General features: G+C 46.0%; 31 protein-coding genes (1 of these 31 only partly in view). 17 read left to right on the top strand and 14 right to left on the bottom strand.

Annotation, left to right across the window (positions count from 1 at the left end):
- The first annotated feature begins 185 nt into the window (after positions 1-185).
- Both NG796_RS10345 and NG796_RS10340 read left to right on the top strand, forming a co-directional pair.
- A complete protein-coding gene (locus NG796_RS10345) occupies positions 186-986 on the top strand; it encodes an Rpn family recombination-promoting nuclease/putative transposase (RefSeq protein WP_261206476.1) in 801 nt (266 codons plus the stop codon).
- A 292-nt stretch (positions 987-1278) separates the two neighbouring features.
- Complete coding sequence (locus NG796_RS10340) at positions 1279-1920, top strand: YggT family protein (protein ID WP_261206475.1); 642 nt, start codon at positions 1279-1281, stop codon at positions 1918-1920.
- A gap of 110 nt (positions 1921-2030) precedes the next feature.
- On the opposite strand, the gene NG796_RS10335 is transcribed toward NG796_RS10340, so the two are convergent.
- Positions 2031-3605 (bottom strand): NAD(P)H-quinone oxidoreductase subunit N, encoded by a 1575-nt coding sequence (locus NG796_RS10335; protein ID WP_261206474.1) that lies wholly within the window; start codon positions 3603-3605, stop codon positions 2031-2033.
- Positions 3606-4219: 614 nt separating this feature from the next.
- A complete protein-coding gene (locus NG796_RS10330; RefSeq protein ID WP_261206473.1) occupies positions 4220-4342 on the bottom strand; it encodes a hypothetical protein in 123 nt (40 codons plus the stop codon).
- Between NG796_RS10330 and topA the strand changes: the two genes are divergently transcribed.
- Both topA and NG796_RS10320 read left to right on the top strand, forming a co-directional pair.
- A complete protein-coding gene (gene topA, locus NG796_RS10325) occupies positions 4326-6983 on the top strand; it encodes a type I DNA topoisomerase (RefSeq protein WP_261206472.1) in 2658 nt (885 codons plus the stop codon). The two genes, NG796_RS10330 and topA, sit on opposite strands and share 17 nt — an antisense overlap.
- 125 nt (positions 6984-7108) lie before the next feature.
- Positions 7109-7723 carry a Uma2 family endonuclease gene (locus tag NG796_RS10320; protein WP_261206470.1) on the top strand — a complete coding sequence of 205 codons (615 nt, stop codon included), beginning with the start codon at positions 7109-7111 and terminating at the stop codon, positions 7721-7723.
- Positions 7724-7797: 74 nt separating this feature from the next.
- On the opposite strand, the gene NG796_RS10315 is transcribed toward NG796_RS10320, so the two are convergent.
- Entirely contained in the window at positions 7798-13215 is a 5418-nt protein-coding gene (locus NG796_RS10315; RefSeq protein ID WP_261206468.1) for an ATP-binding sensor histidine kinase, read from the bottom strand.
- Positions 13216-14450: 1235 nt separating this feature from the next.
- Between NG796_RS10315 and NG796_RS10310 the strand changes: the two genes are divergently transcribed.
- The gene (locus tag NG796_RS10310; protein WP_261206466.1) at positions 14451-16385 is read left to right on the top strand and encodes an MASE1 domain-containing protein; all 1935 of its coding nucleotides are present in this window, start codon (positions 14451-14453) and stop codon (positions 16383-16385) included.
- 131 nt (positions 16386-16516) lie between these two features.
- Here NG796_RS10310 and NG796_RS10305 read toward each other — a convergent pair whose 3' ends face one another.
- The 3 genes from NG796_RS10305 to ald all read right to left on the bottom strand — a co-directional run bounded on the left by NG796_RS10305 (position 16517) and on the right by ald (position 19535).
- Positions 16517-17470, bottom strand: coding sequence for a hypothetical protein (locus tag NG796_RS10305; RefSeq protein ID WP_261206464.1), 954 nt, complete (start codon positions 17468-17470; stop codon positions 16517-16519).
- Positions 17471-17776: 306 nt separating this feature from the next.
- Positions 17777-18370 carry a GNAT family N-acetyltransferase gene (locus NG796_RS10300; RefSeq protein WP_261206462.1) on the bottom strand — a complete coding sequence of 198 codons (594 nt, stop codon included), beginning with the start codon at positions 18368-18370 and terminating at the stop codon, positions 17777-17779.
- Between the two features lie 76 nt (positions 18371-18446).
- A complete protein-coding gene (gene ald, locus NG796_RS10295) occupies positions 18447-19535 on the bottom strand; it encodes an alanine dehydrogenase (protein ID WP_261206460.1) in 1089 nt (362 codons plus the stop codon).
- 133 nt (positions 19536-19668) lie between these two features.
- Between ald and NG796_RS10290 the strand changes: the two genes are divergently transcribed.
- From NG796_RS10290 to NG796_RS10270, 5 genes are all read left to right on the top strand, one after another.
- Positions 19669-19848, top strand: a complete 180-nt coding sequence (locus NG796_RS10290) for a hypothetical protein (RefSeq protein WP_254563522.1) — start codon at positions 19669-19671, stop codon at positions 19846-19848.
- A gap of 349 nt (positions 19849-20197) precedes the next feature.
- Positions 20198-20494 (top strand): hypothetical protein, encoded by a 297-nt coding sequence (locus NG796_RS10285; protein WP_411268795.1) that lies wholly within the window; start codon positions 20198-20200, stop codon positions 20492-20494.
- 39 nt (positions 20495-20533) lie between these two features.
- Positions 20534-20983: a heavy metal-responsive transcriptional regulator gene (locus NG796_RS10280; RefSeq protein WP_261206458.1), complete on the top strand. Its 450-nt coding sequence runs from the start codon at positions 20534-20536 to the stop codon at positions 20981-20983.
- Between the two features lie 148 nt (positions 20984-21131).
- Entirely contained in the window at positions 21132-22250 is a 1119-nt protein-coding gene (locus NG796_RS10275; RefSeq protein ID WP_261206456.1) for a WD40 repeat domain-containing protein, read from the top strand.
- A gap of 264 nt (positions 22251-22514) precedes the next feature.
- The gene (locus tag NG796_RS10270) at positions 22515-23453 is read left to right on the top strand and encodes an exopolyphosphatase (RefSeq protein WP_261206454.1); all 939 of its coding nucleotides are present in this window, start codon (positions 22515-22517) and stop codon (positions 23451-23453) included.
- Between the two features lie 83 nt (positions 23454-23536).
- Here NG796_RS10270 and NG796_RS10265 read toward each other — a convergent pair whose 3' ends face one another.
- From NG796_RS10265 to NG796_RS10255, 3 genes are all read right to left on the bottom strand, one after another.
- Positions 23537-23830 carry a hypothetical protein gene (locus tag NG796_RS10265; RefSeq protein ID WP_261206452.1) on the bottom strand — a complete coding sequence of 98 codons (294 nt, stop codon included), beginning with the start codon at positions 23828-23830 and terminating at the stop codon, positions 23537-23539.
- Between the two features lie 490 nt (positions 23831-24320).
- Positions 24321-24545, bottom strand: a complete 225-nt coding sequence (locus tag NG796_RS10260) for a hypothetical protein (RefSeq protein WP_261206451.1) — start codon at positions 24543-24545, stop codon at positions 24321-24323.
- 85 nt (positions 24546-24630) lie between these two features.
- Positions 24631-25479 carry an SDR family NAD(P)-dependent oxidoreductase gene (locus tag NG796_RS10255; protein WP_261206449.1) on the bottom strand — a complete coding sequence of 283 codons (849 nt, stop codon included), beginning with the start codon at positions 25477-25479 and terminating at the stop codon, positions 24631-24633.
- 115 nt (positions 25480-25594) lie between these two features.
- On the opposite strand from NG796_RS10255, the gene NG796_RS10250 reads away from it, so the two are divergent.
- The 4 genes from NG796_RS10250 to NG796_RS10235 all read left to right on the top strand — a co-directional run bounded on the left by NG796_RS10250 (position 25595) and on the right by NG796_RS10235 (position 30472).
- Positions 25595-25822, top strand: a complete 228-nt coding sequence (locus NG796_RS10250) for a hypothetical protein (RefSeq protein WP_261206447.1) — start codon at positions 25595-25597, stop codon at positions 25820-25822.
- 738 nt (positions 25823-26560) lie between these two features.
- Positions 26561-26836, top strand: a complete 276-nt coding sequence (locus NG796_RS10245) for a DUF4212 domain-containing protein (RefSeq protein WP_261206445.1) — start codon at positions 26561-26563, stop codon at positions 26834-26836.
- 3 nt (positions 26837-26839) lie between these two features.
- Complete coding sequence (locus NG796_RS10240) at positions 26840-28531, top strand: sodium:solute symporter family protein (protein WP_261206443.1); 1692 nt, start codon at positions 26840-26842, stop codon at positions 28529-28531.
- 429 nt (positions 28532-28960) lie between these two features.
- Positions 28961-30472, top strand: coding sequence for a WD40 repeat domain-containing protein (locus NG796_RS10235; protein WP_261206441.1), 1512 nt, complete (start codon positions 28961-28963; stop codon positions 30470-30472).
- A gap of 127 nt (positions 30473-30599) precedes the next feature.
- Here NG796_RS10235 and NG796_RS10230 read toward each other — a convergent pair whose 3' ends face one another.
- The 4 genes from NG796_RS10230 to NG796_RS10215 form a co-directional block, all read right to left on the bottom strand.
- Positions 30600-31415, bottom strand: coding sequence for a TPM domain-containing protein (locus tag NG796_RS10230; protein ID WP_261206440.1), 816 nt, complete (start codon positions 31413-31415; stop codon positions 30600-30602).
- Between the two features lie 381 nt (positions 31416-31796).
- On the bottom strand, positions 31797-32162 hold the full coding sequence (locus NG796_RS10225) for a DUF1823 family protein (RefSeq protein WP_261206439.1): 366 nt from the start codon (positions 32160-32162) through the stop codon (positions 31797-31799).
- A 117-nt stretch (positions 32163-32279) separates the two neighbouring features.
- Entirely contained in the window at positions 32280-37463 is a 5184-nt protein-coding gene (locus NG796_RS10220) for a WD40 repeat domain-containing protein (RefSeq protein ID WP_261206437.1), read from the bottom strand.
- Positions 37464-38612: 1149 nt separating this feature from the next.
- Complete coding sequence (locus tag NG796_RS10215) at positions 38613-39995, bottom strand: ATP-binding protein (RefSeq protein WP_261206435.1); 1383 nt, start codon at positions 39993-39995, stop codon at positions 38613-38615.
- 933 nt (positions 39996-40928) lie between these two features.
- Here NG796_RS10215 and NG796_RS10210 point away from each other — a divergent pair.
- The 3 genes from NG796_RS10210 (at position 40929) to thiD (ending at position 44273) form a co-directional block, all read left to right on the top strand.
- A complete protein-coding gene (locus tag NG796_RS10210) occupies positions 40929-41843 on the top strand; it encodes a cell division protein FtsQ/DivIB (RefSeq protein WP_261206433.1) in 915 nt (304 codons plus the stop codon).
- Positions 41844-42031: 188 nt separating this feature from the next.
- Positions 42032-43315, top strand: coding sequence for a cell division protein FtsZ (gene ftsZ / locus NG796_RS10205; protein WP_261206431.1), 1284 nt, complete (start codon positions 42032-42034; stop codon positions 43313-43315).
- A 109-nt stretch (positions 43316-43424) separates the two neighbouring features.
- On the top strand, positions 43425-44273 hold the full coding sequence (thiD, locus tag NG796_RS10200) for a bifunctional hydroxymethylpyrimidine kinase/phosphomethylpyrimidine kinase (protein ID WP_261206429.1): 849 nt from the start codon (positions 43425-43427) through the stop codon (positions 44271-44273).
- A 66-nt stretch (positions 44274-44339) separates the two neighbouring features.
- Here thiD and NG796_RS10195 read toward each other — a convergent pair whose 3' ends face one another.
- Positions 44340-46108, bottom strand: the 3' portion of a protein-coding gene (locus tag NG796_RS10195) for an ATP-binding protein (protein ID WP_261206427.1). The gene runs 436 nt beyond the window's last position; only the last 1769 of its 2205 coding nucleotides appear in the window; its start codon lies beyond the right edge, outside the window — the gene reads right to left on this strand; it ends in the stop codon at positions 44340-44342.

Genomic DNA, 46108 nt, shown 5'->3' with positions numbered 1-46108 from the left:
CCTCTACTCGCTATCCAGTGGTCAAAAAGAGGTATTCAAAACCAAAATCATCCCCCAAAAAGACCGCTTAAGCTTCTCATTTTTGTCCTACACTCTTTTAACAGTGGCTCCCCTCCTGGTGGGTCAAATTTCGCTTAGTCTAAACTCCAGAAACTAACAGTTCATCAAACAAATAAACTGCCTCTATGTATGATAACATTTGTAAGTTCTTAGCGGAACATTTTAGCCTAGATTTTGCCCGGTGGTTTGTGGGACAGGCTGTTGAATTAACCGAACTCAGTCCCAAGGAACTTTCCCTAGAACCGATTCGCGCCGATTCCCTGATTTTACTGCAATCGTTCGACTTTATTCTCCACCTTGAATTCCAAATAAACCCGGACCTCAAGATTCCCTTTCGGATGTTGGACTATCGAGTTAGAGTTTACCGACGCTTTCCAGACAAAGAAATGAGACAGGTGGTGATTTACCTCAGACCCACCGAGTCTCCCTTAGTTTATCAAAATCAGTTTAACTTGGATAAACTCCACCACGAATTTGAGGTGGTTCGGTTATGGGAACAACCGACGGAACTGTTCTTAAACTCACCGGGTTTACTCCCCTTTGCCGCCTTAAGTCGTACCGATAACGCCATTGCAGTGTTAACTCAAGTGGCGCAGGCGGTGGAAGAAATCGAGGACCCAGAAGAACAGGCGAATATTGCTGCGGCTTCCTCGATTCTAGCTGGGTTAATATTGAATCAAGAGTCAATTCAACGGATTTTAAGGAGGGACCTCATGCGCGAGTCGTCCATGTATCAATCCATTTTAGATGAAGGGTTAGAAAAGGGTATCGAACAGGGTATCCAACAAGGTCTTCAACAAGGTCGTCAGGAGGCGATCGCCCAAGTTGCGGTGAATCTGTTCCGCAGTGGAATGCCAGTGGAACAAATTATCAACGTCACGGGGTTAACTCGGGAACGACTTGAAGAACTGACAAGGGAGACCTAAAATAAAGGCGGGGTTTTTAATCCCCGCCTTTGCTTTAACTTGAACTTATATAAACCGAAACAGTGGATTCCAATTTACTGGAATAAAAAGTTGGTTAAATCGGGTTTATTTACTGGCGGATACAATTAATAAAACTACCCCCTATCCGACTTTACCACAATGTGAGAAAAAGGGCGGCATCATCCACAAATTTTCCCCCTCTAAATTTGTTGCGATTTTACAGCCGATCGCCCTCACCGGGTAAACCGATTGATAGCATAAGCATAAAACTATCTTGTAGGGAGGGATAAAGATGAACCCAGACTATAATCGACCCGATCGCGAAAATGCCAACCAACCCCCATCCTGGGATTCGGGGGAAGAATATCCCGTTCGACTCCCCGAACAACCGTTAACACCCCCAAATCCGGGCATTCCCGGAGGCGATCGCGCGTATAGTCCCTCTGAGCAATCCCGGAACCCTGCCATTGATGATCTGCGACGGGAACAAGAACGTCACATTCAAAACCTCGGGGAACTGCGACAAGAAGAGGCACGGTTAAGCCGACAGCTTCAGGAATTACGACAACAAGAAGACTATATCAACCGCCGAATTGAAGGAATCCAATTGGAAGAAGAGGAACGGCGCGTTGCTGAAGTTAGACGCAGACTTGCCTTAAGCAAGACTAATCAAGTGATTTACTATCTGATGGGAGCATTGGGAGTTTTGTTGATTTTGCGGGTTGTGTTGCGACTTTTAGGCGCAAATCCAGCCAATCAGTTTGCGGGGTTTATTTATGCCTTATCCTCTCCCTTTGTCACGCCATTTGAAACCCTGTTTACGACTCCAAGCTTTGGAAATTCTGCTTTTGAGTTCAACGCTTTGATTGCGATCGCCGTCTATGGATTACTAACTTGGTTGGTGATTCGGCTACTGGAATTAATTTGGAATTAACCAAAAGTGATCCTGAATGGGGTTTGAGTAGACCCCTAAAATAGGAGAGAGGCAACCCCACCGGGATTGCCTCTACAAAATATTACCGTTGATAATTGAACCGGCTTTTATTAAGGGGTATTGGACGCGTCTAAGTCTGCCGGACTGGTTAAGGTGGCAACAGGGACGGTTTTCCCCATTGAGGCTTGTAACATAGAGGTCCGAGAAACGGAATTATTCGCCAAGGTAAACAGGGGATTAGACAGAATTCCAGCAAGGGAAGTCGCAATCACTGTCAGGATTAACCCCACTTGGAGCGATCGCATTCCGCGTAAATTCCACCGAATTTCTGGATAATTTCTGACCGCATCGGACATTTCTTGTGGTTCTTTAACTACCATCATCTTGACAACGCGGATGTAGTAGTAAATCGAAACCACACTGGTTAATAAGCCTAGCAATACTAAGCCATAAAGACCCGCTTGCCAACCGGCCCAGAACAGATAAATTTTTCCGAAAAATCCAGCCAGGGGAGGAATTCCACCCAGAGAGAGCAAACAAATACTTAACCCCAAGGTTAACAAGGGGTCTTTTTGATACAGCCCCGCATATTCACTAATTTGATCCGTTCCCGTGCGGAGGGTGAAGAGAATCAAACAGGTGAATGCACCCAAGTTCATGAACAGATAAACCAGCAGATAAAAAATCATGCTCGCATATCCGGCATCGGTATTGGCAATTAACCCAATCATTACAAACCCTGCTTGTCCGATGGAGGAATAGGCAAGCATCCGTTTGAGACTGGTTTGAGCGAGGGCCACCACATTACCTAAAACCATACTAAGGATGGCGAGGGCGGTAAACACGAAGTGCCACTGTTCTTCGACGAGGGGGAATGCCGTCGTCAGCAGACGAATTGCCAAGGCAAACCCTGCTGCTTTAGAACCCACGGAGAGGAACGCTACAACGGGGGTGGGAGAGCCTTCGTAAACGTCCGGGGTCCATTGGTGGAAGGGAACCGCAGATATTTTGAACGAAATACCGGCAATCACGAACACGAGGGCAATCACCAGTCCGATCGAGGGGCCAGTTCCAGAAGCTGTCATGCCTGCGGCGATCGCACTTAAGCGAGTTTCTCCCCCGGAAAGTCCATACAACAAAGACATCCCATAGAGAAACACTGCCGAAGATGCAGCGCCAATCAGCAGATATTTTAAAGCCGCCTCATTGGAACGGGGGTCCAGCTTCATGTAACCCGTGAGCAGATACGATGAAATACTCAGGGTTTCCAAAGAGACAAAAATCATCACCAACTCATCTGCGCCGGAGAGGAACATTCCCCCCAGGGTTGCGGTGAGCAAAATCATCAGAAACTCGCCCATTGCGGTGCCGGAGTTTTCCACATAGCGGATCGACATCAAAACAGTCACCACCGCAGACAGGGCGATAATGCCGCGAAAGATCACGCTCATGGCGTCGCCATTGAACCCACCGAGGAACGAAATTGGGTCGCTGGCATCCCATTGATAAACCAGCGCCACCAGGGACGCCAGTAGACCGGCGATCGCCATGTAAGGGGTCACTTTTAACGACTCCCGTCCGACGATCAGGTCATAAACCAGGACCACCAGCAGGGTAATAATGACAATTCCCTCTGGCAAAATTATTCCAGCATTTAACTGGGCGGCAAGATTAGCAAAGTTCATAGGAAGTTATCGGCAGATACAATACAATCACTCAGCATCAAGTTGGTGCAGTTCATGCATTAGCAATTCTTTACATCTTGCATCTTACCTTGATATCCGCCCGAACCCCTCGAATCGCCTCGACTCCTCTGGGTGAAACCCGGTGATATTCGCCCCTATTGATTCATCCCAACCTCCGGGTTGCTGTTCCGAGGAACGCCTAAAACCCATTGCAACTGGGGAGAAAACGCAAGTCTAATCCGCGACTTCTTCACCCCCTTCCCCATTTTTGCCTCCGGTTTCCTCTGCTTGTGTTAGGGTCAATTTAGGGAGCTTCTCCCCAACCATCGGGACCTCCGATGGAAAAGACTCTGATCCAAGTGGGATGTTAAGTCACCCTTGATCACCCCCATCATAGATATAAAGGAGATCGGGAACCCTGGCGATCGAGAACCGAGGCGATCGCCGCTCTTTCCAGTCCTCCGGGTAGAAGTCAGTCTCAGCCTTCAGCCTCAAGTCCCCACTACCGAACCGCCCATCCCCTGATCCCGCCACCCAATCGGGTTCGCGAAATCAGATATAACTAGAGATTGGCACGGATCGACCAGCAGCGCTCAACTGCAAAAACGGGGCCGTTAGACTCCCGTTAGACTGATGCCCCCTTTCCCGATCGCCCTTGACATCTCCCCCAAAAAGCTCTCAAGCTGACGTTCTACAAAGCTGCTATCCCCAAAAGGTGCCATGTCAACCCTCGTCATCGTCGAATCTCCAACCAAAGCCCGCACGATTCGGAACTTCCTGCCGAACGATTATCGCGTAGAGGCATCGATGGGTCACGTGCGCGATCTGCCCTCCTCTGCCGATGAAATTCCCGAACAAGTCAAAGGGGAAAAATGGGCGCAGCTTGGGGTCAATGTAGAAGCCGATTTTGAGCCTCTCTACGTCATCCCCAAAACCAAGCAAAAAGTCGTCAAAACCCTCAAAGATGCCCTCAAAGACGCCGATGAGCTGATTCTGGCAACGGACGAAGACCGGGAAGGAGAAAGCATTAGTTGGCATCTGCAAGAAGTGCTTAAGCCCAAGGTGCCGATTAAGCGCATGGTGTTTCACGAAATCACCCGGGAGGCGATCCGTGATGCCCTCAACAATTGCCGCACGATTGATTATCAATTGGTCCATGCCCAAGAAACGCGCCGGATTTTAGACCGCTTGGTCGGTTATACCCTCTCGCCGCTGTTGTGGAAAAAAATCGCCTCGGGACTCTCTGCGGGTCGGGTGCAGTCGGTGGCGGTGCGTCTGTTGGTCCAACGTGAACGGCAGCGTCGCGCTTTCCGTCAAGGGTCCTACTGGGATTTAAAAGCCCGCTTAGTTCAGGCCAAAACCCCGTTTGAGACCAAACTGGTCACTCTGGGCGATCGCAAAGTTGCCACGGGTAGCGACTTTGATGAATCTACGGGCCAAATTATCGCCGGTCGCACTGTCGTCCTCCTCAACGAAGAACAAGCCAGGGCCTTGGTTACCCAACTCACGGGCAAACCTTGGCAAGTCGCCAAAGTTGAGGAACGTCCCACCACCCGCAAACCCTCTCCCCCCTTTACCACCTCCACCCTGCAACAGGAGGCAAACCGCAAATTGAGGTTGTCGGCCCGGGATACGATGAAAATTGCCCAAAGTCTCTACGAAAATGGGTACATCACCTACATGAGAACCGACTCGGTGCATCTGTCAGAACAGGCCCTCACCGCAGCGCGGACCTGTGTGGCAGAAATGTACGGGAAAGAGTATCTCAGCCCCAAACCCAGGCAATATGCCACCAAGAGCAAAGGGGCGCAGGAAGCCCACGAAGCGATTCGTCCAGCAGGAAGCAGTTTCCGAACTCCCCAACAAACTCCCCTCTCGGGACGGGAATTACAACTCTATGATTTGATTTGGAAACGCACCGTCGCCAGCCAAATGGCCGATGCCCGTCAAACCATTGTTGTGGTAGATTTGCAGGTGGAGAATGCCGGATTTCGGTCCAGTGGCAAGCGGATCGATTTCCCAGGATTTTTGCGTGCTTATGTGGAGGGGTCGGATGATCCCGATGCGGCGTTAGAGGACCAAGAGGTGATTTTACCGGCCTTAAAAGTTGGCGATCGCCCCGATTGCCAAAAAATTGAAGCAGTGGGCCATGAAACCCAACCCCCCGCCCGCTATACCGAAGCTTCCCTGGTCAAAACCCTAGAAAGCGAAGGCATCGGACGTCCCAGTACCTACGCCAGCATCATTAGTACCATCATTGATCGCGGCTATTCCATCCTTAAAGGCAATGCCTTGGTCCCCACCTTTACCGCCTTTGCCGTCACCGATTTGTTGGAAAAATACTTCCCCGAATTGGTAGACCCCGGCTTTACGGCGAAAATGGAACGGACTCTGGATGATATTTCCACCGGAGAAGCCGCCTGGTTGCCCTATCTCCAGAAATTTTATCTCGGGGAAACGGGACTGGAAACCCAAGTCAAACAACAGGAAAGTGCGATCGACCCCAACCAAGCCCGTAGCGTGGAATTGGAAAACCTAGACGCTAAAGTTCGCATTGGGCGCTATGGACCCTATATCGAAGCCGACAATGGTAGCGGCGTCGTTACCGCTTCTATTCCCAAGGACCTCACCCCCTCGGACCTGGACCCGGAACAAGTCCAACTGATTCTCAAGCAAAAAACCGAAGGACCGGACCAACTTGGTACCGACCCCAATACCGGACTGCCGATTTATATCTTGATTGGCAAATATGGTCCTTATGTTCAACTGGGAGAAGCGACCGAAGAGAATAAAAAACCGAAACGGGCTTCTTTCCCCAAAGGCGTCACCGCAGAAAACTTGACCGTAGAACAAGCGGTGGGACTGTTAGCCTTACCCCGCACTTTGGGAGTGCATCCCGAAAACGGCGGCAAAATCCAAGCCAGTTTAGGCCGATTTGGTCCTTATGTGGTCTGCGATCGCGGGAAAGAAGAGGGCAAAGAATATCGGTCCTTGAAAGCCGGAGATGATGTCCTCAGCATCACCCTATCTCGTGCTTTAGAATTACTCGCCGAACCGAAAAAAAGCCGCAGTAGCAAAACTAGCAAAGCCAAGGAACCCCTGCGGGAACTCGGCAAACATCCCGCAGATGACGAACCCGTAAACGTTTACGACGGACCCTACGGACCCTACGTCAAACACGGCAAAACCAATGCCTCTGTACCCGAAGGCACCACCGTAGAAGAGGTCACCCTCGCCCAAGCTGTGGAACTGCTGGCGGCCAAAACATCCACCTCTAAGAGTAAGAGTAGTAGCAAATCCAAAACCAGTAGTACCAAGTCAAAAACCGGGACAACTAAGAAAAAATCCACAACTTCCACAGTGAAGAAAAAGAGTTAACCCCTGAATTAAGGGTGCGTGAAGAGGAAGATAACGCACCCTTTTTTATTAGCTGATGAGGTCAATAGAACCAAACCTTTTTCAATTTGAGGTATAATTAAACTAAACCTAACCTGCGAGTTGCTATGACTTCTACCCTCAGCCAACGCACCTATACGGTTGATGAATATTTAGCCCAAGAAATTGCCTCCCAGGACCGTCATGAATATCGTAATGGAGACCTTGTTCTCATGCCCGGTGGTACACCCAATCATAACCGGATAGCCGGTAATTTGTTCGCGTTTCTTAATTTTGGACTGAAACGCCAACCCTTAGATGTCTTTATTGCCGATCAACGGCTTTGGATTCCGGATCGACGAATCTATACTTATCCTGATGTGATGGTGGTCGGTCAGCCGGTAGAATTGCAGGAAGGGCGCAAAGATACCATTACCAATCCGATTGTCATTGCTGAAGTGTTATCCCAGTCAACGCGCAGTTACGATAAAGATGAAAAATTTGCAGCTTATCGGACCATTGCTAGTTTTAGGGAATATTTGTTAATTGACCAATATACTGCCCATCTCGAACATTACACCAAAACTGAGGACCAGGCTTGGCTATTTCGCGAGTACAATGGCTTAGAAGCAACGGTCTCGTTCCAATCTTTTGACTTCTCCCTGCAACTGCTTGATTTGTACGATAAGGTCGATTTGGCACCGGAAGAAGGGAAGATTAACTCTGATTTAGAACCGAGTTAAGGGAGGGGTTAATTGGGAGCCTATTAACGTTTATTAAAGTTTATAGAAACCGTTAATTTATCAAGTAATTCTTACTATAAACTAGATTTGGCTTCAAAGGGAAGTATAATAGTAAATTCGGTTCCCTTACCTAATTGTGACTTAACATCCAGCAAACCCGAGTGTTTTTCTACGACAATTTGACGGGCGATCGCCAATCCGAGTCCAGTTCCTTTCCCCACAGCTTTTGTCGTAAATAAATGCTCAAAAATTTTGGCTTGCAAGTCTTCACTCATTCCAATCCCATTATCTTTAATCCGAATGATGACCTGGTGAGGGTCACTAGAGAGTTCAGTTGTGATAACAATTTGATTGTTAATCTCACTATACTCACATCCTTGATTTGAGTCTTCCAGAGCATCGATCGCATTACTCAAGAGATTCATGAAAACTTGATTTAATTGGCCTGCATAACATTCAATCATCGGCAAATCACTATAGTCTTTGATAACTTTAATCTCCGGGCGATTTTCGTTAGATTTCAGGCGGTGTTTGAGCAGCATAATAGTGCTATCGAGTCCGTGGTGAATATTGCAAGCCACAGGGCGATCGGTATCAGCACGAGAGAACGTTCTCAAGCTATTACTAATGTCATTAATCCGTTTAACACCTTCTTGCATGGATTCGATTAGTTTTGGCAAGTCTTCTTGAATATAATCCAGCTCTATGGTTGCTATCTTATCTTGAACTTCTGGGTCTAAATGGGGATATTTTTCTTGAATTAAACCCAGTAAATCAAACAAATTCCGAATGTAATCCAAAGCAGGATTAATATTTCCACTTAAAAAATTAATAGGATTATTGATTTCGTGAGCGATTCCCGAAACAAGGTTTCCTAAAGCTGACATCTTTTCACTTTGCACGATTTGCAGTTGTGCTTCTTTGAGTTCAGTTAAGGCTTGTTGGGCAGTTTGATAGAGACAGGCATTTTCTAAAGAAATCGCAGCTTGAGCGCAAATGAGACTCAGGAGTTCAATGCGATCGCGAGTAAATGCACCGACCGTTAGATGATTTTCGAGATATAAAACTCCAAGCAACTGCCCTTGATGGAGAAGGGGACTACAAAGCACACTTTTGAGTTGATATTTTTGAATATAACTATCCGTCATAAACCGAGGATTAATTCGGGCATCAGTTAAGACTAAAGGTTTTAAAGTTCGTTTGACTGTATTCACTACAGTAATTGGAACATCTAAGCTGGATTCCAGAGGAATTGAAGAGAGAATTTTCGGAGATTTCCCAAATTCTATCAAAGCGCTTACCTGTAAATTTTGATCTTGTTTCAAAAGAAGAACACCCTTATTTGCCCCAGCATTAGCAATGATAATTTCTAAGATAACGCTTAAAAGTTTGTCAAGGTGAATCTCGCTAGAAATAGCTTGAGATGCTTTGAGTAACGTTGCCAAATCTAGGGCCTCAGAGATCCGGTTGGAGGTGTGTTTACCTGCAATGACTTCTTCAGTGGTGGTGTGAGGCAAGAAGGCAGTCATGGGAGGTGGTTCTAGGATAGGTGAGAGGAGTTGGGGATACCGTTGTTCTAAATCGGTAACCTTGGCTTTAGCTCGCCATTGGACATAACCATAGTAAGCTTCTTGGATATAACCTGCGGCAATTTTTTCTTTACCCCAATCGAGGTAAAATTGAGCGGCTAGTTCGTTGGCTAAAGCTTCTTCCTGGAGATATAGATTTTGCTTCGCGCCAGCAATTGCCTGGTCATAAAGGTTAATTGCTTCGGACTTCTGGCCTAAAATTCGATATTTTTCAGCCTCAATCAAACAAAGTTTATGATGGTAGTTTTGGGGTGCATACTGCGCCCATTCTTCAATAATAGTTTTATGACTCTCTACAATTTTCAGCGTATTAGCTTGCTCTATTGCCGACTGATTATGGCAGACTGCTAAATAGTTTAAAGCCGCATAAAAATGAAAAATTGGGGTTTGAATAGATCCAAAGACGGCTTTCAAAGCCAGATTAGCTTCAGTTATATAGGTTAAGGCATTTTGCGGCTGATAAAATAGATAATCTAAAATGAGCTTATAGGTATAAAGATAAGCCAGTCCGGAGAGTTCATTATCTTTCTGATACTGGGCAATCATCGCACTTTCATTGTACGAGGTTCCCATTAATAACTCGGGTTGAGGGGCTATTCCCATCAAATTTTGAAGCATTTGTTGGGTCATTTTTAGGTAAAGCACAGGAGAATTTTGCTTGGCTTTATTTAAAACCACGCAGTAATTCTCTATTTCGGCCTCCAAATCTTCTAAGGTGACACCGGCGAAGAAATTATTATAAAAATAAACCGCAATATTATAACCTGCCGTCAGAAAATCTCCGATTTCCATGCCCACTAAATAACCTTCTTTCACATGGGGGAAAGTTGCTCTTAAGGCTTCCTGACGATGTTGGATAAAAAATCCAAACCAAAGTAAAGTCATCGGCTTTAATTCGCGCACATTTAACCGATTCAGTAAACTAAGTGCGAGACGCCCGAAACGATAGCCTTTTTCTACCTCCCCCAAAAAAGCACAGAGCACCATGCCATAACCGGCATACCCAATGGTTGATGCCTGTGTATTTCCAAATTGTAGGGATAGACTCACTAGGGTGGAACATAATAGCGGTTGTAACCCTGGACTGGCTTGATAAACTGGGGGAAATAATAAGGCTAATAGTTCCATTGCAGCAATGGTTTGAGGATCCTTCATCACTGGCAGATTAACCAACTGCTCAATCGGGGTATCTTGAAGTTGATCGGCTAAGGTTTTGAGCGCTTCTTCTATCAAGGCTGGATTGGGTTCAGTGGAGAACTCTACCCCCAATAGTTTTAGGGCTTTTTGACCGATCGCGATCGCCTCTAACATCCGATTCTGGGTTGTCCTAGCACTGATTTTAATTTTATAAATTTTTACTTGGTCTAGTACAGTTTTAGCTGAGTTTAAAACCTGGTTTGCTAGAACTTCCATTCCTTCAAAATCTGCATTTAAATAGGCTATTTCTGCGGCATTTACATAACAATCTAGGCAGAGTTTGTATTGATTTTTCCAGCGGTCCAACTCCAGCAAATTTAGCCCAATTTGCACAAAATTTTGGGCGGCTGAATAAGCCGTAGAATTCCGGGCTTTTTGGGCAGCCGCTAAGTTAATTCGGGCTAAGGATTCCCGTTCCCCTGTTTGAGTAATTAACTCTTGACCTAAATTCAAATGCCCGACTATATCAAATAGCCTTTCTTCTTGTTCTATTTCGGACAAGTTTTGTTGGAGGAGTTTGCCAATATGATAATGGGTCTGCTTTTTCTGCAATTCAGGAATGAGAGAATAGCTGGCTTGTTGAACCCGGTCATGTAAAAATCGATAAGTGGGATTCGCTGAAACATTGAAAAGTTCCTCCTTCTCCGGTTCAGTAAAGAACTTATAAATTTTCGTCGTGGGAATCACCAACCCTTTTTGCAACGCTTGCCATAAAGCAGTTGCGGTCATTCCCTGGGATTTTTCGCTGACAATGACTAAGGTATTCAAATCAAATTCAGCTCCAATACAAGCAGCTAATGTGAGAATATCCTGCGTTTCTTTGGGTAACTTTTGTAATTGCAATGCCATGAATTCTACCACGTCATCTGTAATCGCCAGGGCTTTGACTTGGGCAAGATCGCATTGCCATCCCCCTTGAATTCTGTCCGAAGTCAGGGGGGACTGATGGCGGTTAAAGGTAATTAGTTTATCTTCATGCAATGCCTTGAGGAACTGAGTCGCAAAGAAGGGGTTACCCTGGGTTTTTTGATAAATTAATTCGGTTAAAGATTCAGTTAAAGATAAGGGAGAATTTAACGTTTCTGATACTAACTGATTGAGGTCATTTTTGCTTAACGCAGATAAAGTGATGGTATCAAGAGTGGCTCCGCTTTTGATTATTTCATTAAGGGCTAATATAAAAGGATGAATCGGAGAGACTTCATTATCCCGATAAGCCCCCAAGACTAATAAATATTCAGTCTCTTGTATCAATATTTTGAGCAAGTCAATAGAAGCAGAATCTGCCCATTGTAAGTCATCTAAAAATATCACTAACGGATGAGCTTTGGTTGTAAAAACTTGCACAAACTTTTGAAACAGGAGATTAAAGCGATTTTGGGCAGCCGTTCCCACTAATTCTGGGGCTGAGGGCTGTTTTCCAATGATATTTTCCAAATCAGGAATTACGTCAATTAAAACTTGTCCATTTTCGCCCAGGGCTTCCAGTATTTTGGCTTTCCAGGTTTGTAACTGAGTATCAGATTCCGATAATAACTGCTCGATTAAATCTTGAAAAGCTTGCACAAAAGCCCCAAAAGGAATGTTCCGGTTAAATTGGTCATATTTGCCCTTGATAAAATAACCCCGTTGCCGAACAATCGGTTTATGAACTTCATTAATCACTGCGGTTTTGCCAATGCCGGAAAATCCAGCAACGAGCATCATTTCGCTTGCCCCCTGGCTGACTCTCTCAAAGGCATTTAAAAGTTGAGTAACTTCGGCTTCTCTCCCGTATAATTTTTCCGGAATCAAAAAGCGATCGCTGATGTCTTGTTGGCCGATTTCAAAGTCCTGAATTTGTCCAATTTGTTCTAATTGTGATAAACAAGTTTCTAAATCATATCTAATTCCTAATGCACTCTGATACCGCTCTTCGGCATTTTTTGCCATCATTTTCAGGACAATTTTAGATAAAGCCACCGGAATGCTTGGATTCAGTTTGTGGATGGGAATAGGTGGTTTAGCCAAATGAAAATGTACCAACTCCATCGCATCTTCTGAAACAAAGGGTAATTGTCCCGTTAAGAGTTCATAACAAGTCACTCCTAATGAATAAAAGTCACTCCGATAGTCTATCCCTCGATTCATTCTGCCGGTTTGTTCGGGTGATAGATAAGCTAAAGTACCTTCTAACGCATTGGTATTTTCAATTTCCTGGATTTCTCTCGGTAACAGAGAAGAAATGCTGAAGTCAATTAATTTAATTTCAGTAGTTTTTGGATTGATTAAAATGTTTGCGGGTTTAATATCTTTATGAATTACTCGATTTTGGTGTAAATGATGAATAATTCCTGTAATTTGAATGGTAATTTTTAGAAACTCCAATAAATCCCATAATTTAGATTTTAAAATTTTTTCGGTGGCCGCTTGTACATAATGAGCCAGAGAAACTCCCCCAAAATCTTCCATCACTAAGGCATAGCCATTTTGATATACCTCTAGGGATAAAGTTTTAATAATACCCGGATAGTTGAGATTTTTTGCTATAATATATTGATTACGAAACTGAGCCACTTCATGGAAATTAGGGTTTTCATTTCGTAAAATTTTAATGACAACAGGTTTTTTATCCCTAGCCCGAATTCCTCGATAGACTACAGTCCGAGTCCCGTGGTATAAGGTTTCACTGATTTTATAACCGGGCAAATTGGCAAGTATCTTCATAATCTTAATTTTTATGGATTGGTTGAATTTTATAAAGCTACACTTTTTGAGTTAAATTTCGGGAATAATAAGAAAAAATTTAGAGATTATTTTATTATAGGCTCTTTTATAGATTCTATCATTTATTAAATAAAATGTTGCTCAAAACACTGTCTTTTGGATATTCTTTTCAACAGCCTCGATACAGAAAAATGCCTTGTGTAATTATTTTTATTATGGAATTTATTAACCTATGTGTTTAACTTAATAAATAAAAAATAAAAATCGGATTTTGCTAGATGTTTATGGGTGTAAAAAACCTAGCAAGACTTCATAGATTTTTCTGAACAAGGGGTGCATGAGAGGTTGGGTAGAATTGCACCTATTCCACCGATACTCAGAGGATTGGCGGGATCTCTCCTAGAATATTTTATTTTTTGGAGTTTCCCAAGTGGCCTACCTTCAATAATACAAGCCCAGAGAGGCTAACTGAACTTAACTGGGTTTAAAATTACCAAAACTTAACATTTTCAGCGGAAGAGTAATGAGGCGATCGCACCCAATGGGTTTAGATCAGAATTTTCGCCAGGAAACTGTTCCCCTTTTGAATTTTATTCCATCGGATGTTTTCAAGACAGATGTACTATGGATAGCAAAAAACTGAGTCTGATAGCAGATTGCTGAATCTGGTCCTCTATAAAACCCTAGAGTTTCTAATCACCAGGGTAGTCCCAAAACGCTAGGGCCAATCCTGAATATTTTGAGATCATTCCACCGAGAGAAGCAACCCTAGGATTTACCCTCACTTATTTCCTCAGAAACAGGATGGATCAGTTTGATAAATCCCCAGTTTGATTACCGCCAATCCCCTGTTATGATAAACCTAGATAGCAAGTTGGCGGCGGATTGGACTATTATCAGTTAGCGTCCCTCGTTCCTAATCCACCTTTACAACCACGTGATTGTGAGGAACCTTAAATATGATAGCTCTTTCAAACCCTAATTGTCTAATGCCAGAACAATACCTGTAACAGGAAATTAAAAGCCCCATCAAACAGGAATGGGGGAGTTCTAGTAAGGTCAGGGACCACAGATATTCATAAGACAATCACTGGAAATTGGTTTGCGTTCATTAGCTAGAGGAGAAAATTAAGGAAAAATTTATACAAATTCTGAATTTTCCACGTCAAAAATGACTGCAAAAATAGGCGTTTAATAATGATTTTTTGAGGATAATATCCCTTACGGAGTGTCAGATGAAGAGACGATTAAACCCACTTCAGTTCCGACAAAATGTCCTATTAATTGCTCCGGTCGCCCTTTTTTACTGTGTTTTGGGCATTCTTGGACTCAAGTTAGCTGTCCTCCCCGGTGATGTTACAGCGGTTTGGATTCCTGCAGGGGTGGGGTTGGGGGCAGTTTTAATCTGGGGAAACCAGATTTGGCCCGGTATTGCTTTGGGTTCTTTTGCTATTTCAGTATTCATCAATCCTACCCCGATTAGTCTGGCAATTGCGGCAGTTACTGCGGTGGGAAATACCCTAACTCCTATATTTGGGGCCGCTTTGATTCGCCATTTGACTCATACCTGGTATCCGTTTCATCGGGCGAATGAGGTATTTATTTTTGTCAGTTGTGGGGCGATCGCCGCTCAAATGATTAGTGCTACTGTGGGCATTTTAGCCCTTTGTGTGGCGCAATGGATAGATTGGTCAAATTTTGGACAGTCTTGGTTAACTTGGTGGGTATCCAATCTGGCCGGTGTCCTAATTTTTACTCCAGTTTTATTAACTTGGTATCACTTTTTAAGCCCAATTTGGCAACCGAAAAATCAGACTGGAATTATATTTAATTTGGCAAAAATTTTGGCCCAAGAATTGCGGGTTCTCCGTCTGGAAAGTTGGAGTTGGTTTTTACTCTTTAATGGAGTGGTTAGTTTAGCATTTTGGTATGGATATCCTGTAGAATATCTAATGATTCCCTTATTGGGTTGGGCTGCTTTTCGGTTTTCGGAACGCTGGACTACCTTAGCGATCGCCTTGACTGGATTAATGGCGATCGCTGGAACTATTCTCAATCGTAGTTCCTTTGTTCGAGACAATCTCAATGCCTCTCTCCTCTTCTTAGAATCTTTTATTGCGGTCATTTCAGTTACCACCCTAGTTTTAATTGCCGTCCTCCAGGAACGCCGTCATGCTTTAGATGCCTTAAAACAAGCCAAAGCTGAACTAGAATTTCGGGTCATCGAACGAACCCAGCAACTCTCAAACGCCAATGAACAACTGACAAAACAAGAAATTCATTTAAAAGAAAAAGCCGAATCTCTCGCTACTGCCCTACGGCAAGTTAAGCAAACCCAAGGGCAATTGATTCATAATGAAAAAATGAGTAGTTTGGGTCAGTTAGTCGCAGGCATTGCCCATGAAATTAATAATCCGGTGAGTTTTATTTATAGCAATCTTTCACCCGCTACAGATTACTTCAGAGATATCTTAGATCTGTTGTCCCTGTATCAGGAAAAAAATCCAGAACCAGACTCAGAGATTGTGGCAATGGAAGCGCAGATTGATTTGCCCTTTGTTAAAAAAGATTTGTTTAAACTCCTGAATTCTATGAAATCAGGGGCCGATCGCATCCAGCGGATTGTCTTGAGTCTCCGGAATTTTTCCCGGTTGGATGAAGCTCAGTTGAAAGCCGTTGATATTCACGAGGGATTGGAAAGTAGCTTGGTGATTCTACAACATAGAATTCAGATTTCTGAGTCTCTCCCTCCCCAAATTGAAGTGATTAAAGACTACAGTAAACTTCCGCCGGTTGAATGTTGGGCGGGGGAAATCAATCAAGTCTTTATGAATCTTCTTACCAATGCTATTGATGCGATCGAAGCCCATGCCCCCGCTAATTCGGGAAAGATTCATATTCAAACCCAAGAATTAGAAGGGGAGCAAATTCAGATTACTATTACTGATAATGGGTGCGGGATTGATCCAGAGGTTCAAGGGAAAATTTTTGATCCCTTTTTTACTACAAAACCTGTAGGGCAAGGGACCGGCTTAGGGCTTTATATCAGTTATGAAACGATTGTCCAAAAGCATTACGGCAATCTCAATTGCCGTTCAGAACGCGGTGTTAGCACGACTTTTGAAATTACCCTTCCCCTCCGAAATCCCTCCAAAGGAAATCGGGAGTGACGATTCTCTTTTTTTCAATTTATTAGGCTCGAATCGGGGCTAAATCTCTAAGATATGTAAATGTTAGACTCAGGTATTTGCTGCATCTTTTTTTCCAGTAGTTTATCTTTATTTAGAGCCATAATTAGGGTTTATTCCGGCAATTCAATCTCATCATAGAGTTGATGGACTAGCTTGATATCCGCTATTTCGGGTTCATACCCTAACGGACGGCGACGAACTACGCCTAAAATATACAAGGGCTTTTCGGGTAAAGTTTGCACTTGTTTTTGGATAAAATAGGCAGTTTTAATAGCCCAAAACTTTGCAAGTTGTTGGACTATTTCTTTAATTTGCCTTGTTTGCAATCCGTGGGGTAAAAACTGATCACTGTTCTTGATAGTAATTCGGTCTGTCGATAACAGGGATACCCAATTTTCGGGTTGTTCCAAAGATTGAGGATGAACCCATTCTATAAACTGTTGGGCTTGCTGCTGAGTTATGAGGCCGACTTGAATAGGTTTTAAGGTTAATCCCCCCTGAGACTCTAACTTCACTCGGCTTAATTTGAGGATAACATCGCTGGTTTTACAACAGGGACAACGCTGAAGTTCTACTTCAACACTGGGACTGTACGGGGGAGAGTTCGCCTTTATCAGTTCTGCTGCTTGGAAATAGTTCTCATCCTGAATTAATTCCAAAAAATCCTGAGAAAATTGACTTTTAACATTCCCCAATCGCTTGGGTTGATTATACCAGGCTTCGCAAGGTTCGCAGAAAGGTTCTTTGGCGGCAGAATAAGAGAGAGTTATAATAAATCCCTCAATAATACTTAACTCCAGCAGCCAATAAAGCCAAGTTAAGGTTTCGTTAATAGCAAAATCACCATTGAGCATCTCTCGAATGACCACGGCTTCTTGAGCGCTATATTTAACATAACCTAAAAACCCTGGCTTTCCGGTTTTTTCTTGCAAATATTCATCAATGCTTTCCCCAGATTTTTTTAAAGTTTCTTGTTCTAAAGGAGACAAAAACTGGGGAAATCTTTGCTGGAATAGCCAATAATTTCCTACGAATAAAGAGCCATAAATCAATAGGCCGCTCACCCCCGCCAATAGACTGGACAGGAGCGGATTTCTAACCTTGCCTTTTTGAATAGCATAAGTTAGACAATTACCCCCTAAACTTCCCATTCCCATAGGAAATATGAAAAATATATAGACAAACTGCGACAGCAAAAAAGAGATACCTCCAATCGTTATTCCTCCTAATAAAGAGGCGCAAATGAGCCACTTAAACCCCGAAAAGGAAACTTTATTACTGGGTTGATATGATTTCATAGTTCTCCAGGAAGTTCAAGGGTAAATTTTCAAAACTTAACGACTTACCGAATAAACTGAGCTAAATTTGGATTATTTTCTGGATAACAAGTTAGGGTTATCACAGCCATACTTGAGAATCAGTCGTTCCTCAGTTTTTTTTAAGGCTGGTAATTCATCAGGCTTTAAGTGATAATCACATTCAAATTGTAACCCGACTTTTTCCATGACGCGAATCGAGGCTGTATTGGCTTGTAATGCCCAAGCAATGATTCTCTCGACCCCCCCTTCATTAAACCCTTTATGGAGGAGCGATCGCGCTCCTTCTGTACCATATCCCTTCCCCCAACTGGACTGGGACAATCGATATCCTAAAGTAATCTCTCCTTCTCGGACTAGATTCGCGGCTACTCCAAAGGGATTCATCATGGCAGGATAAAAATGAAACCAGCCAAGAAACTCTCCACTCACTTTTTCATGAGTGGCCCAAAAACCCAAATTTTGGTAATGTTCATAATAGTCTAACATTCGAGATAACCCTGTTTCAACATCGGCTAAGTTGCTAGGAATTCCGCCATTGATGTAGCGCATTACCGCTGGGTCACTGTCTAATTTTAAAAGGTTTGGAACATCGGTTGTGTTAAAATAACGCAAAATTAAACGGTCAGTTTCTATAAAAATTTTCATTGTTTTTACCGAATTTAAACGGGTTCAAACTCCCAGCTAGAGGACTCGTTCAAAATCCTCTAGCTTTTTCTAAGTTCTACGGGACTAAATCAGGGAAACCATGCTGAACATCAGGATGGAGCAGTTGATGGTTTTTCACATTCAATCCCTTGGCTAAAGCTTCATCCAGTTCTAAAGCTTTAATCCCATGATTGGCTAATTTCACCACATAAGGTAAGGTACTATTATTAAGGGCTTGGGTTGCAGTCCAAGGGACAGCACCGGGCATATTAGGTACGCCATAATGTACGACTCCGGCTTCAATATAAGTAGGATTTGTATGGGAAGTGGGGCGCAATGTTTCCACACAACCGCCTTGATCCACTGCAACATCAATAATCACTGACCCGGGGCGCATGGTTTCCACTAACTGACGCGGGACTAAAATGGGAGCACGACGCCCGGGAACGAGGACTGCACCAATGAGTAAATCGGCATCGGGAACGGCTGCCTCGATTTGTAAGGACTCACTATACAGCAATTCCACACGGGACCCAAATAAGGTTTCCAAATAGGCGAGGCGATCGACGTTGATATCTAAAATTTGCACTCGGGCCCCCATGCCGATCGCCATCCTTGCCGCTTCTGTACCGACGATACCGCCGCCTAAAATCACCACATGACCCGGTTTGACCCCCGGAACACCTCCCAACAACACTCCCCGTCCTCCTTGTTGTCGTTCGAGGTATCTCGATCCAAATTGCACCGAGAGACGACCGGCGATAATGCTCATAGGGGTGAGTAGGGGAAGTCTTTTATCTGGGAGTTCCACGGTTTCATAGGCGATCGCACAGACGCCCGATTCGATCAGAGTCTCAGTTAATTGGCGATCGGCAGCTAAATGGAGGTAGGTAAACAACAGTTGCTTTTTATGTAAATATCCATATTCCCCCGGTAAAGGTTCTTTCACCTTCACCACCAAGTCCCGACTCCATGCCTCTTTCGCCGTGGGGATAATTTTCCCTCCACTGTGCACATACTCTTGATCACTGAATCCCGAACCCACCCCGGCATGAGTTTCGATAAACACGGAATGTCCATGTTCCGTAAGGACTCGAACGCTACTCGGACTCAACCCCACCCGATATTCCCGATCTTTTGTTTCTTTTGGGACGCCGATTTCCATGAATCACCTCTTTTGCTTCTGTTGTGATACCTTAATTTAGGAAATTTTAGAAGGATTGTTGTTGACGAATGAGTCGGTCTCCCTACAATAGAAGATGATAAAACGTTAAGAATTGTAAATTAACCGACTCACCATGACAGAACCCCAACCTACCGGACCTACTGTTACCCCGAAGCTGGAAGAACCAAAATTTGGCTTCAATAAGTATGCTGAACGCTTGAATGGTCGGGCGGCAATGATTGGTTTTGCCCTGACGCTGCTGATTGAATACCTCACGGGACAAGGACTGCTGTCCTGGTTGGGCCTGAACTAGGTCATTTCCTACAAGGGTCGGGTAGGCTATCCCTATCCGACCCTCTGGACTTGTACCTGGGGAATCTGGTAGGGTTTAAACCCTCACGAGGGAATTGAAAGAACTCCGGAATCCGATCGCCAGGGGCAGAAACCATCTATAGGTTGACCCCATTAGACTTGGCGTTCTCCGGATTGCCTTTCGAGGCGATCGCCCTTTTGAGTTAAAACCCCCAAACGGTAGAGTACAATCAAGGCGTCGAAACGTTACAATGAAAAGGGAAATGGGCATTGCCCTCGCCCTAACCTCGGGGGTCAACTTTAAATCTTAACCATAGAGAAAAATTACCCGCAAGAAAAAAACACTAACTATGATGAATCCTGGATTGATTAGATTTCTAAAGTCGGCCTACCGTCAAGAACCTATTACTAGCTTTATCGTGATTGTCGGGGCTGTCGATGCAGCCCTCGGCGGAATTGATCACAGCGTTTCTCTATTTAGTTTTGGCCTTGTCCTGGTGACCGGGGCTTTAGCTTTACGATGGTGGCAACTTCACCGCAGTCAGCCTTTAGATCTCGAACGAGTGCCGGAACATTATCTCCCCCCGGCTTCTTCTCGTCAACCTCTCCCCTTATTGATGACTTCTAAAAAATATCCCCCTCAATAACTGTTCGGGGCTTGTAATACCCGTCACCTCAACCGCAAAATGATGGAACTTTTGGTGGGTGAAAAATCCCTAAAAATTGGCGAAGTGTCTGCAACTTCGGGATTGCCGGTGAAGACGATTCGCTACTATGAAGAAATTGGTCTGTTAGAACCCACCGTAGAACGGGCCGAGTCAGGTTATCGGCTCTTTGATTCTACGGTGCTAAATCGGTTGGCTTTTATTAAGCGATCGCAATCTTTGGGATTAACTCTGACGGAAATAAAAGATATTTTGCAGGTTCACGATCGCGGCGAGTTACCTTGTGGAGAAGTTCGACATCATTTAGAGGCCAAAGTTGCGGCAATTGATGAACAAATTCGGTCATTAGAAACCCTCCGGTCAGAGTTAAAGGGCATTCTCAAGGGCTGGCAAGAACAACCCCCCGAGGACCAAATTGCTCATACCATTTGCCCCAATATTCAACCTGACTGTCATCATCATCAAGACTGATTTCTAGTCTAAATTTCAATTCCCTGAACAGGCTAGAATTTGAATGAGTACGGTTAAGTCATACGTTCTGAATCGATGAGTGGTAAACTGAATGGAGAGATTCAGATTAAAAAACCCTGTTCTAACTAAGGGTTTAATCCCTGGGTTATTGGCCTATCTTCCCTTTCTGCTGAACACTGCCTTATTTTCCCTGGGGGATAGCACTCTGGCAACTCCTCAACCCCGAATGCCTCCCCCTTCTGTGCAGGCTGGATTATCCTGGATTACCGCCTCTCATCCCCAATTTCAAGGGCAAAGCGATCGCCCCATCGCCCCGAGTTGGGACAATCCAGAATTATTTCTGGCGATCGAAGGAGAATCCGCCACCATTCACTCCCTCGCCTTTAGTCCCGATGGCCGATTCATTGCCCTAGGCGGCGGCAGAAATGATCCAAGAATTGAAATCTGGGATTTACAACAAGAAAAACGAATTCGCCACTGGAATACCTATCAAAATCGTGTCCTCGCCCTAGCTTTTTCTCCCGATGGAAATACCCTCGTAAGTTCTTCCGATGGCGGGGCGATCGAAGTTTGGGATGTCCAAGAAGGTAAACTATTACATCGATTTTTAGAACATAGAAGTAACGTCCTTTCCCTAGCAATTTCTCCCGATGGCCGAAATTTAGTCAGTGGTGGATTAGATGGAATTCGCTTTTGGGATTTGCTGGATTACCAACTCATCCAAGTCTTATTAAATTTACAACCGATTTATTCCGTAGCATTTCGAGGCGATGGACAACTGATTGCCGCAGGAACTCATCAGGGTAATATTATTTTATGGCCGGTGATTCCCGGGGAAGGAACCGCCATTGTTGGCAATCCCCTCTCGACTTCATTTCAACACGATCGCGGAATTACCACCTTAGATTTTACCCCCGATGGCAATCGTTTAATTGCCGGTAGTTTTGATGCTACGATTAAATGTTGGGATTTAGTTAATCGAGAATTGCATTATAGCCTGGTGGATCATCCCAGTTGGATTAAGTCACTGAAAATCAACCCAAATGGTCAACTGTTTGCCAGTGCATCTCGGGATGGAATTCGCTTCTGGAATATTGAAACAGGAGAAGCAGTCGGATTTATTTCCGCCGAGTCAGATTGGGCCCAGGCGATCGCCTGGTATCCCGATGGACTGACCCTCGCTACCGGAGGATTAGATCGGATCGTCAACTTATGGCGGGGTGGCATGGGTCCCAATCAAGATGCGATCGCCTCCCCCAATCCCTGACACCATCTATGGCACCAGAAACCCGGTTTCTGACCCCGATTCATGGCAAATTGCCCCCAATGGTGTCAAGAAACCGGGTTTTTAATTGTTGGGGGAACCCGAAAAGGGATTTGTTGCCTAAATTTGTGACGAATAGACCAAGATTTCGTAAAAAACCCGGTTTCTAAGCAATAGGGTATCCATATCCTAGACAGCAGAGAACAGATCGGTTTCAATAGAGACACCTAGAGAAAATAAACCGATACTGATCCAACCGGGGGAAATATGTCCAGTAACGACCATAAGTACCGCTTAGTAACCCGTAGTGATTTTGATGGGTTAGTCTGTGCTGTTCTGTTAAAAGAACTGAATCTCATCGATGAGATTAAATTTGTGCATCCAAAAGATATGCAGGATGGCAAAATTGACATCAGCGATCGCGATATTACCACCAATTTACCCTACGTCAAAACCGCTCATTTAGTTTTCGACCACCACGAAAGCGAAACCATCCGCAATCAAGACGCGCAAGATAATTATATTATCGATCCAAAGGCTCCTTCTGCCGCCCGAGTCGTTTACAACTACTTTGGCGGACCTGAAAAATTTACCACCATCTCCACCGAAATGATGGAAGCGGTGGATAAGTCAGACTCAGCTCAATTTGAGCGGTCCGAGATTTTAGAACCCGCAGGATGGGTGCTTTTAAGCTTTCTGATGGATGCTCGAACCGGCTTGGGAAGATTTAAAGAGTTCCGAATTTCTAACTATCAATTAATGATGGAGTTAATTGATTACTGTAGAAATCATACCATTGAGGAAATTTTACAGCTTCCTGATGTCAAAGAACGGTCCGACTTGTACTTTGAACACCAAGAAAAATTTAATCAGCAACTTAAAGACTGTTCAACAGTTTATCAAAATTTAGTTGTTCTGGATTTGCGGAATCAAGAGACGATCTATGCAGGCAATCGGTTTACCATTTATGCGCTTTATCCCGACTGCAATATCTCCATCCACGTTCTCTGGGGACTCAAACAACAAAATACCGTGTTTGCTGTGGGTAAGTCAATTTTAAACCGCACCTCCAATCTTAATATTGGAGCCTTGATGCTGGAATATGGCGGTGGGGGTCATGCGAATGCAGGCACTTGCCAAGTTGAAAATGAAAATGCAGAACAGGTAAAACAAACTTTAATCGATCGCCTGACTGCCCTAGTTTAAAAGCCCCAATAAAATGAGAAAGAGCGATCGCCTTAACAGCGATCGCTCCTTCTAGGGAAAGATTCTGAATTCATGAATTTGAGTTAAGCGAGTACCATTGGAGTTGTTAGAAAGCGATCGCTCTGTTGCTTCACCTTCCCAATCTGAGTTGAAGAATTCTCTTGTGCTGGAACTAACATGAAGTCAGTGGAACGCACCACTAACTCCCCTTCATCCAAAGACTGTCGCAACTGCCGTCCCATTTTCCAGGCCCGATATTTAATAATATTCCATCGGGGGTTCGCCGGATATCCGGCAAATCCTGATCGCAATGCGGGGAGGTTATCTTTAGGCATGAGAGAACCGACTAAAACTCCCTCGGCCAAATCAACTACCATGAAGTTTCCCTTGGAATTGTGCTGTGCATTTAACATGGGATCAACCTCCTCGCCGCTAGACGAATAATGTTTATTGGGTTTGTATTTTACATATTATGAGGATTGAGTACAATCCGTCAAAAAAAATTAAATTATTGGGGAAAGAAAATATTAGAAACGTTCAAAAAATAATTATCCAAGCTTAGAGCATTTGGATCCAGAGTCAGCCGCAACAATTGGCTGATGCTTTTGACTCGGTTACCCGGTTAATTTATTTTCCAGTTGGTACGAGTCTAGCATGAGTCGTCGGATTATTGTATCAATGAATTCATTTTTTATAAATTTACGGACATTCCATGCCCCCGGTCCCGGGTCAACTCGCCAGGGAATCCAGACGGGGCGGAAGTTTTGGAGGGGAGAGGGTCCAATGGGTCGGCCAAACTCTCGCTGTTATGCCTCTGGCAAGATGCGTCGGATAGGAGCGGTTATGGTAAAATAAAATATCCCCCTTTCACTGAAAGCGTTTCAAGTCTAGATTCCGGTGAGTCAATCCGGTGACCCCCAGGAAATCTTTGGACCCCAGGAAAGGAGTGCGATCGCCTAAAACTCTACTACAGTATTCCATCCCCGGGACCAAAAACCGGGTTTCTGCCCTAGAAACCGTGGCTAATTGCCCCAGATTTTCTGGCAGAAACCCGGCTTTTAACTCATGGCGTACAACCAGATTAAGGGCCAACCAAACCTTAAAATCCTACGTTGATGTAGGGACAATTCATGAATTGCCCCTACTCGATAGTACCCACCGGGTTTTTAGAAAGCCCTTAACGGGATGCGGCAGCCGCCTCGGCGAGGAGGCGATCGCTGGCTTGATTCCGGCGATCATGGCGCTTTTCCAGATCCGCAGATAAAGGAGAAGCCATCAAGAGCATTTTATCCAATAGCCACGGCGCAATCCGTTGGCACAAAACCGCTAAATGACTTTGCCATCCCACTAAGATCTCCGAGGCGTCTTTGTTGAGTCCTGATACCAGTGCTTTTGCCACCTGTTGCGGTGTCATCGGCACAACCCAGCGAAACAATTGTAAGTTTTTCGCCATGTCGGTATCAGTCAAAGTGGGCAGAAGTGCGACGACTTTGATATTATGTTCCGCAAGTTCCCCGCGCAAGGCTTGAGTGAAGCCGAGAATAGCGAACTTGGTTGCGGAATAGGTAGACATCGTAGGTGCAGCCACTTTGCCCATTAAGCTGGAAACATTGACGATTGTGCCTTCTTGCCTTGCTGCCATGCGCTTGGCAACCATGCGCGTGATCTCGTACATTCCCATAATGTTCAGAGAAAGTTCTTCCTGAATTTTTGGAAATTTCGACTGCAAAAATGGGGTCTGATGTGCGACGCCCGCACAATTGACCAACAGATGAATTGGACCATGATGCTTCCAGGCTTGGGCGATCGCAATGTCCACTTCCACAGGTCGCGTGAGATCTAAAGGGAGACTCACGACCTCTACTCCGATCGCCGCAATCTCAGCTTCCACTTCGGCTAATTTGTCGCGATCGCGGGCCACAATAATGAGCCGTTTCATGCCTTGATGTGCCAACTCCAGGGCGATCGCCCGCCCAATTCCACGGGACGCGCCAGTAATGAGTGCAGTCTTGTCTTGAATGTTCATCAATGAAGCCTCCATATTTGAGGTCTTATCCCTCTCCCCATTCCATGCCAAGTCTGTTGATATTTTTTGGCACTTCACAGAGTCACCCGTTTAGGCGATCAGAAGAATAAGTTAAATGCAATCAGTAAGCATCAGCGATTTTGAGGCAGGCGGTTCAGAATTGGTCTGTTATACAATGGCTGAACTCTGCAACCAAATGCCGGTTGAAAATACTTCAAAACCTAATCAGGGTGATGGAGTCAACGCCTCAGATGCCAATTCTTCTTGGGAAACCCAATCCACAAGTATTATTGAAATTGACAGTCCGCCCTCGCGCATTTTGATGTTGAATATGACGCGGTAGCACGGTTCCATTTCCCCCTCGGTCCTATTCTTAGTCCCGAACTGTATCCGTTGGGTTTTTGTACATGGTGGGCTGGCCTCCTAGATACGAGTATGGACTTAAGTCGCCCTTGAGCATACTTTAACAGTTAAATCAAGCAACTGCAATATTTCTTCATAAACTTTTGGACGGCTTCCGTAATAAATTTTTAAATGACTGTCCTCTAAGGGTTATAACGTTTGAGTTCTGACCATAGGTGTGATACAAATCACCCCAGTACAATCTCCCCTGATAGGAATACTACCTTAACCCCCGAGCCCTCTCTTTCTACCTCAATCGGTAGAGGAGAAGGGGACTCACCCAAAAAGAATCTCAGAAAAATTCTCGGTTGTGGGGAATTTCAGGGGACGAGAACAGAACGGGAAAAGTTGCCCAACCCCGGCCTGATTTAGAACGGCAAAACAGAAATTGCCCTTACCCTTTAAACTTGCCCCAGAATCTGCCACTGTAGCGCCCTAGCAGGAAATGAGCGAGATACCGGCGATCCCCGGCCTTTATTCTCACTCCGGAGCAGCGATCCCCACAAAAAACTGTATCGGTATCTGTAGCCATAATATATCACACTTCAGCTCACTTGGCGATCGCAGCACCCCGCTATTTTTTCCCCAAGGAAAAAGATCTTTCCCTCTAGCATTGCCAAAGCATCCCACTGTATGCTGAGTAAACTTCACATCACTAAACTCTGCTTGAGCCAAAATCATGAACGACGAAAACCGGCACGTTTATTGGCGGGCCAACAAAGCATTAATCCGAAACCTGCTGATCGCCTGGGGAATCGTCTCCATTGGGTGCAGCATCTTATTGGTACAACCCCTCAACCTGATTCGGATTGGAAGGTTACCCTTCGGCTTTTGGATGGCTCAACAAGGATCCATTTATATCTTTGTGGTTCTAATTTTTATCTATGCCATTCAAATGGATAAACTCGATCGCAAATACAACGACAGCAATAATGACAGCAATCGGAGAGACTAACTGATGTCAGTAGAAGCATGGACAACAATACTAGTCATTCTCTCCTTTATTCTGTACACCTATATCGGCTGGCGATCGCGGGTGCGAGATAGTAAAGGATTCTTCGTTGCCGGACAGGGTATTCCGGCGATCGCCAATGGGGCCGCCACTGCTGCCGACTGGATGTCTGCCGCCTCCTTTATCTCAATGGCAGGACTGATCTCCGTCCTCGGGTATGACGGATCCATTTATTTGATGGGATGGACCGGAGGCTATGTCCTCCTCGCCCTCCTCCTGGCCCCCTATTTGCGGAAATTTGGAAAATACACGGTCCCGGATTTTGTCGGCGATCGCTACTACTCCAACATCGCCCGCTTAGTTGCCGTCGTCGCTGCTATCTTTATTTCCCTGACTTATGTCGCGGGACAAATGCGGGGCGTCGGTATCGTCTTCAGCCGGTTCCTGCAAGTCGATATCAACCAAGGCGTAATCATCGGCATGATTATCGTCGGCTTTTTTGCCGTCTTGGGAGGAATGAAAGGGATTACCTGGACCCAAGTTGCTCAATACACCGTATTAATTGTCGCCTACTTGATCCCGGCGATCGCCCTGTCTTTTCAACTCACCGGCAATCCCTTCCCCCAACTTGCCTTTACCTTCAGCGATATCGTTCCCCAACTCAATCAAATTCAGCTAGACCTCGGGTTTGCCGAATATACCCAACCCTTTACCAACAAATCCATGCTGGATGTGCTGTTCATCACCATCGCCCTGATGGTGGGAACCGCCGGATTGCCCCATGTTATCGTGAGATTTTATACCGTCACCAATATTCGCGCCGCCCGTTACTCCGCCGGTTGGGCACTCCTATTTATCGCCATTCTCTATACCACCGCCCCCGCCTTATCCACCTTTGCCCGCTATAACTTGATTAACAACTTAAACGGGCAAACCATTGAACAGGTCCGCCAACTCGATTGGGCAACGAAATGGGAAAACACCGGACTCTTAAGCTTTGAGGATAAAAATGCCGATGGGCTCTTGGAATTAACCCCGGACCCGGACACCAATGAAATTAACATTGACCGGGATATCATCGTCTTGTCTACTCCCGAAGTGGCGAATCTAGCTCCCTGGGTGGTGGGCCTTGTGGCGGCTGGGGGATTAGCTGCTGCCTTGTCTACCGCATCGGGTTTATTGTTGGTGATTTCGAGTTCCGTTGCCCATGATATTTATTACCGCCTGATCAATCCCGGGGCCTCGGAAGCCAAGCGAGTCATGGTGGGTCGGATCATGGTGGGATTTGCCATTGCCATTGCCGGATACTTTGGAATCAACCCTCCAGGATTTGTGGCCCAGGTGGTGGCGTTTGCCTTTGGGTTAGCTGCTGCCAGCTTTTTCCCCGTGATTATTTTAGGCATCTTTGATGGCCGAACCAATCGAGAAGGCGCGATCGCTGGGATGGTAGCGGGGTTGGCATTCACCGCCTACTATATTATCGCCGTCAATTTCTACGGGATGGAACCCTGGTTATTTGGCATTTCCGCTGAAGGCATCGGAACCATTGGCATGATGATTAATTTTGCAGTCACCTTAATTGTCTCTCGCCTCACACCACCCCCGCCCCTAGAAATTCAAGTCATGTTGGAGAATCTCCGCACGCCGGGGAATGAACCCCTCGCCCTAGAGGAGATGGATGAGGAGCATTTAGATTAGGGACTCCCCCCTAAAATTTTGGGTGTTTGATTCATCGGACAGCCCGTTTCTCGAAATCGGGTTTCTTGACACTCATCTCGGTTAAGATCCAAGATTGAAGTCAGAAACCCGATTTTTTGGTATAGATTTTATAGTTAAGAGTGGATTTAAGCGAGAAAGTTATTAGATACAGATCTACTTGGGGTGATTGTAGGTTCATAGTTTTAAAGGGTCGGTACAGTATTAGGTTAAAGGGACAAGAAACCGGGTTTTGGGCTCAAATTTGTGGCTTTCTGGGCCGAAATGTTGTGAAAAAACCCGGCTTCTAACCTGAACTGTACCCTCGGACTAGGGTGCTTTGTTTCCGAGGCGATCGCGAATTAAGGCAGTCGCCTAAGGTCTACTGAGACAATCTATGTAAAATCTTGGCAAGAACGATAATAGCAACCAATGGACTGGACGACACCCCTCAAATTTCAACAGGCGGATTTTATTAAACGGCTCAATCACCCGAGTGCCGCACTGCTGCATTGCCAGTCTCCGGGTTTGCATGGTGAACAGGTGACGATCGCCGGTGAACGCTTCAGGGCCGTTCACGCCGCCTGTGAACAGCGACTGTCTTCGGCTCAATCCCAACCCCCCATCTCAGAACAGTTTTGCGATCGCCTGCGCCATCAGCTTGGAGTCGAAGCTGTCGCCACCTATTTAGATCACAGGGCCACTCGAATTGACCCCGCCCAACCGCCACAATCCCACGGGGCTACTGATTTTACCCTCAAAGCGAATCCGGCGATCGCCCTTTCAGTTCAGGTCCTTGGGGGTTCTACTTCTCCCTTAGTCTGGGAACTCGAACTCTCCCAAATTAAGCACCAATCGGCCATCATTTTTGTCCTGATTCCCGAACTGATTCACCCCTCCCGGTCAGACTATCACCCGATTTTAGCGGGATTTTTACCCACCCATTTAATCGCCATGAGCGAGGGTCGCGCCCGCCTCTGCCTCGATGACCTCTTTTATATGGGTGGACTGAATCTCTATCTGGAATCCCTGAGCTCTATCCCCGTTTCTACCGAATGGTTACGGATCCTCACGGGGTCATCAAACTACGTCTATCCCGTTGCTATCAGTGCCGACGGGGGTCTCGTCGCCAGCAGCAGTTACGATGGCACCATTAAACTCTGGAAACTGCGCGATCGCGAAATTACTCAAGCCCTCTGCGGACATTCCTGGTCCTTTTATCCCATCGCTGGGGGTCAGGGAGGACAATCCCTCGCCAGTGGCAGTACGGAAAAAAAATTGAACCTTTGGCAACGGGGTCGCGGAGATTTTATTCGCACCCTAGGCGGACATACCAGCGGAGTCAGTGCCATTGCCATTAGTGAAGATAGCAAAATTTTGGTCAGTGGCGGCTACGATGGCACCATCGAGATTTGGGATCTTGTCCAAGGGCAACGGTTGCGGACCCTGAATGGTCATTCTGGAACCGTGCGCCCAATGTCCCTCAGTCCAGATGGGACGATCCTCGCTACTGGGGGTATTGATAAAAAGCTCAATCTCTGGAATCTACAAACTGGGGCATTAATTCGCTCGTTTAATATTGATACCGATGTAGCGATTTCTCTCGCGATTAGTCCTAACGGTCAATTATTGGTCAGTGGTTCTCAGGATGGGACGATTAAAATTTGGAATTTGGAGACTGGCTGTTTGATTCGGGCGATCGCCGCTCATTCTGGAATCGTGCGCGGTGTTACCTTGAGTCACGATGGCAAAACCCTCGCCAGTGGCAGTCTGGAAAAGACCATTAAACTTTGGAGTGTGGACACCGGCGATCTCTTGCGAACCCTCACGGGTCATCCCGACCCCACCATTACTTTCGCGATCGACTCCGAGGGACCCACCCTGGATACCAGCTTATTGCGTCACTACCAGCCCGGTTGGGAAGAACCCAGACAATGGCAGTAAATTAACCGAAAAATCAGCCGAGTCCCACTCCATGCGGGAAATACAGGATAGGGAAGACAAACCGGGTTTCTTGAGAAACTCTGTAGCAATTCGCACTCAAAAAGCGTCAGAAACCCGGTTTCTTGTCCTAGAAATCCTGGGTTTCAGAAGTCGAGGACCCATTTAAAATGGGTGTCAAATAAGCCACTAGGGCACCCAGGAGAAACCCGAGGATATTCCGGAGTAAGGGTAAAAAATCACTGGTTCGTGAAATCACAGGTCCCAAACCGAAGGCAATAAATAAAATTCCCCACAGGGGTGAAAACATTAAGGCCCATTGCCAGGAAAATGCTTGTCGATCTTTTCTGGGATGTGCAGCAAATCCAAAGATGATGCCACCCACGGTTGAGGTAATCAGGGTCAGGATCCATTGCTCCCTTGGCAATCCGGGGACCACCAGACATCCCCCTTGGCGCAAACAATTTTCTACAGTATTTAAGGAGTTGAGAATCGCCTGGTCCTCTCCATTGTCCCGCACGAAAAATTGATTGCCGTACCGGGTTTGTAATTCAATCCAAAAGGTTCTGGGGAGTAAGGGGTAGAGCTCATCCCCCACATTGAATCCCAAGAGGTTGCCTCCCCGAGGGTCCGCAATTAGCAGGACGCTCTTATCGTTGAGGTCCCAATAGTCCTTGACCGCCCGACCCGGGGTGCGATCGTATTGGGTTAAGACCCTAAGCTTCCAGCCGGTTTCGGCTTCAAAATTCTCTAACTCTTGGATTAAGTTATCTTCCTGGATACTCGTCAGAGAGTTGGCGAGGTCAATAATTGGGGTTTGGATATCCGGCAGTAACTCTGGGTTGTCATAAGCTTGAGCCGAAATTGGGGCGATCGCCCAAACTGATACCGCTAGGAAAAAGGCAGCGACGGATATTAGAAGTTTTTTGGGAAATGTTGATTGCATTGCAGTCTCTATAGGAGTTTTCAGGATTCATCCAACCAGGGTGGCATCACAGAAGGCCCCACCCCCGAGCCATTCATAATCTTAATATTTGTTTACAGTTTTTACCTTCCCTTAATATTAAGCATCTCCACCCAATGCCGTCAATCAAAATTCCGGCAGATTTAGTCCCGGTTTAATTTTAAAATCTAACAGATTGACAATTTGCAACTTATGGAGTAAAAATTGTTCCACATTATCTCCGGATTAATAGACCTCTTGGGAAATTCTACAAAGCCGATTGGCCTTGTTAAGAAGCGGAAAGGTGGGCTGTCCGTTATTTGGCAACAGGTCTATTCAATCGGTGAACCCAAATCCCTACCAAAAGACTTGAGGATTCCTATATCAGGCTTGAGATTCTAAATAACTTAATAACCAATTTGCCATCGTAGCGCGACGGGTTAAGCGGGGAACCAACTCCCCCACCTTGTAACCGGAGAACCCTAACTTTTCCTTTAGCAGTTGCTTGTTTTCTTTAGGAATAGAACGAGTCAATTTCACCGTAGCGGGTCGGCTGGCGATAAAATCCGGTGGTTCGGGATACTCGTCCCGCCAGAAAGCATCCACCGCATCATGATTCCAAGTTGGGGGTATTTCCTGATAACGATACCCTAAACAATGCCAAACCAAGCGGTTAACCGTCAGGTCATCAATTTTGTCATTGAGGATGTCCCAAATTGTCTCAGGATTGAGGGGGGGTAATTCAGACATAAGCCTTGATGAAACGTTAAAAAATGACCGGATGAGTTCAAAAAAACCATATCATAACCCGCCCCCATCCGTGAAAGTAAAAATCAGTGGAATCAAAGGTTCACCCCTACCTGATCTTTAGCGAGACCGGGTTAACCGTTGTAAATCAGGAACGCGAGACTTAGGAAATCGTTGTTCCTTAATGGCTTCTTCGCAAAGCGCCCGATCGCCCTCGCTAATATTTTTGGAATACTTGAAATAATCATGAAGCCAAGTGCAAGCACGCCGAGTTAAATCATCTAAATCCAAATTCCACAAAATCACTGTATTATCATCGCCCGCCGAAGCAATAATTTCACCATCGGGACTAAACTCCACATCTAAAACCCCAGAAGTATGACCTTGGAGGGTTTTTAATAACGTGCCATCTTTGAGACTCCAAAGTTTAACCGTGCCATCCCAACTGGCCGAAACCAACAGGCGACCATCGGGAGAAAAGCGAACACTTTCCACACTATCGCTATAGCCTTGCAACAGGGTTTTTTCGAGGGTGCCATCGAGATGCCAAATTTTCACCGTATTATCCCAACTGGCGGAAGCAACCCGTTGACCATCGGGAGAGAAGGTCACACTGGTGACGTAAGACTGATGAGGATAGCGACCGGAGAGAGTTTGGAGGAGTTCACCTTCCTTGTTCCAAAGTTTGACCATTTTATCATCGGAACCGGAGACAATTAGACGACCATCGGGGGAAAAAGCTACACTATTGACCCGTTCAGTATGACCTTCCAAAACCTTCAATAAAGTGCCATCGATCCGCCAAATTTTGACGGTTTTATCGCGAGAACCCGAAGCAATCAGTTGACCATCCGGGGAGAAGCTGACGGAATAGGCGCGATCGCTGTGACTACTTTCCACTGGACAATCGGAATGTTTAGACGAGTCCCCGGTCAAATTGGGATCGACTAAAGTTTTGAGCAGGGTACCATTCGTGGCATTCCAAATTTTGACCGTACAATCTTGAGAGACCGAGGCGATCGCCCGACCATCATGAGAGAAACTGACCCCAAACACGCGAGCGTCATGTCCATCAGAACCTTGTAACGTCGTCACTGCGTCCTTCGTGCGACCCGGGTCCAGACTCCAAATTTTCACCGTTTTATCCCAACTGGCCGAAGCCAATTGTTTTCCCGTAGGAGATAAACTAATACTCGACACTCTCCCCTTATGACCGACCTCCCCAGCTAACACTTTTAAGAACGTATCTTTTAGAGTCCAAAGGCGAATCGTTTTGTCCCAACTGGCCGAAGCCAAGGTCATACCATCAGGACTAAAATTCACACTGGTGACTCGGCCACTATGACCCTTAAGGGTTTTAATTGCCGTTCCATCTAACTTCCAAATTTTAATCGCGTTATCATCTCCAGCGGATGCAAACCAGCGACCATCGGGACTAAAACTCAGGCTAAACACAATATCATCATGAGCTTTCCAGGTTTGGGTCCTGTTCTCCTCCAGATTCGTCACGGAGATCGTATGGTCCACCCCAGCGGAAACCAGATGACGACCATCGGGACTAAAGGCCAATGCTGTCACCCAATCCGTATGAACCCTTAAAGTCTTTTGCAGTGCGCCATCCAGACTCCAGAGTTTAACGGTTTTGTCATCAGAAGCTGAGGCGAGAGTTTGACCATCGGGACTAAAGGTCACCCAATTCACTGAATCCGTATGACCTTGAAACCGACGAACTAAAGTCCCATCCGAAACCCGCCACAGCATGACCGTTTGATCATGACTTGCGGTAGCAACAAATTGGCTATCGGGGGAAAAACTAGCGCTATAAATGCTATCGGTATGGCCGGTGAGGGTTTTATAAAGACTCCCATCGCGCTTCCAGAGTTTAACCGTCCTGTCTTTGGAGGCGGAGGCAATTAAATTCCCATCGTTCGAGAAAGCCACGCTGGTGACCGCATCGGCATGACTGACCCCAGTCACATCCAGACTATAATCCACCAATTTTTTATGGAGACTGCCGTTGCGATTCCACAGCAACACCTGAGTGTCATTGCTTCCTGACGCCAACAACTGACCATCGGGAGAGAAGGCGACACTCCAGACTTCGGCACCATGTTCTTCCAGGCGGTTGCGTTCTCGCACTCCATAGACAGCTTGCTGTAAGGCGGTTGCCACCCGTAATTTCGTTTCCGAGTCCGGACTTTTAGCGCTGGAGAGTTTGCGCCATGCTCTTAAACTTTCGACCAAGGCATCAAATTCGCGATCGGAGACATAAAGGGCTTCACTGGAGGCACTAATCGCTGTAATTTGAGCATTTTCTACCCCGATGGAGGCTTGTTCTTTTTGAGCGACGGCGAACACACTAGCAAACGCGAGTAAACCAGCTAAGAAGCCTAAAAAGCCCCGCTGACGTTTGAGCTTTTTATTGCTTTTTTCCAATTGCACTTGGGTCATTTTTTTTGCTTCTTCAGCCTTGACTAAGCGAGCCTCTGGACCAAAATCGCTTTCATATTTTTGGCGGACGGGGTGAACGAGATAGTCATGGACGAGTTGATAGCGATCGCCAGATTCTTCTCGGTGAATAAAGACTAAACCCGCTCCTTCGAGAATTTTTAAAATTAAGTCTAATTGTGACGGGGTGACCTCTCCGGAAGCTGCTAGTTCGTCTTGGGTGCGCAGGGGTCGGGTATTGTTTTGATTGGTCAAACGGTACAGAACTTCCCAAGCCGGTTTTTCATTATCCGGTCCACAGTCGCGAATCACTTGGACGAGCGATCGCGCAATGAGGATTTCCTTCGGGCGATCGCCGAGGGTTTGGTACTGTTCTAGGGTGGTGATTTTTTCCTCATCATCTTGCAGTTGAGCGCCGACGAGTTGCAATTCAATCGGGCGTACCTGACCCGTTTCATTCGCTAAATCCCGAACTAATGCCTCAATTAGTTCTGTTTCTAAGTAAAATTGCGATCGTTCCGTTAAGCGCTGAATCACCTCTACGGCTTGGGCGGCAGAAAAATCACTGAGTTGATAACGAATTTCTTTACTGAGAATGTCGTTATTAATTGCATCGAGATAGCATAACCGTTCGCAGTCTAATAAATAATGTAAGAAATCCGTTCTGAGAGACAGGATTACTTTAACAAAGGGAATATCTAGGCAGATTTGTAAAAACCGATAGAATTCTTGCCGACTTTCCTGAGTTTTATGAACAAAGAAAAACTCTTCAAATTGGTCAAAAACAATCACCGTTAAAAGATTGCGATTGACGTTAGAGCGCAGCATGGATAAGGCTGCTTCTCCCGGGGAAGGGTCAGGGGAGTTCTGTTCCGTCACGGGTTCACTAAGCTCTAGGGTCCCCTCCAGTTCGGTCCACTCCGGATTCGGGTCTAGGGAAATTCCCAGGGTTTGGCTGATGGTTTCATTCAGGCGTTTGGAGAGGGTGGCAATCCAATCGGTATAGGACCGCAGGACCACAGGCAAAGCAAGGCGATCGCCGATCGCCCGTCCCGCTAATGCCGGAACAAACCCGGCATTCACCAAGGAGGATTTGCCAACCCCCGAATCGCCATACAAAATCGTGAGTTTTTTGTCCGCGCGAGTCATGCGTTCCAGCAAACATTCAATATGTTGCTGACGACCCGCCGCCGCAATCTCTTGGGGCAGTCCTAAAAATTCTGAATACTTGGGGGCCAGTCCACTTAAAGCCGTCTGGTTTAAGGGTTGGGGATGGGCCTTCGTTTGAGGTTGCAGCAATCCGGCCCCCACGAACGCCCGGAACCCATAGAGGGTTTCGATGGAGCGTTGTTCTTGTTTGAGGCGAAACGCTTCTACATACTCCCGATGCTCAAAATAGAGCGATCGCAGCAGCTTTAAAATTGAAATATAAAGTTGGGGGTCCCGTTCCGGTTTACTAACCTGTTGGGCTAAATTGAGAATCTCGATCGCCGATTGGGATTGTTGATACCAGGAGGGGGCGGAATCCTTGAACTTGCTGGGGGCCTGGGTTGCTTCCAGAGGACTCAACTCAGGAACCGTAGCCCGGGCTAATAAGTACAAATATAAGCCCTGTTCTTGGCGCTCGGGGACAGGGGCCAAAGCTAAAGCGGCGATCGCCTTTTGGGCGTACTCCTTCGACTGTTCCCACTCTTCCCGCGCCAGGGCGACTTCTGCCATAAATCCATAATCCCGCGCCAATTGCACCGGGTGTTTTTCATGGAGATCCAGGGTTTTTTCCACTTGAACTTGCAAGCGATCCCAACGTTGCAACCGGGCTAGAACCTCGCCTAAAAGGGGACTCAGTTGCGCGACACAATCTAATCGCCCCCCGGACTCAAACAGGGTCAAGGCGCGATCGAGATAGGATTCCGCTTCCATCAAATGTTGCTGACTTTGAGCTTGGTAGAGTTCCGCTTTACGGCAATACAACAATCCCAAGTGAAACCACAACAGACCCAGGCGTTCCAGGTCCGGGGAAGAAACCGTCAGGGGCGTGATTTCTGGGGCCTGCGGTTCCGAGTCCGAGAGGGGGGAACCCGGACCGATATGCTGCCATAATGTCAAACTTTCGTGATAATGCGCTTCCGCCAGATCCAGGCGATCGCGGCAAAACTCATCGCGACCCAGGACAAACTGGACGCTGGCGGAGAGTTCCGGATCCAAGGTCACCCCGCGATTCTGCAAATCCTTAACCGCTGACTCCAGTTCCTTGCGCCGGTTTGACTTCAGGGGACTGGGGATGCACCATTCATATCCGCTGGCATTTGCCCCCTGTTCTAATAGGTGCGGAATCAGACTCCCCGCCTCTTGGTGTAGGAGGTCCAGCAAGCTAGGAGTTTCCATCTCAAATTTAATCGAAGTAGCGGCCCAACTTTTAAAATCCGGAGCAAACCGAATCAAAGAAGCGAGTACCTCTTCCGTCACCCACCAAATCAGGGGAAAAGGAAAACTGTTGCGAAACTCATCCCGCACCTGATTGGCCGAAACCAGCAACTGTTCTAAACCCTTGGTGCAATCCAACCCAAAAATCATCACGGCGAGGGGTTGTTGCTGATCCAAGGAGTCCACCAAGGTGCTGTAAAGCGTGGTGACTGTTTTAGGGAGAACCATAGAATGTACCGAACGTCCTTCCTGGGAAATTTCTTGACAGAGGGATTCAAGACGTTGGACCATACCCCGCTGCAATGTCACGTAATTGCATCGGACTAAAATTAAGGAAAAATTTCCTTCAGACAGAGCAATAGCTCTGACCAACTTCTGTAAGGAGCGATCGTTATAGAGGGAACATTCAATGGGTGGATCCAGGTCAGTCATAACTTTCGTCGTTCTGCTCTATTCAAAAGCCAAATCAATACCATAGTGACCACCCCAAACTATCATTTACCTATTTTTCTATCCCCTAGTTCATGGGTTTGGGTTGGAGTCATCATCTCTTCGTTGCCTACTTTTTACCCTGAAGGAGTAGCGCTCTATCCCCGATCCCCTGAGTTGAACCAGGACAACTTCGCCTCAAAGATCCGGTTCTTATTGTACAGATGAAAGACCCTCTCTTTTTAAGAATTTAGGATTATTCCAGATTCCCTCCTTAGCTGGATTCCACTACAGGCGATCGCAGAGGAACAGACCCAGAATTTTCTCGGGTTGGATAATAATCTCACCATTTGGTTTGGGAGGAATCCCAGGGCGAGATAACTTAATCCTAATTTTGGTTTTTAATGCTCATTTCGTTCCGATGGCTCTGTTCTTTCTATGATATAGTCCCTCCAAATCATTTCGATCAAGAGGGGAGGGAGTAACCCCTTGGGGGGATAGACCCTACAGCCATGAGTGAATCGGAGTAGATTTGCTCTATCAGTTTTAGGGCAGATTAAAAATCCTAACCGCTGCTCTCATCTGTACTACCCTTTAACTCTATTGCCATGAGAGGAAGGGTTACTGGAATTGACGTGTTCCGGGGGATGAGTCATGGTTTTAACAGGACTCAGGTCTTAATCATAAATAGTTTTTAGCGGCTGAAACTCTAAGCAAAAAATATCTGAAACCGATCAAAAACTGATTCCCTCTAAGGGGGATACCAGTCCAGATGATAAAATAGAGCGCTAAACAAAGGGGAATAAAATGGGCTGGTGTTCATCCAGCTTTTTTATTTCAGTCTACAGAGGATAGAAAGGAGAAAAGTAAATCTTTTCTCTTGACAAATAGCGTTTTATCTGTATTCAACCGGGGATCAATGACTGGTTTAGCGCTTAGGAGTTTGTTGCGACGATCGCTGGCTAAAAATTGGGTAGAATTCGCCCGCTTTTATCCAACAGAACCGATCGCTTAACTCGGGGTGGGGGAGTAGCGGGGCGATCGCCTGCATTGGCAGGAATTTTTTACAATCGCCCGATGAGAGTTTCCTTAAGTCACCACAGTGTTCAGGTCAGGATAAAAAAGATCGGGACAAAGGGAGACGACGCAGATTTAGGCTGGATATTCTGACATCCATTCCTTAAATTTAGGGGCTTCTGCCAAAGCTGGATTAATCCAATACCACCGTCCATCGCGATCGCGATACTCAAACAGAAACATACTTCTCAACAACAATTGATAATCCTCATCCCCTTGAACGTGCTTCTGTTCCAATGCCTGAAATAACAACTCCCACTCCTCATCCGTAATCGCTGCAATCAAATCATCCCGATATTCTTTAATCACATTTTCCAGACATTGCCGGGAAAACGGAGGGTCTTGTAACTGCAAACAGCTATAAAGCAATCCCAATAAATTCCGAACATGACCCCCACTCACGCTGCACAAGCGATTTAAGGTTTCTGAACTATCAAAAACCGAGGCAATCATTTCTTCTCGTTCCGATGCGGGAATATGAGGAAATGCCCGCGCAAGAACCATCGTTCTAAGTAACTTCATGCCTTCAGCATAGACACTTCCATCCCGTTCCCGTACCGGAACCATCGGCAAAACCTTCGGTTTCACCCCAAATCGAGAACTCAAGCGGCCCAAGTCATTGGAAAAAATTAAAGATAAGGGAATGGTATAAACCACATGACAATTCAGCTTCCGCAATTGCTCTCCGCGATCGACAAATAAATATTCCGGTTGCGTACGTCCCGATGGTTTTCTAACACTATCTACCCGGTCTAAATTATCCACGATCGCCACTAATCCTTTTTTACCTCGCTGATTGAGAATCTCCGTCGCGGGCTGTAGCAATTCAGTATTAATTGCTTCCAAAATATTATTAGTTCGCGGTTCTAAATATTGCCGCAACTGTTGCCGTAATCGGGGGCTATGTCGAGCTTTTGCCGTGATTGAACCAATTCCCCCCGGCAAGGAAAAGCCCAGTTCTCCCTCACTGCTGGCACTAAAGGTTCCAATCCCAGGAACGGAGGCTTCCCCGCTCAATTCTATGGGAGTTTGCAACAGATCCGCCGCGCCCTTCAGTAAATCTCGAAACCCCCGTTTCGGTTCAACGCAGAGGTTAATTTTCTCCAAACTTTCTGAAACTTGTCGGGCAATACTTAATAGAATTTCCGTGATATCTACGTCAGCCATATCTAAATCATGAGAAGATTCAAAATAGACGACGTGGTATCCTTCCGCTTCTAAGTCTTTTTTGAGTCGGAATAATTCAGTGGATTTTCCACATCCAATATGACCCGTAAAAAGTTGACAAGTGGGTTCATCTCCGGAGAGTAAACTAATCGTTCTCCCCAGTTCTCGGATAATATTACCGCCGCGAACCGAGGAAAAATCAATATAGTATTCTCGATCTTCCTCGTTCGCCATATCCAAGACTTTACTGGGATTACAAGCTTTATAAAATCTCGGCAAATCTAGTTTCATGTTAATTAACTCTCCCCACCTGTTGATCCCTTCTTCAAATATTTCTGGAGTATAGGTTCTCGTTCCGTAACAATTTTCATGACTTAAGGTTACTTATGATGATTAACCTAGAATTGCCCGAGTGATCTTTACTTACCATCCACCGACTCCAGATCGAAAGGATGGGTGATTCCCGATTAATAATAGAGTGATCAATACCCCTGCCTGTAGAATCTTTGCAGAATTGTAGCCCTTTTGTTAAGGAGCGACCTTAGATAAAAGGCGATCGCCCCATTGTCGATAGAAGTTAGGAGTCTATAGCAATCCTAAATGATTTGTGACATCTGTCTTCTCCCCTCTCCCGTTCTGGGAGAGGGGTTGGGGGTGAGGGTCTTCCACAACGGATTTAGGACTGCTATATCACCCCTAGCAAGGGTCCCAACTTGAGGAACCCGCCAGTCGCATCCTAGAAAATTGCCTCTATAACAGAGGACTTACAGAGTCGAATCGGAGGTAACCCGATCGCTGGGGCCAGTCTATGAATTGTCCCTATTCTGGAATAAAAGTGAGGGGTCAGTCCCGCCACTCCGACTCCCTCAGAACCAGCGGGGGTGTCGGTTTGCCAGTGGGAATCCGAATTGAATCCCAGCACAGCAAGGGGAGTGGGGTAGGATACCGATACAACCGGCCATAACTTCGATTAAAAACCCGAATCCGGAGGTTAAAATAAGTGAACAAAAACAGGGTCAAGCAGCCCTCTCCATACCAAAACCTGCTAATTGTAGAGTCCTGGGGGGAATCTGAAGTCTGGATTTCATCACAAAAGTATTCCCCTGTAGGGTAAGGGGGTAGGAATTGTGAGGGGTTTTGGTGCAAAACGGTTAAGGTTATTCCTTGACAAACGGGAAAGTTTGGGTGTATCTAGTTGTGTCCCAGTTAGCTTAAACGGTTAGGATGGATACCATCGGAACGGTCTCTCAGTCCGAGTTAGTGCGGCGGCGTCGTCAACTGAGGCGATCGCGGCGTCAGAAAGTTTTCCAAGCCGGTTGGCAACTCTTAGCCGTCAGTTCCCTGGCGGGATTTTTATTATGGACAACCACCTCACCAGCTTTAGTGATTGAGACCCCAGAACAAGTCGAAATCGATGGGAATGAATTTTTGTCCGATCGGGCGATTCGTTCCCTGTTGCCGCTTTCGTATCCCAAATCTATGCTGCAAGTTCGACCACAAGAACTCGCCCGCGAGTTGGAATCCCAAGGGCCGATCGCCAAAGCCACCGTCTCCCGGCAGCTTTTTCCCCTAGGACTCAAGGTAACGGTTGATGAACGCTATCCCGTCGCGATCGCTAGTGAGGGAAATGCGATCGGCCCAGGGATGCCCCGAGAAACTCCCCCCGGACCCAGCCCCAATCCAAATCCAGCAGTAGAGTCCCCCGGGGTGCCATCAGTGGGTTTGCTCGATGAACGGGGAATGTGGATGCCCTTAGAAAACTATACCGCCCTCGATCCCACCGCTCAACTACCCCAACTCCGGGTAGTCGGACCCTTAGAGCAGTACCGTTCCGAGTGGAAATCAGTTTATCAATCCCTTCGTCGCAGCCCCATCAAAATTTATGAAATCAGTTGGCAGGACCCGGCGAATTTGACTTTAAAAACTGAATTGGGAGTGGTTCATTGTGGCCCTTACGGCCCCCGCTTTGGGGAACAGGTAACCCGTTTGGGCCAAATGGGAGATTTACCCAACCAAATTGATTTAGCCCAAATTGCTTATATTGACCTCACCAATCCCGATCGCCCCTCCCTTCAACGCCTCGCTGTAACGACCCCGCAAACTGCCCCGGAAACCGTCCCCACCCCTGAAATTCCTTGAAAAAACCTCAATTCCAACCCCTGAACTCCCCGGTTCAAATTTAGGTTAACTTGGGGTCAGTATGATTACCCTTGACAGATTGGCAAAACTAATCAGTGTTAAAGTTGGTAATCTTGGGCAACATAGCCTATAGTTGACTTTGATCTGCCCTCATTTCAGAAGTTGTATCTCTACCGTTCCCAATACCAATGACACTTAATAGTAAACTAGGGGTTGGAAATGAAAGCCCTCATTCTGAAGAACCGACAGGTTTTCCCGTGGCAGTGGACAACTCCAATCCTTTTAACAACACAGGGTTAATATTGGGTCAAAATCGCGATAACCGGCTCCCCGGGGAAGAATCCAGGAGTAACGATATTGTGCCGAGTAGCATAGCCAAAATTAAAGTCATTGGCGTAGGCGGCGGTGGATGCAATGCGGTCAACCGCATGATTGCAAGTGAAGTCTCGGGGGTAGAATTTTGGGCGGTGAATACCGATGCCCAAGCTCTAGTCCAATCCACCGCAACTAAACGCCTACAAGTCGGACAAAAATTGACCAGAGGTCTCGGCGCAGGTGGCAACCCTGCCATTGGTCAAAAAGCCGCTGAGGAGTCTCGCGATGAGATTGCTCATGCCTTAGAACATTCTGACCTCGTTTTCATTACCGCAGGCATGGGGGGTGGGACCGGCACCGGAGCCGCCCCCATTGTTGCCGAAGCCGCCAAGGAAGTTGGGGCGTTAACTGTGGGGGTCGTCACCCGTCCGTTTATGTTCGAGGGCCGTCGGCGCACGAACCAAGCGGAAGAAGGGATCGCCGCCCTCCAAAGTCGGGTTGATACCCTAATTGTGATCCCGAACGACAAGTTGCTCTCGGTTATTTCCGAACAAACTCCGGTTCAGGAAGCCTTTCGAGTGGCTGACGATATCCTCCGCCAAGGGGTTCAGGGGATTTCAGATATTATTACGATTCCAGGTCTGGTCAATGTGGACTTCGCCGACGTGCGAGCGGTGATGGCCGATGCCGGGTCAGCCTTAATGGGAATTGGTGTCGGTTCCGGTAAATCCCGGGCTAGAGAAGCGGCCCTGAGTGCCATTTCTTCTCCTTTACTCGAATCCTCGATTGAAGGGGCCAAGGGCGTTGTCTTGAATATTACCGGCGGCACTGATTTGACCTTGCACGAGGTGAATGCTGCGGCGGAAACGGTGTACGAAGTGGTTGATCCCAATGCCAATATTATTTTTGGTGCCGTGATTGACGAACGCCTCCAAGGGGAAATTCGGATTACCGTGATTGCAACGGGCTTTTCCTCAGAACCCCCTCAACCGGGAACTCAGGTTTCCAGGGTCACACCGCAACCGCAACGGTTCATCCCAAAACCCCCGGTAGCGTCAGCGCCACCGCCACCGCCACCGCCTTTAGACCCTTCCCGAGGTAAACCCCCGGGATTGGATATTCCCGATTTCCTGCAAAAGCGTCGCCCTCCGCGATAAAGAGACAGGAGAAATCAGTTGGGATTAATCACTGCTGACCCTGCTTCCTGGGTGAGCAGTTGATTCTTTTTGGCTATGTTAATGGTAAGGCGCTATACAGATTTCTGATATGCAAGCAATTTCCCAGATGCCGGTTGTACCTGTCGCCTTGACGATCGCCGGTTCGGACAGTGGTGGTGGGGCTGGGATTCAAGCGGATTTGAAAACATTTGCGTTTCACAGGGTGCATGGCACGAGCGCCCTCACCTGCATTACGGCTCAAAGTACCCGGGGGGTGACTCGGGTGGATGGGTTGCCGGTGGAGGCGATCGCTGCTCAGATTGATGCTGTAGTCCAGGATATGAGGGTGCAAGGGGTCAAAACGGGGATGCTGCTCAATCGGGAGATTATTGCAGCGGTGGTGGAACGGGTGAAATCCCTGGAATTCAAGAATTTAGTCGTGGATCCGGTGATGGTCTCTCGGACGGGCGCGCAACTGATTGATGATGAAGCGGTGACCTTATTGCGGGATGTCTTAGTGCCTTTGGGGGCGATCGTTACCCCCAATCGCTATGAGGCCCAAATTCTTAGCGGGTTACAAATTAATACCTTAGATGATATGCGCGCTGCTGCACAGAGAATTCATAAATGTGGAGTTTCTGGCGTCTTGGTCAAAGGAGGCGGCATGACGGGAGAATTGCGCGGGGTAGATGTCTGGTTTGATGGGGACTGCCTGGAAACCTTGAGAACAGTAACGGTAGAAACGCGCAATACTCATGGGACTGGCTGCACTTTGTCGGCGGCGATCGCTGCCAATTTAGCATTAGGTCAAGATTCTTTGACAGCGGTCAAGAATGCCAAGAACTATGTAACCGAAGCCCTACAATTTTCCTTAGAGATTGGTCAAGGTCCCGGTCCAGTCGGTCACTTTTTCCCCTTATTTAAAGGAGGGGGATTAAGTGAGGGGAAGATAAGTTAGGCGGGGACCGGAATTTAAAAATTTCCCAAACCTGAGATTCTCTGCTTCTGAAATAACCCAATATCATTAAATTTTGGCATCAATTTTAATTTTTTGCGGAATTAAAATACTAATTTTAGTTCCCTGATTTAGTTCGGAATCTACTGAAATAGTTCCCCCGTGTTTTTGAATAATGGAATAACTAATCGAGAGTCCCAATCCCGTACCTTTTCCGATAGGTTTTGTTGTGAAAAATGGATTAAATAATTGATTTATCAAAGATTTATTAACGCCCTTACCATTATCGATAATAGAAATATTAATCAATTCATGGGGCGTCAAATCGGTTTTAATTTTTATAATTCCTGGTTCTGGAATTAACCCTGCTTCAATTTGAACGTGATAGCGTTCTTCCACCGCATCAATGGCATTAGAAATGACATTCATAAAAACTTGATTAATCTGCCCTGCATAACATTCAGCATGAGGTAAATTGCCATACTCTTTAATAATTTTAACGGGAGGATTCAACTCATCACTTGATTTCAGTCGATGAGCTAATAACATCAATGTATTGTTAATTCCTTCATGAAGATCTACATCTTTAACGGGAGATTCATCCATTCGAGCAAAGTTTCTTAAACTCAAGACAATCGTCCGAATTCGCTCCGTTCCGATTTTAATAGAACTGAGCATTTTAGGTAAATCTTCAACAATAAAATCTAATTCAATTTCTTCAGATAATTCGGCAATCTCTGGGTCAGGCGGAGAATATAAATTTTGATAAAGTTGGAGGATTTTAATTACATCTTGAGTATAAGTATCCAAATGAGTAATATTGCCATGAATAAAATTAACGGGATTATTAATTTCATGAGCTATCCCCGCCACCAGTTGACCAAGACTAGACATTTTTTCAGATTGGACAATTTGTTCTTGGGTCCGCTGTAACTCATCCAAAGTATTTTTAAGGTCCTGGGTCCGTTCTTCTACGCGGTGTTCTAAATCAATATTCGTTTGTTGTAATGCCAAAAAAGAATTTTGTAACTGTTCTGCCATTATATTAAACGATCGCGATAAAGCCTGAACTTCAAAAATTGGGCTGGTTTCAACAGTTTGCTCTAAATGACCTTCTGCCATCGCTTGACTCGCACGATTTAATTTTTGAAGTGGGTGGGCAATCCATCTACTGGTAAAAATACCCAGAGCTATAGCCACAAGAACTGCGCCCAGGCACAAAAAGACAGTCGTGCGATTATTGGCATTAATTTTCGCCATAAATTCTTGTTCAGGAATGCTAATAACTACCACCCAATCTAAACCATTTTCTTCAATCCAAGGGGTTAAATAGACAAAGTATTTTTCTTCTTGAATGATGAATTCTAACCGAGTGGTTTTTTTGAGGGAGTTAAATCCATCAGGATAAGAGGCTTGAATTTCTTTAGAAATAGTTTGAACAACCGGATTAGATACCTCTGTTGCTGCAATGCGTTTCGTCAGTCCAGCAACTTGCTTATAAGGTTTAGTGGAATCGGAAATAGCAATTAATAATCCATTGCGCTCAACTATAAAAATAGAGCCACTTTGACTCGGATTAGAGTGAGCCAAAAAGTCACTCAGTTTGAGTAAGTGAATATCGGCCCCTGTCATCCCTAGCAGGGTTTGATTTGAATCATAAATCGGTCGTCCTGCAGAAAGACTGATAAAAGGGCTAATCGGATTATCCCAAATATAAATTTGAGACCAAATTGGTTTACCGGCCTTTAATGGATCTAAATACCAGGATTGATTTAATAAATCATAATCCGATCGCTCAATTAATTGGGTCCGATTTCCAAGGGCATCCGTTGCATAAG

The sequence above is a fragment of the Laspinema sp. D2d genome, assembly GCF_025370755.1.
Lineage (GTDB): Bacteria > Cyanobacteriota > Cyanobacteriia > Cyanobacteriales > Laspinemataceae > Laspinema.
The sequence above is the reverse complement of the archived record's forward strand: the minus strand, read 5'-3'. Positions and strand labels throughout refer to the sequence as shown.

Bases quoted from the DNA above. Each gene is read 5' to 3' on its own strand.
- NG796_RS10330 (WP_261206473.1), bottom strand. From the start codon at position 4,342: ATGACGAGGGTTGACATGGCACCTTTTGGGGATAGCAGCTTTGTAGAA.
- NG796_RS10230 (WP_261206440.1), bottom strand. From the start codon at position 31,415: ATGCAATCAACATTTCCCAAAAAACTTCTAATATCCGTCGCTGCCTTT.
- NG796_RS10290 (WP_254563522.1), top strand. From the start codon at position 19,669: ATGACAGAACCCCAACCTACCGGACCTACTGTTACCCCGAAGCTGGAA.
- NG796_RS10255 (WP_261206449.1), bottom strand. From the start codon at position 25,479: ATGAACATTCAAGACAAGACTGCACTCATTACTGGCGCGTCCCGTGGA.
- NG796_RS10220 (WP_261206437.1), bottom strand. From the start codon at position 37,463: ATGACTGACCTGGATCCACCCATTGAATGTTCCCTCTATAACGATCGC.
- NG796_RS10215 (WP_261206435.1), bottom strand. From the start codon at position 39,995: ATGAAACTAGATTTGCCGAGATTTTATAAAGCTTGTAATCCCAGTAAA.
- ald (WP_261206460.1), bottom strand. From the start codon at position 19,535: ATGGAAATCGGCGTCCCAAAAGAAACAAAAGATCGGGAATATCGGGTG.
- NG796_RS10345 (WP_261206476.1), top strand. From the start codon at position 186: ATGTATGATAACATTTGTAAGTTCTTAGCGGAACATTTTAGCCTAGAT.
- NG796_RS10235 (WP_261206441.1), top strand. From the start codon at position 28,961: ATGGACTGGACGACACCCCTCAAATTTCAACAGGCGGATTTTATTAAA.
- NG796_RS10280 (WP_261206458.1), top strand. From the start codon at position 20,534: ATGATGGAACTTTTGGTGGGTGAAAAATCCCTAAAAATTGGCGAAGTG.
- NG796_RS10340 (WP_261206475.1), top strand. From the start codon at position 1,279: ATGAACCCAGACTATAATCGACCCGATCGCGAAAATGCCAACCAACCC.
- NG796_RS10250 (WP_261206447.1), top strand. From the start codon at position 25,595: ATGCAATCAGTAAGCATCAGCGATTTTGAGGCAGGCGGTTCAGAATTG.
- NG796_RS10300 (WP_261206462.1), bottom strand. From the start codon at position 18,370: ATGAAAATTTTTATAGAAACTGACCGTTTAATTTTGCGTTATTTTAAC.
- NG796_RS10315 (WP_261206468.1), bottom strand. From the start codon at position 13,215: ATGAAGATACTTGCCAATTTGCCCGGTTATAAAATCAGTGAAACCTTA.
- NG796_RS10225 (WP_261206439.1), bottom strand. From the start codon at position 32,162: ATGTCTGAATTACCCCCCCTCAATCCTGAGACAATTTGGGACATCCTC.
- NG796_RS10285 (WP_411268795.1), top strand. From the start codon at position 20,198: ATGATGAATCCTGGATTGATTAGATTTCTAAAGTCGGCCTACCGTCAA.
- NG796_RS10210 (WP_261206433.1), top strand. From the start codon at position 40,929: ATGGATACCATCGGAACGGTCTCTCAGTCCGAGTTAGTGCGGCGGCGT.
- NG796_RS10310 (WP_261206466.1), top strand. From the start codon at position 14,451: ATGAAGAGACGATTAAACCCACTTCAGTTCCGACAAAATGTCCTATTA.
- NG796_RS10320 (WP_261206470.1), top strand. From the start codon at position 7,109: ATGACTTCTACCCTCAGCCAACGCACCTATACGGTTGATGAATATTTA.
- NG796_RS10265 (WP_261206452.1), bottom strand. From the start codon at position 23,830: ATGGTAGTTGATTTGGCCGAGGGAGTTTTAGTCGGTTCTCTCATGCCT.
- NG796_RS10335 (WP_261206474.1), bottom strand. From the start codon at position 3,605: ATGAACTTTGCTAATCTTGCCGCCCAGTTAAATGCTGGAATAATTTTG.
- ftsZ (WP_261206431.1), top strand. From the start codon at position 42,032: ATGACACTTAATAGTAAACTAGGGGTTGGAAATGAAAGCCCTCATTCT.
- NG796_RS10270 (WP_261206454.1), top strand. From the start codon at position 22,515: ATGTCCAGTAACGACCATAAGTACCGCTTAGTAACCCGTAGTGATTTT.
- topA (WP_261206472.1), top strand. From the start codon at position 4,326: ATGTCAACCCTCGTCATCGTCGAATCTCCAACCAAAGCCCGCACGATT.
- NG796_RS10245 (WP_261206445.1), top strand. From the start codon at position 26,561: ATGAACGACGAAAACCGGCACGTTTATTGGCGGGCCAACAAAGCATTA.
- NG796_RS10240 (WP_261206443.1), top strand. From the start codon at position 26,840: ATGTCAGTAGAAGCATGGACAACAATACTAGTCATTCTCTCCTTTATT.
- thiD (WP_261206429.1), top strand. From the start codon at position 43,425: ATGCAAGCAATTTCCCAGATGCCGGTTGTACCTGTCGCCTTGACGATC.